Below are 54421 nucleotides of genomic sequence, written 5' to 3' on the forward strand. Positions count from 1 at the left end.
TGACCACGAATACCGCGGCCGCGCACATCGCCATGCCGGCGATTGCGAGCGCATCGAGCTTCTCGCCGAACAGCAGATAGGCCATTAGCGCGGTGACCGCGGGCACCAGATAGAACAGGCTCGCAACCGAGGTCGCCGCGGCATGGCGGATCAACCAATACAACAGCCCGATCGACCCGATCGAGAGCGCGACCGCAAGCCAGCCGAGCGCTAGCACGAACTCCCGCGTCCAGTGCACGACACGGTCCTCGAACAGGAACGCGCCGACCGTAAAGAAGATCGTGACGGCCACATACTGGACGAGATTGCCGGCGCGCCAGTCGATGTGATTGCAGTAGCGGCGCTGATAGAGCGTGCCTAGCGTGATGCTGATCAGCGAGACGATCGAGGCGAGCCAGCCGAGCCCGGCCTCGCCGGTCATGGGGCGGTTGTGCAGGATCAGCGCCACGCCGCCGAGACCGAGCAGCAAACCGCCCCATTGCACCGGCGTCACCTTCTCGCCGAGCCAGCGGTTGGCGATAGTCGAGGTCAGGATCGGCTGCAGGCCCGGAATGAGCGCGGAAAGTCCCGCCGGGATTGAATGCGCGATCGCAATCGCAGTGCCGCCGAGATAGAAGCCGTGAACGAGAATGCCGGCGACTGCGCTGTGCGCGATGCCGATGCGGTCAGGCCATTTCGGGCGGGCAATGCCTGCGATGATGGTCATCAGGCCGACCACCACCGCCATGCGGATGGCGAGATAGGTCAAGGGATCGGCGTTGTTGATGACGTATTTGGTGCCGATGAAGCCGGTGCTCCAGAGCAGCACGAACAGCACCGGCGCCGCCCGCGCGGCCAAATGATCTTGATTATGATTCATTGCCGCCCTCATTGCCCGAGCGGGGGCGGTGCGGCAATGCGAATTTCGGATGCTGCGCTGCGAGGAAGACGACGGCTCAGATCAGCCGATCACCATTCTTCCGGACAGGGATCAATGATCTTCCAGAGATCCACCCCGTTCTTGATCTTCTTCATGTCGGTGGTGAGCCCGCCATTGCGGCGGATCCAGTCCTTCACCGTATCGGGATAGTACGACATCAGGTCCGACGTCCCCTCCGAGCTCGTGACCTTGATGCCGAAGGTGAAGGCCTTGTCGTAATAGGCCTGGTGGAAGCCGAGGCTCGCGCGCGGCGTCACGCAGATCTTGTTCATCGGCACGATGCCGAGCACCAGCGTGCAGGCCGAGTTGCAGATGCCGTCGATGATGACGCGCTCGCCCTTGTCGCGGACACGCTTGTACTTGACCTTGTACTCCTCGACGTAGCCGCCATGGTCGCGCGTGATGTGCAGCTCGGCGCGCGCTGGCGTGGCAGCAGCGACGAGGAGCAACAGCAGGCTAAGGAGCGTGATGCGCATGGCAGCGTGACGACGAAAACCTTGCAGGAATGAACCGGCCTCGAAGAGCATCCCAAGGACAACCCCGGGGCCGGCGGGGAATTTTAAAGCGAATTCTCTTTGGCCATACTTGTGTGGGGAATTCGTTAAGCATCCCGAAAAGGCCAAAAATGGGCAGGGTTCGAACGCAGTTCCGGCAATTCTGTCACACCCACCCGGGAATCTGCGGGGTTTGCCCCGATTTCTGGGTCCCGGACGGGTGCCCCGGCGACCCGAAATGGCTATAGATGACAGACATATTCGCGCGGGTTCCGGAGAATCGAGATGAGCAAGTTGAAGCTTGTAGCCGCGGTTGCTGCCCTGTCGGCCGCAATCCTAGCCCCTGGCCTTGCGGAGGCACGGGGACATCACCGGCACCACCGTTATTACGCCAACCCGCTGCCCTACCCGATCAGCTATCTGCACAATTACGGCCCGGGCATCACCTCCGGCACCTTCGCCTTCTATGACGGCCCGTCGACCAATCACTGCTACCAGAGCGCGGCCGCCTATGTCGGCCAAGATGGCCGGCGGCATCCCTGCTACTGAGGGGCGCCGCCGCGGCGTCTTGCGACGCGCGGCCTCACCGATGGCCCCCGACAGCAGCACCTGCTTCTCGATCGCATAGACCGGCAACTTGACGAGGTCCTTGCCGACCTCGCCCGGGAAGCGCCCTGCGCCGCCTGGTGTGAAGGTTTGGAAGCATCTCATCGCCGGGATTTTCCAGGATGAGCGCCTGTCCGTCGCACACGACGACAAGACTACCGAGGAAGCCGCACCGGCGAATTAAGCAAAATCAAGAATATCAGCGAGGTCCCGCGAGACAGTCGAAGCGCGAGCGAAGCATTGGTCGACACACGAGCGCCCAATTATTCTTGCGGAGTCGAGGTCAAGCCTGCGGTGGAGCGGCTGAAGATTTGTTCATCAGCATTACATTTCGGGTCCGCCACAATTTGATCAGAACAACTTCGATATCCTGCATCGCGTAAGCAGAGGAAGACATCATGAATCCAAAGATTGGCCTCGTCGCCGCGTCCCTTTTCGGTGCCCTCATGGCATCGCCGGCGGCGTCCGCCATGCCCATCGGGCCTGCACCCGCGGCGCCGCAGGTCTCGGACGTCGAGCAGGTCCGTATGGTCTGCGACGCCTGGGGACGCTGTTTCTGGCGGCCGAACTATTACGGCTACTACGGCGCGCCGGCGCCCTTTTACGGACCCCGATATTATGGGTATGGGCCGCGCTACTATGGCCCCCGCTACTACGGGCCACGCTATCGTCGCTGGTGATTTTGAAGGGGCCCCTTGAGGGCCCCTTCGCTTTTGCGAAACCATCGATTGTCGATGCACGCTCGCGGCTACACAGAGGCAATTCCAAAACTGATCCAGATCAAAGATGAAATTTGCCGTGCGGCCATTCTGTGCCGATGGCCGATTTGATTGTTTTCCAGTGCCCGCAGACGGGCATGAACGTGCAAACCCATCTCGTGAAGCGGCAGGGACGCGAGGGGCGAAGCTTCGAGCCCTTCGCCTGCCCTGCCTGCACGAGGCTCCATTTCATTGACCTCGCCACCGGTCAGCCCATGAGCCGAGACCGTTGACGGTGACATCAATCTAACAGCCCTTGGTGGCATGATGTCCGCAATATTACGGCGCTGAATCCTGTTTACTGAATCGTCGTGTTTCGCCATTGATGGCCATGTACTGACGTTCATTTTATTTTCACATTGCAGCATCTGGCCGGACGCATGTTCTTCGACGCTCTCGCCCCCTCTTCCGCACTCCAGCTGACCCGGTTTACCGATGTCGACGCGTTTCGACCGGCTGAGTCGCTGGAGGACGCCCGCAGCATTCCGCTCGACGTCGCCAATTTCGCAGCCGCGCGGGCGATCGTGAACCTGCCGGCATGCAGGATCATCGTCGCGAGATCGTTTGCACGCATCCTTGACACTGCCTACCGCGCGCCCGGCGGCATGGTGATCCTGCCGATGAGCGACGATCTGCGCGCCAGCTCGAGCGGAATGGATCTCGACTCACGCTTCTTCATTGCCTTGCGCGGCAACCATGACTGCCACTTCGTCGAGCCCCAGATCAATCATCACGCGCTGATCATGTTCTCGCCCGCGCTCAGGGATCGCGGCTGGTTCGACCGCGCCGACGCATTGTGGGTTCGCATCGCTGACTCCGCCGCTCATCTCTACGCGCGCCAGCTTGTGCAAGACATCCTCAGGACCGCATCGGTCGCACCGCACATGTTCGAGACCACGGAAGCCGCCGCCCATCTCCAGGAGGGCCTGCTGCTCGCCTTCGATGACCTGTTTCGAACGAATCCGTTGTCGGAGCGTAACGCCCCGAATGCAGGCGCGCGATCTGCCAGGCTCGTGCAGCGGATCGACGATTACGTCGCAGCCTATCCGACCGCCCCGATCTATACGGCAGATCTCGCCGGTGAGTTCGGCGTCTCGATCCGGACCCTCGGCGGTGCAGTAGCCAAGGTGCGCGGCATGAGCCTGCATCAGTACATTCGCCTGAAGCGACTATGGGCCACCCGCACGCAGCTCCTCAGGAGCGGTGGCGCGTCAGTCGCCTCGTGCGCGCGCGCGCAGGGCTTTCATCACCTCGGTGAGTTTGCCGCAGCGTACCGCGCGACCTTCCATGAAGCGCCCTCGGACACGCTGGCACGGGCCCGGCAAGGCGGTCTTCCGCGCACTGATCACAACCACACTGCGCAATGCCTGCTCTGGCTCGCGCGTGAGGCTGCGGCGGAACCCGTTCCTTTGACTTGCGGATTGAGCGGTCAGACCTGAAGGCTGAACAACCGACAAAATGGCGCGCTCGGAAGGATTCGAACCTCCGACCCTCGGAATCGAAATCCGATGTCATACGTTGAAACAGCTAGATAATTTTGCCGTATATTGCGCCTTTGCTGCGCCTGCTGTAAACTTCGGCCCGAATTCCTACGACGGGGCGCAGCATGTCGGTTCGAACTCATACGTGGATCACCAAAACCGGCGAAACCCGACAAGCCTATGTAGTCCAATACAGCACTCCAGAACTCGACAGCCGCGGCAAGCGTCGCAGGCACCTAAAGTTCTTCCAGCGCAAAAAGGATGCGGACGCGTTCCATGCACAGGTTCGGGTCGACGTTGCCAAGGGCGTGCATGTCCCCCACTCGAAAAGCATCACGATCGCGGAGGCCGGCCGCAACTGGCTTGATGCGTGCGGAGATCTGGAACGGACAACCCGCGATGGTTACGAGCAGCATTTCCGGGACCACATCAGCCCTTACCTTGGCGGCATAAAGCTGTCTGCCCTCACCATCGCAATCGTCCGCGATTGGCAGGACAAGCTTCGCAAAGGCGCTCCGGCGCCCGGACAGGCCGAAGCCGAGCCACGGTCGACCGATATGGTGAAGCGCGTAACAGGAGACTTGGGCGCCCTGCTCGCCGATGCTCAAGAACGCGGGCAAGTCGGCCAGAACGTCGTCCGTAGCCTTCGGGCCGGCCGCAAGCGTGGCAAGGAGCGCCAGGCGGAGCGCCGTGCGAAGGGAAAGCTTAAAGTCGGTGTGGATATTCCAACCCCGGAAGAAATCGATTCGATCCTCAAAGCTGTTGACGGGCGTTGGCGACCGCTGATGCTCGTAGCAATTCGTTGTGGGTTGCGGGCGTCGGAACTGCGCGGCCTCCGTTGGGAAGACATCGATTTCAAGAAAGCCAAACTTCACGTGCGCCAGCGTGCGGATGCATTCAACGAGATCGGCCGGCCGAAGTCGGAAGCCGGCGAGCGGACAATACCGGTCCCCCCGAAAACACTAGCCACCCTCCGAGAATGGAAATTAACCTGCCCTCGCCGCAACACTGGTCGACGCGACGAGCGCGGCGAACCGATTCGGGAGCTGCTCTACGTTTTTCCCAACGGCTCGGGCAACATCGAGAATCATTCGAACATCGTCAAACGCGGAGTAATCCCGACCATGATTGCGGCTGGCGTGACGGCGCCCGTTGTGGACGAGCAAGGCGCTCCCGCCCACGATGACGACGGAAAGCCGGTGCTGCAGGCGAAGTATTCCGGCACCCACGCGCTCCGTCACTATTTCGCAAGTTGGTGCATCAATCGCCCGCCGGTCGGTTTGGGATTGAATCTCAAGGAGGTGCAGGACCGCATGGGTCATTCCAGCATCACGATGACGGCCGATAGATACGGCCATCTGTTTCCGCGTGCCGACGATTCTGCGGAGTTGGCCGCAGCCGAGGGCAACTTCGGTTAGGTAACGTTCGATTAAGCTTTACCGAGTATTGTCGGGTTTGATTACACCTCTCTACGGAACCAGCAGCGGGATGCTGTAGCGGTTCTTGACGACAGCGAGATGCTGCCGGGAGCACGAAGCCACCATGGCTCGCTTCCGGCTTTTTTATGCCTTGCGAGCCTCCGTCTGGAGCCTCGCGTGAAAACCGAAACCCCAAATTCCATCGCTGCGCCGAACGACTTCGTTTGGGGCGCTGCAGATATCGGCAAGTATCTCGGCCGTTCAAAAGAGACGACTTGGTACATGCTCGACCAAGGCCGCGTGCCTGGCGCGAAAAAGATCGCCGGCCGCTGGGGGATGCACGTCCCCACCTTCCTAGCCAGCTTCCAATCCGCCGCAACGCCGCGCGCAAGCGTCGCCGCGTGACCCTCAACATTCAGGACACCCAATGAACCAACCCTATTTCCGTCACATCGAGCAGGCCGCCGCGGCGATCTCGAACGCAGCGATCCGGAACGCGCTGGTGAGCACGATCGAACTGCATCGCACCTTGGACGACGTGACCAGGGCGTCCGTTGCGGCCGTCCGCGACAACAAGGATCTCAGCCCCGCCGGCAAGACCAAGCAGTCGCGTGACATCATCGGTTCGCGTGCATGGGAGGTGATAAAGATCAAGATGATCGCCCGCCGCCTCGCCGAGTGTATCGAAGAAAAGCGTGCCGCGATGAAGCTGCCGGAGATCGAACCGACCGACTCGGCCGGCGCCGCGCTCCGGAGCCAGGCACGCGCCCGCCTCGCCGGCAAGTCCAATCAGGAATTGCGCGGCCTGATCCAGACCATGTCGCCGCTCTTTCTGACCACCATCCTTGAAGCACCCGAACTGGTCGGCGCAGATGCGCAGACGGTCAACGTGGCGCGCACGCATGCAATCGAACTGGCGCACCCCGGCATGACCGCAGCGCTGGAAGCCGAACGCGACGCAGCCACTCTGCTTGTGAACGTCACCAATGCCATGGCCCAAACCTACGGCGAACTCGGCGAGCTTCCGAACAACATCGCGCTCGACGGTTTCCTCAATGAGCGCGTGCAGGATCAGCGGCATCTTGCCGCCGATGTCGAACGCCTCATCAACCAATCGTAACCCCACAGGAGCCAAGCCCATGGTCAAGACTCTCAACTCCGATTCCGCCGCGCGCCAAGTCAACGAAGCACTTCAGCCTGCCATCGACGTGAAAATCACGCCCTCGCCGGATCCGCGCCAGGCTGCGCCGGCCAAGACGCCGCTTCCGACCGATCTCGCTCGCGCACTTGGGCAGTCGTAGTATGAGCTACGATTACAGCACAGGCCGAGTCCAAGTTGTCCCCTTCACAGGCAGTTTTACCCTCAAGAGCGAAGATATCGGGAAGCTGTTTCGGTGCGATGACACAGCAAACGTCACGGTGACCGTTCCGCCCGACCTTCACTCTGGATTTTCCGCCGGCTTCCTTCAGTACAGCACCGGTACTGTCACGTTGGTTGCGGCGAATAACGCGTCGAACAAGTCCGGCAAAACTGCGCTGTCCTCGCAATATCAGGGCGGCTCTATCCTTGTGACAAAGCGATCGGGCGGAGACTTCGGCGTCATTGTCACGAACGAGTTCGTCGTGGGTGGCGATTTCGCGTGACCGACGAAATTCGTCAGATCGTTTTCGACTTCGAGGCTGACCTGCTCGCGGCACGATCGGGTGTCGGATGAGCACGCCCAAGCAATCGCAACCACGAGAGCGCGAGGACGTGCCAGAAAATAGATTGCTAGATCCTGAGTTTGATGAGGCCGACCAGGCCGAGGTTGAATTCGTGGCCTGGCGCTGGCCAGAGCGTAGCGATGAGTGACGATAACCGAGCGTTGCTGCGCGCTCTGCGCATCGAACGTGAGACGCGACGGCTTTACGCCCGCCGGCTGCGGCGGTTGCTGGGTCATCGCGCTTATGCGGAGTTTTCAGAAATTTGCCGCACCGAAGCATTCGCGAGATGCGACGTGCCAGGTTTGGCAAAAGTGACCACCGAGACTAGGGACGCTTAGTCGACGTGGTCCGGCGGTCGAGCCGGTGGGGACGCCTGCCGGTTCGATCGTTAAGACTTTTAGTGGGGACGCCCACCGAAGGGCTCTTGTCAAATCACCTGCGAATCAGCCAGCTAGAGGAGTTGAGCTGCTTTCTGATTCGGAGGTCCGATGCCGACCGTTTCGTTGAATGCGTTTCTTAAAATCCTGTCGAAGAGCACACCGCAAAAGGCTGTAGCGTACGCTCGATATTTAGAGCCCGGCGGCTACGATTTTTACTGGATGCTGAAAGAGGCTGCCAGAGGACTCACCGTCAAGGGTAATAGCTTAGAGGATTGCGCAAAGCCTATCCAAGCCATCGATAGGCTCGTCGAGAAAAAGCACAATCTCGCCGCGCTACAATCGCTCGACAAGTGGTTGAAGAAGCAAAACGTTCAGAGCTTTTTTGACTGCCCTTCATCGTCCGTTTCAAGTCCGGAGGGATTTCTTACCGTCAAATTGGACCCGGCATTCGGCTGCATCAGGGGAAACCATCGACTAATGGTTCATCTCTGGACGTCGCAGAGTCTCAGTCTTCCGAAAAACGTGGCAGGATGCGGGCTCTATTTGATGAAGCAAAATCTATGCGTTGGCGACTTCGCTGATTGCACGCCAGCGATCTTAGATCTCCGGAAACGCGAGTTATTCATTGCCGACGCTTTGCCGCCGATGATTGCGCCCATGGTGGCGAGCGAACTAGCGTGGGTCGATGGGTTCTTCAAGGCATATCGAAGGGCGGCGTAAGGCTCTCGCCTATGTCGCCGAGGAATGTCTAGATCGCTTGTTCGAACCGACGAACTGTCGTCTCTATTTTTAGTTGCAGGAATGCGCTATACTAACTTTCGTTCATGCGTTGTTTAGGAGCGAATTGTGAAACCGCTCGTCATTATTCTTAGTCTGGCGCTCCTGATTGCACCTACGCATGCTCAACGAAGATCGGTCGCGGAGATTGTGCAAGACATCATTCTGATATGGGGAAACAAGGCGCCCAAGCGCGCTCTGAAGCCCATAGAGCTTGATGAGGCGGAGGCAATTTTCAGAAACGACGCGAAGTTGCTCGAATTTGCCCAACGGGGTCACTTGCTCGACAGCACGAACCCCCTGTTCGGAAAATTCACGGGCGCGTTGGATTCTCAATTTTCACAGGCAGAGGACCCAATAACTGCCGAGGTGCTGAAATTCAAAGGTGCGCCCCTTTCAGATGAAGCAGCAACAAAGATTGTCGCTAACGAACTTGCTAAAACCAAGTTGTCTGACCCTCTAATAAAATTTGACGCTGCCACTGGAAAACTCACGATCGATTCTTCGATAGACCTACGGTGGGCACGGGTTAGTGTGGGCGATATTCACGTATACCGCGTGACTGCGATTGTGGGGATTGCGATAGCAGCTTGCTACGAGTTGGGGCGCGGCGCAGCACAGAACTCTACATGGCCGGATGTAGTGGCACAGTGCGTTCGTAATGCAGTGCTCGAAATGAAAAAGGCAGTGATAGAGTCGATCTTCAAGGATCTCAGCGCCAATCAAGTGCAAGCTATATTGGAGGACTACGCGAGCGACGTTGTTGTTCCAAAATAGCGATTTTGGCAGCCGAGTGACTATCAGCACAATGTTGACAATTTACATAAATCCGAAATTATCTTGACGATAGCGCTGCGTCATGGTTCCATGCTCGCGGGGAATCATGAGGGGGCAGCATCGCCATGCTTGAAACGATCCGCGCGCGCGCCGTCGCGCTTCGTACGCTTGCCGATATGGATAGATACGAGACCGCCGTCGAACGGTTCGCGAGCGGCGGAAGCCGTGTCGATCTGATGTCGACCCTTTTTGGGCTCGGCATCCCAGCGGCACAAATTCGCGTCCTGGCGAGCGACCCGGGCCGACGCATGCCTGCGATCGTTACAGAGTGACACCGCCGCCGTTCTTGTGTACAGGCCGCGTGATCGCTTAGGGTACGAAATGGGCCGGATTCAAAATCTTATTGATTGTTACGACTGCGGACACGCGGTCTCGGGGAATGCCGCTGCGTGCCCGAGTTGCGGGTCACGACAACCTTTTGGTCCTCCGGTCCTCAATCGTAAGCGGACGCCTATCCACAACGTCGAGGCGCGTAACGACCGCAACATGTTCATAATTGCCGGGACGCTCGGCGCGATCGGCGCCGTCTATGGCGTTGCCACCAGTTCAGGGCCATGGACGGCAACGCTGTTCGGGATTGCCTATGGAGCCGCCGGCATTCTGTTCGGTGTGCCTTTGGCTGGCTTTTTGAACTTCACCCGCCGGCTCTGGTCGTAAGCGCGCCAACCCGCGACGTTAAGCGACTTTTTAGGAATCGAGCGCATTCTTGCGCTGTGACGAACCCGCCAAAGGCTTGATTGCCTGCGGCGGGATTTTTTGCGTTCAGGAATAGGAGTGGCACATGCTGACTGTTGATGAATTCTGCCGGCGGTATCGCATCCACCGAGCGACCTTCTATCGACGATGCGCGGAAGGCAAAGGACCACGCGTGGTCAAGATCGGGAAGTGTACTCGGATAAGCGAGGCTGCAGCCGCAGACTGGCTGGCAGCGCGCGAGATCGCTCCTGCAGCTTGCGCGTAACTCCCCTCAAACAAGGAAATGGAAATGGAGATCGGACAAGTCAAGAAATGGAATGCCGAACGTGGCTTCGGCTTCATCGCGACGGATGGACACGACGTGTTCTGCCACGTCAGCGCACTCCCGCACGGAACCGAAGCACTGGAAGTCGGTACGCACGTCGGCTTCGAGATCGAAATCAGCTCGCGCACCGGTAAACCGCAGGCCACCAATGTCCGCCTGACATAAACAAAACGCCCCAGCAACGGCAATTGCTGAGGCGTCGAAGTAACCGTTGAATGTCGCAAGTTCATCGCTACCATACTTCGATCGACATCGCAATATGAAAGTTGCTGGGCTCCGCAAGATCATCAAGGAGTTCCGAGCATGCACGTACTTCCCCCATCCGATGCTGAATCGCTGTGGTTCGACGACCGCGGCACCCTGCGACAAATTCCCGTTGTCGGCTGGAATATCACCGAGGACGTACCTATGCCGATCACCCCAATCGGCACCTTCTTCTCTGGTCAACGTTATGGAGTCCACTTCACAGCATTCTTCGTCGTCATGCCTGAGCGCATCGTCACGCGCTCTCATGAGGAGATGAAGCAACTCGTCCTCGGTCACGCGTACGCCTGAGGAGATCGCAAAATGTCAGATCAGTTTTTCGAATACGCTCAACGTCACTCCCTCGCGCTTTTTCCGCTGCTGTCAGACACGAAGACGCCCGCATGCGGAAACGGCTTCTATGATGCCACGCCGAATTTACTCGACTGGCAAGCCTGGCGGACACAAGGTCATCAACTGGGTATTTCGGCCTGCCTGTCGCAACTCGTCCTGATTGACGTAGACGCTCACGGCGACCGCGACGAGGCGTGGGAGCACTTCACCAGGTGGTGCGCGGAGATCGGGATCGAAACCCCGGCGCCTTACGGTCACTCCCCGAAGGGCGGATGGCATTTTGCTTTCCGGTGTCCGGAGGGCTTCGACCCACATCAGTATCGCGGCCATCAGAAAGTGATGATTTCTCATTTTCGCCCCCTGGCGACCGGCGAGGAAGACGGCGAACGGATTTCGGTCCGCAACCGCGCTTACAACGTCGCGCCTGGGTCGGCGTTCGGAGGCCGTCCATATGTTCTTGCCGCAGATGCGCCACCTCCGTATCCGTATAGCGATCGGACAGCACCGTTGTTCGAGCTTTTGAAGCGGCCCGAGGTAAAGGCGGTTACCGGACCGGTCCCCGATGCTGTAGGCGGAGTTTCGCATGATGGAGTCCGCTACGATCAATTGCTCTGGTGGATCACAAAGAAGGTCGAGCGCTGGACGAGTGGCGTCGAGTCGCTCGGCAATGACAATTGGATATCGATCGGCAAACGGATTAAATTGAGCTTCCCAGGCGAAGATGGGCTTGCCGCATTCCTTGCAATGTCATGGGAGGATCGGCACGACACAATCACGCGTCGTTGGTGGAATCTGAGCGACTTCAAAACCGAGGGCGCGAACCTCGAAACCCTGCCGGCTCTTTTAAAGCAGGACATAACGTGGATGTTCAAGGAGCATTTTGGATGCCCCACCCCCCCAACGTGTCCCCTACCGCTTCCGGTTTCAATCCCTGCGGAAATCATCGAGCAGCACCGACGCGAGCGCGAACAATACGAGGCCGCGTTGCTCGGGCCGCTTCCGGATCACCCTGAATTGCCCATCGATCAGGCGCACGCCCTGAACGACTATTGGGCGCATCTGCCCTCGGGCAGAATGATCTACGAGCGGACCGGAGAGTTATTCAATTCCGCAAGCGTCGACAAGCACATCGGCCGCGTCAAAGATGCAATGAAAACCGAAGGTCCGGGGGCACTCGCGAGCACCTGGCTATCGCAACACCGCTTTGTCAAATCGATGGGCTGGGCACCCGGTGAATCGAAGATCATCGAAGATAGGGTTCTCACGGTAGACGGTTGGATCCGCAGCCGCGGCGACCGGACGTTCAATCGCTACGTTCCGCCGCACGTCGACCATATCGAGGGCGACGTTTCGAAGTGGCTGAACCATATCGAGGCGATCTATCCGGGCGAGGCTGGACACATCGTTCGATGGCTGGCGCACCGCGTGCAGCGGCCCGGCGACAAAGTGAACCATGCGCTCGTTTTCATCGGGTCGCAGGGCATCGGCAAGGACACGATTCTAAAGCCTGCAATCACCGCGATCGGTTCGCAGAACTTCAAACAGATCACCGCCAAGACGTTCTTCAATTCAGAATGGAACGACTATCTGCAGTCGGTCATCCTCCGAATTAACGAAGTCCACGATCTCGGCGGCGAGTCCCGCTATGGCTTTTATGACGCCACCAAAGACGTGATCACCAACCCACCGGAGGCGCATCGGATCAACACGAAGCATGTACCGCAGTACGCGGCGGTGAACGTGAGCGGCGTGATCATGACGTCGAACCACCTCGACGCCCTGTACCTAGCTCCCGACGACCGTCGGCACTTCGTTTGCGTGTCGACCCGGACACAGGGGGATTTCACGCCCGGTTATTGGGACGACATCAATGCCTGGTTCGAGAACGGCGGCAACGAAGCGGTCGCGCACTACTTGACCAATCTGGACCTAACCGCGTTCAACGCAAAGGCACCCCCGCCGAAAACGGCCGCTTGGCACATGGTGGTCGCGGCCGGCGTAGCTCCCGAGAGCGGCGACCTGTCCGACGTGATCGAAAGCATGGGCAAGCCCGACGCCCTCACACTCCAAATGGTCAAGGCGCGCACGCCCGGTGATAGTCAGCTCCGGTTGATGTTCGAAGACGCCAAGCTTCGCAGGGCAATCCCGAAGCGGCTTGCGGAATGTGGATACGTCGCCGTCGCGAACCCGGACGCTCGGGACAGCGGCGGGCGGTGGCGCATGCCCGGTGGCAAGACGACGATCTACGCGCGTCAGGAATTGAGCGAAGATGCTCGCTTAGCTGCGGCGCGACTGATCAGCGCGACCGCCGACGCACCGCCCTTGGTTCCGATAAGACCGTAACGCGGGCGTGTTGGGCACGTTGGGCACGTTTTGTCATGTTGTCAGAGTCTGAGTTCACTAATGTGTAGACAGGAAAGAAAAGAGAGAAACAGAAGAAATAATAGGCACAAGAGAAACCGCGCCCACTGCGCCCAGCGTGCCCAACACGGCGACGGTGGAGACGGCTTGGCCGGCTTTCGGCTCGCTATGACCTGAGGGCGTCGACCGCGTGAGCAAGGAGAACGCTAACGCTGAGTGCGATCAGGCAAACGATTGTGACTTGAAATAACATCGGGCGAATTCCGTGGGACCGCTATCTTATGGTCGTTAGACGTCGGCGGCATTTGGTCGGCCGGGTGGCAGCTTGGTGTTCGTGCAATTACAAATCGGCAAGGGCCGCGACCGTCCTTGAATTCGCACCGGTTTTCCAGTGCTTTCGCGCCTGCCTCAACGCGATTAACGGAATTTATATCTTTGGGTCGCATCTTAACGCACTGAAATCGCGATATTTTCTATATCATGTTGCGCCTATGTTGCGCCTTTGGCCGGTGATGCGGGTCGAGGGCGCTATTCGCGGTGTCAAATCGCAAGTGAGTTTGCCCATGGCCAAGACCGGACCAACGTGTTCAATCTGCAAGCATAAGTCCCGACATCAAATCGAGATCGGGCTTGCGCATGGCATCGCGCACAACGCGCTCGCGCGTCGCTTCAATGTCAGCGCCGATGCGGTCGGCCGCCATGCGGCGAACCACGTCAGCCCTGCCATGCGCGCGGCGATCCTGACCGCTCAGAAGCCGACCGAAATCGACCTTGAAGCGCTGCAGGCGAGCGAGCAGGAAGGCTTGCTGTCGCAGCTAGTCCACCAGCGGGCGCGGCTGCAACAGCACGTAGCCACAGCGATCGACTTCGGCGACATCAAAGCGGCGATCAGTGCCGAAGGCGCAATTACTGGCAACCTGGCCCTGGTCGGCAAGTTGCTCGGCATGATCGTGCAGCGCCACGACGTGCGGTCGACGTCGCTCCTGATCAGCGCCGATTACCTGGCGCTTCGCCAGGCCATCACCACCGCGCTACGCCCCTTCCCCGAGGCGGCGCGCGCGGTGGGCGCGGCCCTCCATAGGATGGAGACCGACGCGGCAGCGGCCATCACCCAGCGCGCTGGCAAGCCGCCCCTGCTCATTGAGGCTACGCCCGTGCCGCCGCCCTGCCCGGTACTGTTGCCATGAATACAATGGCAACCGATATTGCTCGCGCATTGGATCCGGCCCTACTGGCTCGCGACGCGGATATCGAACTGGACGAATGGCAGGCCGAATTCGTCCGCTCGGACGCGCCGCAGACGGCCATGCTGATCCCGCGGCAGCACGGGAAGACCGAGGCCAGCGTCATCAAGTCTCTGTCGGTCGCGACGACCGAGCCGGATAGCCTGATCCTGATCGCATCGCCTGCTCAGCGCTTATCCGACGAATTTGTGCTGCGATCGCGCACCACCCACAATCGGATCAAGGATGCTGCGCCCCTCGTCGGGGATGCCGCCCGCCGGATCGAGTTTGCGAACGGTAGTCGATTGCTCGCCCTGCCAGGTGACAATGACGGCGACACCATCCGCGGCCTGGCCAACGTCCGTCTGGCGATCATCGATGAGGCGGCGCGGTGTTCAGATGCACTGATCGCCGCCATCCGCCCCATGCTGGCGACGAACCCACGCGCACAGCTCGTCTATCTGTCGACACCTAAAGGCAAGCGCGGCTCGTTTTACGAAACTTGGACGTCGACCGATCCCGAGTGGCATCGCATCAGGGTTGAATTGGGATCTTGTCCGCGCATCACACCGGAATTCCTAGCGCGCGAGCGAAAGAATTTAGGCGAGACGAAGTTCCGCGAAGAATACCTTTGCGAATTCCTCGACTCGGACATTGCTGCATTCAGTTCGAGCCTGGTGGAAATGATGTTTGACCCTGAGGTGAGGCCGCTATGGAAATGATGACGATGGTTGACCCGTCCGGCTGGCGCCGCGCCGACGTGCGCCCGCGCGACGAATGGATCGTGGGCCTTGACGTCGGCCAGTCCATAGACCCGAGCGCCATCTGCGCACTCAATTATAAGGTCATCCCTGGCGATCACGTGCGCGACGATAAGAACCGTGTGCTGCGTCAGACCAAGATTGAACGGTTTCTAGTTCGGCATTTGGAGCGCTTGCCTCTTGGAATGCCGTACCCTCAGCAAATCGAGCATGTGGCGAACTTGTTGGGGCGTGAACCTCTCGTCGGCGCGACGTTCGCTTTGGATTTCACGGGCTGCGGTCGGCCTGTTGCGGATCAATTCGAGCGGGCCGGCTTGCGACCGCAAAAAGTCTTGATCACCGCCGGCAACGAAGTGACGATAAACGGCGGCAACACGCATCATGTGCCGAAAGGATTTCTCGTCTCTGGTCTCGAGTCGCGGATGCACTCGGGAGAACTAAAGATCGCTGCTGATCTGATGGAGTCGCCAGCGCTCAAAGAGGAGTTGCGCGATTTCGGCCGCAAGGTCAGCGAGTCGGGCCGCGTGACCTACAATGCGCGATCGGGCGCGCATGACGACTTGATCCTGGCTATCTGTATCGCGCTATTCATTGCGACGAACAGGCCGATGACTAGCCGACAGCCGTTGCAGATCTAAGCTACTCCAGCACTGTTGTGAGGTTGATCCTTTCGAATTGCAGCCAGTTGTTTGCGTACCGATTTATCCAAAACGACCTTAAAGACTTTGCCCTCGTCCGTGAAAACCACGGCCGATAAAAAGCGTCCCGTTATTCGGCTCCAGATCGAAGCGCCGATAAAGTGTTGCCGACTGTAATGCCGAAACATCTCAAGGTCCGACAAAAAGAATCGGTCGGAGGTCCGCGGTTTTATCTCGGTCGGATATTTCCTTTGTGGCGCCCACTTGTCACCGGCCGACATATCCAGCGGCAGAACTTCGAAAAGTTGCCGCTGGAAAGGTATTTTCCAATGAAAGAAACCGGCGCCGATGTGCACGGGCATGACGCCCAAATTTCGTACGGAGACAACCAGATATCTGGGCAACTCAGTGCCCTTGATTGAATCGTGGTAGACAACGTTGATCGATGCCCATGCGTGTATTTTGGTACGAGACGCTCTGGCCGTCATGTATGAATTAAGCAGGGCCACGGTGACAGCAGCAAACGTACCCAGGACGCCGAGAGCGGCTATCGTGAACTGGTGAGCCTTCAATAACTCTTCCAAAAACATTTGAACGTTTCCCCGGACGGAATCAACGCCTGATGTGGCTGCGCTCTGGCTATTCCCGGATCGCATTGACGCGCTCGTGTGGGTGCTGACAGAACTGCGTGGACCGGTGCATACCGTGATCAGGACAGAGCTGCGGGTTTAGAATGCACTAGAAGTCGCTGTCATGGGACCGGTATGATTCTCTGCGCACGCGCGTGCCGAAGTGTTGGTTTTTCTTGCATCGAGGGCAGTCATACCAATCCTGCCCCTCCGATTTATGCGAGAACTGTAAGATGCTGATTTTTTCATCGTTGAAACAAGTGGCGCAAGCTCGGTGAAGAGGTTCTCCGTTCGCTTCAGATGCTTTTAGTTCGTAGGCGAATGAGTTGTCGCCATAGTCCTTCAATTGATAACGATCGAACTTGCGTTTCTCGGCTTTGAGCTTTGAGATTTCTTGATCAAGGTCGGCGATTTGCCGGAGCAGTTCAGCTCGTTCATCTTGAGCTGCAAAGACGCTAGCGTTTGCTTCTATGAGCTTCGATTGGAAATCCAGCAGCTTCGACTGAAAAGCTGCGGCGTCACGCAAATTGATCATTGCGTGCCCAATGTCACTCGCCCCTTTGAATGCCGAGATTGCGGCTGCAATCGCAGAAACGTCGACCATTCTCAAACCTCCACATGTATCATCCACAGAGCAGTGAGTTTGCTAGCCGAATAGATCGTCAACGCTGTAGCCACTCCAGCTCAGCGACGGCAGGGCAGGCAGTGGAGGCAACGAGGGAAGGCTCCTCAAGGGAGGCAAAGACGGCAGCGATTTAAGAGAAGGAAGTGACCGCATCGGGGGTAATGGGCCGCCTGAAGCATTTTGAGAAAATGCGACACCGTGTCCGTTGTGATCTCTAATCCATCCTGACGATACCCGGCCAACATGGCGACCGGATGTTGCATAGAGTTCTTCTCCCTGCACGAAGCCGATGGGCTGGCCGGTCCAGGTATAAAATGTGCCGTTGTTGTCCACGTAGTGTGTCGCACGTCCGTTGCGATCGTAGAAATCTTGAGCCATTGTCACGCGCCCTGCTGTGGAATGATAGTCACTCGAAGTGAGCCGTCATCGGCGTATGCCGCATTCATCTTTTTGTTCAGATTCGCTTGCATCTCTGCTGCGGTAGGATCACTGGCCACGCTCTTGATAGCGAGTGGCAGCGCATAGTCACCTTTGAACAACGCTGCCATGCCCGTCCTGATCGCTTCTGCATCCTCTTCCATTTTCCCGTGGGCATTCGGGAAATAGATGCGATTCATCTGGGCCACGCTGAATTCGTACCCAACTCTCTGCCCGATCGCGGCTAGCAGCTTGGTGAACAGATCGATTCTGCGTTGGCCCCACAGAGCACCTGTGTCGGTGCTTTTCGTCAGGTGTTCGAAGTATTCTTCCCAAGCGTCGACGATGGGTTTGTCGCCGTAAAAGTCTATCGGCACAGCATTGATCGCCTCGACATGCGCCGCTGTGAGGTTTGCTGCGCGGGTCGCCATTAGGGTCCGAAATATATTGAACCGCCGATCCCTCTTTTCACGGTAGCTCTCGACCCATTTCTGCGCTTGCACAGCGAGCACGGGACCAAGCAAGGTGCACGTAGCGAGAACGACGTCCGACAGTTTGAGAATTGAAAAGGCTTCCTCAGCCATAGCTCGTCTCCGCGAATCAACGAGCGATGGTGGCATGCAGGCGGCGCACGCGCCGAGACGTAACTTCTCAATCCGCACTATTCACAGACGTATCGCGCCGCGTGTTGCGTCGAGCCGCTTTGATTGTATTTGATCCATTGAAATTGCATTGGATTTTGGCGCGACAGGCGCAGCAAGACCAGAAAGCAAAATCCAGGCTAAGTTATTGATTTCACTGGCGCGCTCGGAAGGATTCGAACCTCCGACCCTCGGAATCGAAATCCGATGCTCTATCCAGCTGAGCTACGAGCGCCCTGATGGCCCCGGGCATTGGGCCACAACCGAAGCCGCGGACGTAGGCTGGCAGACCAGCCGACCTGCGGCGCTCGGATTGGTTCGAATTAGCAGAGAGGCCGGACAATAAAAAGCCCTCCCCGCCTTAATCGAGGCGGGGCAGAGGCGCGCTGTCACCAGGTCGTGTTGAAAAGGCCGAAATGCGGCTGCTGTGCCACCAGCATCATCCGCTGACCACGCTGCGCCGCCGGACGCGCCCGAGCCACCTTGCGCTTGGGCTGAACCTGCGGAGCTTGGGTCTGGGCCACCTGACCCTGGGCTTGCGGCTTGGCATCAGCCTTCCTGCCCACAGCCACATCGCCCTTCGGCGTGAATTGGGCAAAGGTCTCGCGCACCCGCGCCTTTGCCGACATATCAGCGAGCCGGTCCACCTGCGCGGTCGGCTGAGGTGCCTCGGCGGCAACCGTCTTCATCACCGGCGCGGCAATGGTCGGCTGGCTGGTGTCGAGCACGACACGGTCAGGCAGATGGCGGTCGGACCGAATCCGGATCAGCGGCTGATCGTAGCTTGCACCCGCAACGACCTGCGCAACCGGCGATGTCGGCCAAACGAAATCAGCCGCGAACAACAGTGCGAGCAGCGCTCCGCCGACGAACATGAAATACCGAAAGATGGGCATTGGCCGCGCTCCGCCCCCCGCATCCCCGCGTGGGCTCTTCGCCTTAACCGGCGATCCTATAATTGGTTCCTACGCCCAGCCTTTGGTTCAAATGGCAACGCCAAGATTTTTGGCCAAGGGGCAAGGATGGTAACTTTTTCGCTAGCGGAACGCGTGGCCGTTTAGGCGCGCCGCGCCGTGACCAGCGAACACGTCGCCTGATCGGCATTCACATTGACGAATCCGACCGGGACGCGCGCAAAGGTCTTGCGAGCCTTCATGCCGACAATGTCGGCTAGCACGCGGCTGCGGTCGGTCAGATGACTGCCGTCGCGCCGCGTGAAGGCGCAGACGATCTCGACATCCTTTACGGCATAGTCATTGTCATTTCGCACGGTGAACGTAACAAGCGCCTTCGAGCCGAGCCCGCCGCGACGCCAGGTCTGCGATGAGATCTTGATCCGGTCGAGCCCGGCAACGGCAGTATCTGAGGCATTTGTCGGGGACGCTGGATCGATGCTTGTCAGCGCCAATTTCGTAGGCTCGGTCGGCGCGACATTGCCTTCGGAGGGCGGCATCAGGAACCAGACGGCACCGCCAACCACGAGCGCCGCCAGCAGCCACAGCAGGCCTCGCTTGGGCCAGACGCTTGTTGAGGGCTGGAGCCGCGGCGGGTCATCGCCATTCCCGGCGAAGTTTCCCAATCCGATCCGGCCAAACCCTGCGTTCATGGGTGCGTCACTCGCCTCCTTCCTCAATCCGTGAGACGAACTAAGGTTCCCGCAACGGCGCGAATCTCGGATAGGAGCCATGGTGGCGATCGTCGATCGAGATCGCTAACATGCGCTGCAACATCGCAAGACCCGATCGGGAGGAATTAAAATGCCAGTCGCCGTCACCTGGGATCACATCCATCTGCGCAGCCCCGATCCAGAAACGACCGCGGCTTGGCTGCGCGACATCCTCGGCGGCGAAATCGTGCGCGCACCGGGACGCATCGACGTGAACCTGGGCGGCGCAAGGATCTTCATCGCGCCGCTGGAAGGCGAGAGCGCCGTCAGCCCGCCGCCCCCACACCCACATCAGGGCCTCGACCATTTCGGGCTCACCGTAAAGGACATCGACGCGGTCGCCGCCGAGATCAAGGCGAAGGGCGTGACATTCACCCGCGAGCCGACCACGATCCGACCCGGCGTCCGCATCTGCTTCATCCGCGGCCCCGAAGGCATCTCCATCGAGCTGCTCGAGCGCGACAAGAAATATACCTGACGAAGCGGCACATCCAGTATCGGAGCCGGGCGTGCTCTTGCCCGGCTAAGTCATGCTGCCGGGCATAAAGCAGCGGATCGTGACGCCCGTGTAGCCGTAGATCGGCCAGACCATGGTGCGTCCGACCCGGTTGGGCTCCGAGATCACGGCCTCCTCCGGCACGTCGACCCAGACGAGCTCCTGCTCCCGGCCCTCGATCACGTAGCCAAAGTGTGGGATGCGGACACGATAGTGCCCGTCCTTGCTCTCCCAATCGGAGTCCGAGATCGCCGAACCGTCGGCATCGGAGCAGCATGGCCCCTTGCCGCTGCGCAAGCCGTCGAACCAGGCTTTCAGTTCCGCGCTGGTGTTGACGAACTGGCCGCGGTCGCGTGCGTGCCCGACCGGAGCAACCAGCGCGATCAGCGCCAGCGCACAAGCAAGACTTGCCGCACTTCGCCATCGTGTGGGAAAGCCAGTCCGCCGTCGTCGTGTTTCGCAATTCGTGGGACGCGCACTGTACAAGCGCGGCTCATCGCCGCCGGAATCGATCCAGTTGCTCACGTTCGTCTTGCTCCAGCACCCCGCGGCCAGTGCAACGATGGTTATGCATTTCGCGGGCCAACTCCGATTCGCAACGACTGGCCTCGCTGCAGGATGAGACCGTCATAACCGCGTCACACGCAAGCTGGGACAATTACGGTTCGCGTGCCCGCATGGGACACCACCGCCGGCGAAACTGCCGCGTTGCGCGAGGGGTTGCGCTTTGGCATAAAAGCTTCACCGGTTACGCCGTTGGGCGATGGCGGCCGGCCGACGGGACGTTATGAAGAACGGCCTCTATTCGATTCACGTGAACCTGCTCGATGGTCGAGCCGGCAAGGGCAGCGGCGTGATTCTTTTTCGCGACGGCAGAATCCTTGGCGGCGATGCCTACCTCTATTACACCGGCAGCTACGTGGTGAAGGACGACCACACCTTCAAAGGCCAGGTGCTGGTGCAACGACACACCTCGCCGCGGGGCGATGACAATCCGCTGTTCGGCGGTCCTGCCCCGGTCGGAATCGGCGTCAGCGGGACCTACACGGACACCCGCGCGGAGATGACGGGCACGGCGCTGGTCGGCAAGGCCAGCCTGATTTTCGGCGCCACCCTGCACAAGCTCGCAGAGGCTGATTAGGGACAGAACTATTCCGCGGCCTGCTCCAGCGGTGCGGTGCGCGGTAGAATCATCTGGATGCGCGTCCCCTCGCCCGGCTCGGAATCGAGATCGAGCCGCCCGCCGAGCCGGTTGGTGACGATGCTGTAGACGATGTGCAGCCCGAGACCGGTGCCGCCCTGATCGCGCCGCGTCGTGAAAAACGGATCGAAGGCGCGGCGACGCACGTCGAGCGACATGCCGCAGCCGTTGTCGGCGACGATGATCTCGACATTGTCCTTGCCGGACTCGCGCACCTGGATGTCGATGATCCCCGGACGTCCATCCGGAAAGGCGTGCGCCACCGAATTCAGGAACAGATTGGTCAGCACCTGGCCATACGGGCCGGGATAGCTGTTCATGGTCAGGTTGGGCTGGCACTCGACGTTGAGCGTCAGGTTCTGCTTGCGCAGTCCCGGACGCAGGCTCATCACCACCTGCTCGGTGAGATCGGCGAGGTCGAAGCTGCGCTGGTCCGAATAGTTGCGGTCAGCCGCGACCTGCTTGAACGACTGGATCAGCTCGGCCGCGCGGTTGAGATTGGAGACGAGCTGCGAGGACGCGTCGCGGCTGGTGTTGAGGTAATCGTTGAGCGTCGAGCGACGAAGCTCGCCGCGCTCGACCGCGGCGCTGAACATCGCCGTCTTGCGCTCAAGCGCAGAGGCGACGGTAAGGCTGATGCCGACGGGATTGTTGACCTCGTGCGCGACGCCTGCGACCAGGCGTCCGAGGGCTGCGAGCTTTTCCGCCTCGATCAGGGAGGCTTGGGTCTCACGCAGATTACGCAGCGCCGTCTCGGCGGAGTCCTTGGCCTTCCGCATCTCCTGCTCGCCGCGCTTGCGCTCGCCGATATCGAGCGCCACGGTGACGATCCGCTCGATCTCGCCTTCGGCATCCAGCAGCGGCAGCTTGTTGACCAGCCATTGCCGCATGTTGCCCGAGGAGTCCTTGTACTCCTCCTCGTAGAAGCCGAGACCTCGTCGCAAGTTCAGTACGCGCTTGTCGTTCTCATCAGTCTTGGCCGCGCCATACCGCGACATCAGATCGGCGGTGGTGCGGCCGAGCGCGTCGCCGGGCTCGATGCCGAAGATGCCGGCCATGTAGCGGTTCATCAGCACGTAACGGAGGTCGCGGTCCTTGACGTTGATGACGGCCGGCACGGTGTCGATGACCTGTTGGAGCAGGCGGCGGCCTTCGGCGATGGCGTCTTCCGCCCGCTTCTGGTCGGTGATGTCGCGTAGCGTGCCTTCGTAGCGGACGATCCTGCCCTGCTCGTCCCGCACGCCGGTAGCGCTGTCGGAGAGCCAGAGGATGTTGCCGCTGCGCTGGCGCACCTGATACTCGAACTCGCGCACCATGCCGTCGCGGTGCATCAGCCGCTGGTATTCCTCACGCGCCTCTGGATCGACGTAGATAGTGTGGGCGATGTCGTTGATGCTGTCGATCAGATGCTGCGGGCTGTCATAGCCCATCATCCGCGCCAGCGCCGGATTGGCGTTGAGGAGATCGCCGGGCGGCGTCGTCACGTAGATGCCATCGACCGAGCCCTCGAACAGCTTGCGATAGCTTTCCTCGGCCAGCCGCTGCTCGGTGAGCGCCCGCACCGCCGCCTCGCGCGCCGTATCGGCCTCCTCCAACGCACGGCGGAACACCTCTGCCGCGCGCGCGATATCGCCGATCTCGTTGTCGAGATCGGCCGACGGGATCGAGGTCCTTTTCTCACCGGCCGCGAGCGCCCGGATCGAGCGCGCGATCTGGGCCAGCGGACGCACCGTTCGACGCACCACGAAGGCGGCCGCGAGGATGCCGATCAACACACCCATGCTGCCGAGCACGATGCTCTGCCAGCGCGCTTCGGCAAGCGTCCGGGCGAAATCGCGCGACAGCACGTGGCCGCGGCGGTCGCTGACGTCGCGGAGCAATTCGGTGACGCGGCCGATCAAGCGGCCCTCGGTTCCCAGCACCTCGCGGTCGATATCGGCGATCTGCCGTTCGCGGACGGCGACCGCGACGAGGGCATCGGCGTAATTGTTCACGGCCGACTTCAGCCGAGCATCGGTGATATCCATCGCTCGCATGCCCTGCGCGGCCTGTTCGGCAGCCGACGGATTGCGTGCGAGCAGCCCAAGCGCGATCCGGCTCTGCGCCTCCGACAGGCGGGCGGCGAGATCGCGGTCCCCACTTTCGGAGACCGCCGCGTCGAACTGATCGCGCAGCGGCGGCAGCCCGGCGAGCAACTGCGCACGGCGATCGATCAGGGTCGAGATCCGCTCCAGCCCGCTGCGGTAAGTCGCAAGCCGCTCAGAGACGCCGTCGATCATATCCTGCTGCTCTGGGGCAAGATCGATACGGGTCTTCTTGAGGATGTCGCTCAGGGTCGAGGCGGCCTCACCCACCTGCTTGAACTGGATGCCGGCGCCGGGATCGGTGACGAAGTCACGCGCGGCGAGCCGCAAATCGTTCATGCGGCGGTCGATATCCTCCGCCAGATCGCCGACGCTCTGGAGCCGCTGCAGCTCGGCGAAGGTGGCGTCGATATGCCGGATCGCGATTACGCTGGCGGTCGAGGTGACGATAATCACCGCCAACACTAGAATGAAGCTGCCGAACGTCATCTGGCCGATCGACAGCGAAAACGATCGCTTCGGCGGAGGATTCGGCGGCGTTTCGGCGGGCATTGGGGCGGAACCGGACTCCATACATCCCCAATATACGCTGTATCACCCCTCCGGGGGAACATGCCTCCGCCGGGCGGAACGGGCTGTTTTTCATGATGGTTTAGCGACAGCCGCCCGCCGGGCCGGGATCGTCATGGCGGCCACGCCAAGGACGACGCAGCCCAAGCCAATCCAGGCGGTCTGGCTCAGGGTTTCCCCCAGGAAGGCGACGCTGATGGCGACCCCGATCGGGACGCGGAGATAGGCCTGGGCGGTGGTACCGACCGAGCCGAGGGTCTGGATCAGGCGGAAGTAGATCGCGAACGCCGCCGCGGTCGAGAACACCGCCAGCGCAAGCAGCGCCAGGACCGAGCTCTGCGAAGGCGACAGCGTCCAGGGTTGTTCGAGCACGAGCGAGGCCGGGATCAGCACGGCCGCGCCAGCCAGCAGCGAGCCGGCGGCGGGCGCCATGGGATCGAGACCCCTGAAGCTCCGCCCGAAGATCGCGGCGCAGGCGTAGCAGATGGTGGCGGCAACGATCGCGGCTTCCGCGACGAGGCCGCCGCTGCCGATGTCATGGAATGCATCGGCGCCGACGATCAGCAGGATGCCGGCCATGCCGGCGACGACGCCGAACAGTTTTCGCGGGGTCGTGGCCTCGTGGTGGGTGACGATTGCGGTGAGCAGGAAGGTGAAGATCGGCCCGGCGGAATTGAGGATGGTGGCGAGTGCCGCATCGACATGGCGTTCGCCCCAGGCGATCAGAGTCCAGGGGATGACGCTGTTGAGCACGGCCTGGAAGGCGAAGCGCCGCCAGGTCGGTCCATCCGTCGGCATCCTGATGCCCCTCGCCCACATGACGGCGAGCAGCAGCAGGCCCGCAATCGTCGTGCGCGCAGCGATCAGCGTGATCGGCGAGACGGTGGCGACACCGAGCTTGATAAAGGTGTAGGAGCCGCCCCACAGCGTTGCGAGCGCGACCAGCAGCGCCAGCTCGACGGCGATGTTGGTGTCCTGCCGGTTGTCCATTGGATCGATCCCGTCCATTCGCGATGGACGGAAGCTAGCGCGTCCGTAGTCACCAATACTTCGCTTTATGTCGAAGTATCCTAGCCGACCGCGCCGACCTCGAACACCTCGCCGTCATAACCGGCCTCACGGGGAATACGGAGCTGGCGGCCGGTTTCGGTCTTGGTCATGACCGGCATCACCGTGACGATCGAGATTCCCTTGGCGTGATCGAGCGCGGCGCTCACGCTTGGCTGCTTCGCCAGCCGGATCAGATTGCGCGTGGTCGGGAACGGCAGCTTGAAGCGGCCGCTGTCGCCACCCTCCACCGCCTCGCGTGCAGACAACCAGATCGAGTCGGTCGACTCCCGCCCGTCATGCGCGCCGAGCTGGTCGGGCGGCGCAGCGGCCAGGAAGAACCAGGTGTCGAAGCGCTTCGGCATGCCCTCCGGCGTGATCCAGTGCGCGTAGGGCACGAGTGTGTCCAGCGCGAGCTGGAGGTTGTTGTCGGCGAGAATGCTGAGGAAGCTGATCTTGTGCTCGTTGAGCGCAACGCGGTGCGCATCGGCGATCTCGCCGGCACGCTTGGCATCAACAGGCGTGTTCGAGCCCTTCGAACGCGCCAGCAGGATGCCGCTTTCCTCAAACGTCTCGCGGATCGCGGCGATACGAAAACCGCGATCCGATTCACTCAGACCCTCGCCGCCCGAATACAGGTCGGACCGCTTGACGATCTCCTGATCGCCGGCATCGACGCTGCCGCCGGGAAACACCAGCGCGCCCGAGTTGAACTCGATCTGATGATGGCGGACCATCATGAAGATCTCGACTTCCTTCGCACCATCGCGCAGCAGGAGGATGGTCGAGGCCGGACGCGATGCTGATGTCTCGGGCATTCAACTAGCCTGCGGCGCTGGATTGCGGGCCGAGATTGGCGCGCTTGTCGACGCGGGCGACGCGCGACAAGAGGTAGTCGACCTCCGCCTTCGCCGCCGGCGTGATGGTGGCGCCGGGCTTGCGCTGGGCGCTGGAGGCGATGATGCCGCGCTTCTGCAGCACATGCTTGCGCACGGCAAGGCCGGCGCCCGGCTGCTGCTCGTAGCGGATCAGTGGCAGATGCGCGTCGAACAGATCGTGCGCGGCATCGCGCTTGCCAGCTTTCGACAGGTTCACGACGTCGATCAGAAGCTCGGGGAAGGCGTAGCCGGTCATGGCGCCGTCGGCGCCGCGCTCCATCTCGAAATCCAAAAAGAGCCCGCCATTGCCGCAGAGGATCGAGAGCGGACGGAGCGAGCCGTCCTTCTGGAAATTGCGCAGCGTCGAGATCTTTTCGAGGCCCGGCCAGTCCTCGTGCTTGAGCATCACGCAGTTCGCATTGTCGGTGACGATCTTGCGGATCACCGCGGGGGTGAAGATCACCGAGAGCGTCAGGGGATAATCCTGAAGTACCCAGGGCACATCCGGACCGATCGCCTCGGCCGCCTGCTTGTAATAGCCGACGATCTGGTCGTCGGTGCGGAGCGAGGGCGGCGGCGCAATCATGACGCCGGCGGCGCCTGCGTCCATCGAGGCCTTTGCCAGCGAGCGCATGGTGGCAAAACCCGGCGCGGAGACGCCAACGATCACCTGCATTTTCTTGGCGCGCTTGACGAAGCGCACCGCGACCTGCTCGGCCTCGGCGGCGTCGAGCTTCGGCGCTTCACCGAGAATGCCGAGCACCGTGACACCGTTGCAGCCGACCTCCTCGTAGAAGTCGGTCAGGCGATCGATCGAGCGCTCGTCGATCCTTCCGTCATCGTGGAACGGCGTCGGCGCGATTGCGAAGGTGCCCTTGGCGTCGGCGGTGAGTTTCATCGTCTTTCCTTGTCTCTCTCTATTCGTCATTCCGGGATGGCCCGCAGGGCCAGGCCCGGAATCCATAACCCCGGCTGGTGGTTATGGATTCCGGGCTCGCGACTTCGTCGCGCCCCGGAATGACAGTGTGGCTAAAACCGCCGCGCGCCCATCTTGATCTGCTCCTCGGAGAAGAAGATCTCCTTGGCGTGATCAGCGATGTCCCGGGCGTTCCAGCCCGCATGCGGCGGTTTCCAGCCTTCCATCTCCATCATCCGCATTTCGCGCACGCCGCGGGGCCCGGACACGCCCAGCACCTTGCCGGTCTGGTCGCCCGACAAATCGCTGACCATGTATAGCACGGCCGGTGCGATCCCGTCCGGCCCCAGCGCCGCACCGGGGTTCTCCTTATAGCGGGGCAGGTCTGCGGTCATGCGGGTCAGCGCGCCCGGGGCAAGCGTCCAGATCCGGATGTTGTACTTGCGGCCCTCGATCGCCAGCACGTTGGACAGGCCCCAGATGCCGCCCTTGGCCGCGCCGTAATTGGTCTGGCCGAAATTGCCGATCAGGCCCGAGGTCGAGGAGGTGTTGACGATGACGCCGCCGCCGTTTTCCCGCATCCAGCGAAACACCGGCATGGTGCAACAAAAGGTGCCCTTCAGGTGCACCTTGATGACCTTGTCCCAATCGGACTCGGTGGCCTTGGCAAAAGTCTGGTCGCGCAGGATGCCGGCATTGTTGACCAGGATGTCGGCGCGGCCAAAGTGCTTGATGGCGTCGTCGAACACCGACTGGCCGCCTTCCATGGTCGAGATGTCGGCGCCGTTCGCGATCGCCTTGCCGCCCTCGGCCTTAATCGCGTCCACCACGAGCTGCGCCATCGACTTGTCGGCGCCGGAGCCGTCGCGGGGCCCGCCGAGATCATTGACGACGATCGAGGCCCCTTCCCGCGCGAACAGCTTTGCGTAGGCCTCGCCGAGCCCACCGCCCGCTCCGGTGATCAGCGCAACCTTGCCGTCGAGTAGTCCCATGGTGGCTTCTCCCTGTTTTTGTTTTTCGTGTGCCGGACGCGAAACCGACCTAACCCAACACCGTCTTGCCGTTCTTGATCACGGTGACGCCGCGCGACTTCACCCTGGCTTCGAACGAGATCGTGTTGCCGTCCTTCCAGAGGTCCATGGTCACGGTCTCGCCGGGATAGACCGGCGAGGAGAACCGCGCCACGTGTTGGCGGAACGCGCTGGCGTCGTAGTCGGCATAGGTCTGCAGCACGCCGCGGCAGGTGATGCCGTAGGTGCACATGCCGTGCAGGATCGGACGCGGGAAGCCGGCCTTCTCCGCAAACTCCGGATCGGAGTGCAGCGGATTGCGGTCGCCGCAGAGACGATAGACCAGCGCCTGGTCGGGACGCGTGACGATGTCGATGGTCTTGTCGGGTGCGCGCGACGGGATCTTGTGCGGATCGGGCTGCGTCAGGCTCGGCCCGCCGAAGCCGCCGTCGCCGCGGGCGAAGCGGGAGGCAACGAGCGTGGCGAGCTTCTCGCCCTTCTCGTTCTTGAGCACGGTCTGGTGGCTGATCACGACGCCCTTGCCCTCACCCTTGTCGTAGACCTCGACGACGGAGGAGTCGGCGGTGATGTTGGCGGCGACCGGCAGCGGCTGATGGAAAGTGATGTCGCGCTCGCCGTCGACCACCATCACGCGGTTGAGATTCATCTCGCCCGGTCCCGAGCCCCAGGCGGCGACGGAAGCGAAGGTCGGCACCACCTTGAGCGGCCGCGGCGTCAACGTGCCCTCATTGACGAAGGCGAGCTCGTTCTCATCCATCGGATCAGCGCCGAGGCCGATGCCGTAGGCGTAGAGCATGACGTCGCGATCGGTGTAGGTGTATTTCTGGTCGATGTTTTTCAGGCCTTTGAGCTCTTCGTATCTGGCGGACATTTTTCTGGTTTCCTCCCGAATGTCTTCAGCACCGCCAGTTGAAGGGCCCTCTCCCCTTGTGGGAGAGGGCAGCGAGGACGGTGCGGCAAACTCGTTTGGGTGAGGGGTTGCCCCCGCAGTGAAAGTCTCTCCGCGGAGCGAGACCCCTCATCCGGCGCTTCGCGCCACCTTCTCCCACAAGGGGAGAAGGGAAGAATTTAGGCCGGCGTGAAGAACGGCAGCGGGGCGCCGTCCGTCGGCTTGAACACCACCTTCACCTTCTGGCCGATCTTCAGCTTCTCCAGATCGCAGTCGACGAAATTGGTCTGCAGCGACGGCCCTTCCTTCAGCGTGACGTAGCCGATCGCATAAGGACCGGTCGGCGACTTCCGCATCAGGCTCCAGGTGTAGATCGTGCCCTCGCCGGACGCCTCTTCCCACACCGTCTTGTCGGAATAGCAGAACGGACAGATCGAGCGCGGAAAGTAGTGCGCTTCGCCGCACGCCGTGCAGCGCTTGATCATGAACTTGCCCTGCTTGGCGGCGTCCCAGAATGCGGCGGTCTCGGGGTTCGTGACCGGGGCGGGATATTTTTTTGCTTCGCTCATCACACGCGCTCCAGAATGGCCGTCGATGCGGCGTGGCGGACGCCGAGAAGGCCGCCGGTGCCGTGGGCGATGGCGAGATCGCAGTTCTTGACCTGCACCTTCGGATGCGCCTCGCCGCGCAGCTGCCTGACGGACTCGATGATCTTGGTCATGCCGCCGCGGTTGACCGGATGGTTGCTGCAGAGGCCGCCGCCATCGGTGTTGAACGGCAGCTTGCCGACACCCGAGATCAGATTGCCGTCGGCGACGAACTTGCCGCCCTCGCCCTTCTTGCAGAAGCCGAGGTCCTCGAGCTGCATCAGCACGGTGATGGTGAAGCTGTCGTAGATCGAGGCGTATTTGATATCCTTCGGCGTGATGCCGGCTTCCTCGAACGCGCGCGGGCCGGACCAGATGCCGGCGGAGTAAGTGAGATCGAGATCCTTGCCGCCGCGCGGTCCCTTCATCGCCTCGCCGTGGCCAATCAACTTGACCAGTGGCTTCTTCAGGCTCCTGGCAATTTCAGGCGTCGTCACGATCAGCGCGCCGCCGCCGTCGGAGACGACGCAGCAATCCATGCGGTGCAGTGGATCGGAGATCATCGGCGAGTTCAAGACGTCCTCGACAGTGACGACATCCTTGAGCATCGCATGCGGATTGTATTGTGCATGATGCGAGGCCGCGACCTTGATCCAGGCGAGCTGCTCGCTGGTGGTGCCATAGTCGTGCATGTGGCGCATGGCACACATGCCATAGGCATTGTGCGTGGTCGCACCGTAAGCGGACTCGAAATCGAGCTCCGCGCCGGCCGCACGCGGCGGCATCACGCCGGTGCGCGGCTTGCCCGCGAGCGTGATCAGTGCGATCGAGCACTTGCCCGCCGCGATCGCCTCGGCCGCATGGCCGAGATGGATGATGTAGGAACAGCCCCCGGTCTCGGTGGAATCGACGTGCCGGAGCTTTTTGGTGTTCAAGCCGAGATAATCGACCATCGGCCAGGCACCGCCGGGCGCATCGCCCGCGCAGAAATAGCCGTCGACATCGTCCTTGCTGATCCCGGCATCCTCGATCGCGCCCTTCGCGACCTCGGCGTGAAGCTGGGTGGTGGATTTGTCCGGCGCATGCCGGGTCGGGTGCTCGTAGATCCCGGCAATGTAGGCCTTGCCCTTGATGGTCAAAACAGAGGTCTCCGCTCGCGTTTCTTCTTGCTCAGTTTTTCTGGACCGCGGTGGGCTGATTGGCAAGCGCGGAAATATTCCGTCGGGCGAGAGGGCAGCGGGTGAGCGCAAGTGGAGACGATGCTCTCGTGTCCCGAGCGCGCGGCAACGCTTCAGCGTTGCTGCGCAGCGTCGGGGCACGAGAGACTAAGCAGAATCCTAAAGGTGTTTTGCCCGACGGCGCAAGCGACTTTTCGCTTTATCGGAAGAACCCATTTTTTTCGAAAACAACCCCATGCACAGTAGAACGCTGATTGATTTCAAACGGGAAATCGCAGGGCGGGCCGCTTTGCGCCTTGCCCACCCCACGAGACCTTCTACTCGGCTGCGATCTGCCTTGGCGCGGGCGGCGGGTTCGCCAGATCGGCGGCGAGCTGGGCGTAGCGGGCCTTGGCGTCCGCCACGGCCTTCTCCTTGACCGGGCCGTAGCCGCGGATGCGGTCGGGCAGCGACAGCAGTTCGACCGACGTGTCGATCGTGACCGGCGACAGCAGGCCGAGCACGGTGGCAACGTCCTTTTCGTAGCCGACGATCAAATCGCGCTCGAGCTTGCGGTCGGCGCTGCGGCCGAAAATGTCGAGCGGTGTGCCGCGCAGGAATTTGAACTTTGCCAGCACGCCGAACGCTTTCAGCATCCACGGACCAAAGGCACGCTTCTTCGGGCGGCCGAGCGCATCGACGCCGGACGCCAAAATCGGCGGAGCGAGGTTGAAGCTGAACTTGAAGTCGCCCTCGAACTGGTCGCGGAGCTGTTTTGCGAAGGCGCCATCGGTGAAGAGCCGCGCAACCTCGTACTCGTCCTTGTAGGCGAGCAGCTTTGCGTAGTTGATCGCGACGGTGCGCGGCAGCGCATCGCCGTAGCCGCCCTTCGCGGCGGCATCGCGGACCTGGTCGACCAGCTTGCGATAACGCTTGGCCAGGCGGCCGTTCTGGTAGGCGGTGAGATGCTTGCTACGGTGCTCGATGACCTCGTCGAGCGTCATGGCATCCAGCGTCTTGGGTGCGGCGACCTCGTCCGTCCCCTTCAGCATATCAGCGAGCCGTGCAGGGTCCGCGACCGCAAGGCGGCCGAGGCGGAAGGCCTCCTTGTTCATCTTGATCGCCACGCCGTTGACCTCGATCGCCTGCTCGATCGACTCCGCCGACAGCGGGAACAGCCCCTTCTGATAGGCATAGCCCATCATCATCATGTTGGTGGCGATACTGTCGCCCAACAGCTGCTCGGCCGGCTTGGTGAAATCGAAGAACACGGAGTCCTTGTGCAAGGCCGTTTCCAGCAACCCATTCAGCTTGCGGGTCTGGAAGTTGAAGTCGCGGTTCAGGACGAAGTCGGCGGTCGGAATGACGTGGCTGTTGATGATGCCGTGGGTGCGATTGGAGTCGCAGAGCGAGATCGTGTCCTTGGCGACGGCGACCACCTCGTCGGCGGCAAGCACGACGTCGGCCGTGCCGGTGACGATGCGCGAGCACGTGACTTCCGCCGGGTGATCCGACAGGCGCACGTGACTGAGCACCGCCCCGCCCTTCTGCGCCAGACCGGACATGTCGAGGATCATCGAGGCCTTGCCTTCGATATGCGCGGCCATGCCGAGCAGCGCGCCGATGGTGAGGACGCCGGTGCCGCCAACGCCGCCGACCGCGATGTTGTAGGGCTTGTCCAGCGCCGGACGCGACGCCGGCTCCGGCAGCGCGCCGATGTCGGCCAGCTCCGCCGGCGCACGATGGCGCGGCGCGCCACCGTCGATGGTGACGAAGGACGGGCAAAAACCCTTGAGGCAGGAATAGTCCTTGTTGCAGGACGACTGGTTGATGGCGCGCTTGCGGCCGAACTCGGTCTCCAGCGGCTCAACCGAGATGCAGTTCGACTGCACCGAGCAATCACCGCAGCCTTCGCAGACGGCCGGATTGATCATGACGCGGCGCGCCGGATCCTCCATCAAGCCGCGCTTGCGGCGGCGGCGCTTTTCGGCGGCGCAGGTCTGCACGAACACGATCGCCGAGGTGCCCTTGTACTCGCGGCACATCTTCATGACGTTGTCGAGTTCGTCGCGGTGATACTTCTTGACGCCGGGCGCGATGGTGTCGGCCGGATAGGTGTCGGGTGCCTCCGAGACCAGATAGATTTCGCGAATGCCTTCGGCGTGGAGCTGGAAAGTGATCTGCTGCGGCGAGAGATCGCCGTCGTGACGCTGGCCGCCGGTCATGGCGACGGCGTCGTTGTAGAGGATCTTGTAGGTGATGTTGGTCTTGGAGGCGACCGCCTGCCGGATCGCGAGAAGGCCCGAATGGAAATAGGTGCCGTCGCCGAGATTGGCGAAAATATGGTTCTCGTTGGTGAAGGGCGCGATGCCGACCCACGGCACGCCCTCGCCGCCCATATGGGTAAAGGTCTCGGTCGAGCGGTCCATCCACAGCGCCATGAAGTGGCAGCCGATGCCGGCCAGCGCCCGGCTGCCCTCGGGGACCTTTGTCGATGTGTTGTGGGGGCAGCCGGAGCAGAAGTAGGGAGTGCGGGAGACCGGCGCTGTGGCCTGCATCTGGGTGGCCTGGCGGCCGTTGAACCAGTCGGCCTTGGCGCGGAGCATCTCCGCGATTTCGGGGTTGAGATTAAGTCGAAGGAGGCGCTCGGTCAGCGAGGTCGCAAGCGAGGCGACGCTGAGCTCCGCGGAGAAGGTCAGGAAGCGCTTGTCGTGCTCGTCCATCTTGCCGACGATGCGCGGGCGGACGTCGTCGCGCCAGTTGAACAGCTCCTGCTTGACCTGGTTCTCGACGATCTCGCGGCGTTCCTCGACGATGAATATCTCTTCGAGACCGACTGCGAACTGCCGCACGCCTTCCGGCTCCAGCGGCCAAGGCATGCCGATCTTGTAGAGGCGCAGGCCGATCTTGGCGGCGACCTGCTCGGTAATGCCGAGCTCGCGCAGCGCCTGCCGGACATCCTCGTAGCTCTTGCCGGAGGCCATGATGCCGAAGCGGGCGTTCGGCGAATCCATGGTGACGCGGTTGACCCTGTTGGCGCGCGCAAAGGCGATCGCGGCAAAGCCCTTGTAGTCCTGCAGGCGCCGGTCCTGCTCGAAGCGGTCATCGGGCCAGCGCAGGTTGAGGCCGCCGGGCGGCAGCTCGAAATCCGGAGGGATGATGAAAGGCTTCATTTCGTCGGTGAGATCGATCTCGGCGGTGGTCTCCACCGTCTCCGTGATCACCTTCATGCCGACCCAGCAGCCGGAATAGCGCGACATCGCGATGCCGAGCAGGCCCATCTCGATCATCTCGTGGATGCTCGAGGGATAGAGATACGGCATCAAGGCCGAGATGAAAGCGTGGTCGGACTGATGCGGGACGGTCGAGGACTTTGCGCCATGGTCGTCGCCGGCGAGGCACAGCACGCCTCCGTTCTTGGCGGAGCCGGCGGCATTGCCGTGGCGGAAGACGTCGCCGCAGCGGTCGACGCCGGGGCCCTTGCCGTACCAGATGCCGACCACGCCGTCGTATTTTGCGCCGGGCGAGAGGTTGAGCTGCTGAGAGCCCCACACGGCCGTCGCCGCCAGATCCTCGTTCACGCCGGGCTGGAACTTGATGTTGTACTGCTCGAGATGTCTTCGCGCGGCAAAAAGCTGCTGATCGTAGCCACCAAGCGGCGAGCCGCGATAGCCGGAGATGAAGCCCGCGGTGTTCAACCCCGCGGCGCGGTCGCGGCGAATCTGGGCCATGGGCAGGCGGACCAGCGCCTGGATGCCCGTCGTGAAGATATGGCCGGTGTCCTGGGTGTATTTTTGATCGAGACTGATCGGACCCTGGTTGATGCCCATGTTGTCCTCTTTGCCGCCCTGTTCAGGTCTTGCCCATTAAGCCGTTGCCTGCCCGTTGTTTTTAGCTAGGGCGCGCCGACCACCTGCGCCACTCTATGTCGGATATTTAACGCAGCGCACCACAAATCTGGCCCTTCCGCGGCGGCAGGAAAAAAACGCAATTTCGTGGCCGGAAAGGCATGGGCGATGTTCAATTTGTGTCACCATAACCCGGCATCGCGAAACGACGTGACGTTCGTATGATGCGAATGGGCTGATGAGTCGCAGCAAGAAGGGTCGACGATGCGGAGGATTCTGGCTGGCCAGGCTCTGGTAGGTTTGGTCTTGTGCAGTGCGGTTGCGGGCGCAGCCGTCGCCGCCGAGCCGTCGCCCGAGCTGATTGCCTACGGCAAGACGCTGGTCGAGGCCGGCGACTGCGCCGGCTGCCACACCGCGGATCCCGCCAAGCCGTTCGCCGGCGGCAAGCGCATCGACACGCCGTTCGGCGCGATCTATGCGCCGAACCTGACGCCGGACCGCGACACCGGGATCGGCGCCTGGACCGACGACAATTTCACCCGCGCCGTGCGCACCGGTACCGCACCGGACGGCTCGCTCTATTACCCGGCGTTCCCCTACCCCTACTTCACCCGGATGACCAAGGACGACACGCTGGCGATCCGCGCCTATCTCGGCACGCTCGCGCCGGTCGTCAGCCGCAACAAGCCGCCGGAGCTGCGCTGGCCATTTGGCTATCGCGGCTTGATGCGAGCCTGGAACTTGCTGTTCTTCACACCCGGCCTGTTCGAGCCGGACCAGAGCAAGAGCGCGGTGTGGAACAGGGGCGGCTATCTCGTCACCGGGCTCGGCCATTGCGGCGCCTGCCACACGCCGAAGAACTATTTTGGCGCGGACAAGGCCGCGCAGGCGCTATCCGGCAGCGAGCTCGGCGGCTGGTACGCGCCGCGCCTCGATGGCGCCGCCCGCGCCGGTCTGCAGTCATGGAGCGCGGACGACATCGCCGAATATCTGCAGAGCGGCCGCAACGCCAAAAGCCATGCCGACGGGCCGATGGCAGAGGTCATCGTCAATTCGACCTCGAGGATGAGCGATGCCGATGTGCGTGCGATCGCAGTGTACCTGAAGAGCCTGCCGCCGGTGCGCCGCGAGACCATCGTGCCGCCGCTCGATGAGACCGAGATGAAAGCCGGCCAGGCGGTCTACGCAAAATTCTGCATCGCCTGCCATGAAGCCGACGGCTCGGGCGCACCGCGCATCTACCCGCCGCTGCCAGGGAATGCCCTGCTGCAGTCGATCAACCCGTCCTCGACCTTGCGCATCATCCTCGACGGTGCGCACACCGTGACGACGCCGCGGGCGCCGAACACCGGTGAGATGCCGGGCTATGCCAAGCAATTGTCGAATGCCGAGATCGCGGCGGTGACGAACTACATCCGCAACTCCTGGGGCAATGCCGGCCCGCTGGTGACGCCGGCCCAGGTGGCGAAAGCGCGCGGGCAAGATTAATCCCCGACTCCCTAGAGGTCGTCATGCCCGGGCAGAAGCGCGAAGCGCGTCTTCGCGCTAGATGTCCCGGGCATCCACGTTCTTCGTGCCGTGAGCAAGACGTGGATGGCCGGGTCAAGCCCGGCCATGACGGCGTGGAAGCTGGAGAGACGAAGAAAGTGCGACTACTTCTCCTCGTCGCCCGTAAACACGAATTTCGGCATCTCCCATTTGTAGCGCACCGCCAGCAGGCGGAGGCTGATCCCGAGGATGAAGGTCAAGATCGTCCAGAGCTCGGCGTTGAGGTTGAGCCCGAACGCCGTGGCGTAGAACAACCCCGTCACCACCGAGACGGTGGCATAGAGTTCAGAGCGAAACAGCAGCGGCACGTCGTTGCAAAGCACGTCGCGCAACACGCCGCCGGCGCAGCCCGTCACCATGCCTGAGACGATGACGATCGGTAGCGAGGCGTCTATCTGCCAGGCGACATCGCAGCCGGTCATGGTGAAAACGACGAGGCCGATGGCATCGAGCACGATGAAGGCGAGCTTGAGCCGGTGCACGAGCCGCGCGAACAGAATTGTGAGGAAGGCCGCGCCACCGGCGAGCGCGAGATAGATCGGGTTTTGCACCCAGACCAGCGGATAATGCCCGAGGAACAGATCGCGCAGCGTACCGCCGCCGAGCGCGGTGATGCAGCCGAGGAAGCAAACCCCTAACCAATCCATGCTGCGGCGGCCAGCGGCGAGCGCGGCCGTCATGCCCTGCGCGGCCACCGCGACCAAGGAGAGGAAATGCAGCACGCTATCGCTGGGCAGGCTCCACATCGCCTTGTTCCCCTTTCCCACGATGGAACTTACGCGAAATAGTTCCTTCATGAACAGGTTCCCGATTCCTTGCGCGAGAGCAACATGCGACGAAAGCATAACGCGCGCGGAACAGAATCTCGCATCTACGGGTTGTCAGGGTGCAATCAACGAGGAGACCCAATCGATGGCTGACGACCGTTTTCCCAACGATCCGTATCGCCCGAACCTCGCCGACGACGAGTACCTTCGCGCGGCGCGCAGGGATGCCGACCTTCAGGCCGATCCCGAACTGGGTGAAGGCCCCGCCTCCAGCGGCAAGGTCGCGCTGTTCGCCGTGGCCGTCGCCCTGGTGCTGGGCGCCGTGTTCTACGGCTTGAACAACTCCAATACGGGCAACCAGGCGAGCAACACGCCTGCCACGCAGACCGCGCAGCAGACGGCTCCGGCCAACCCGGCCGCGCCTCCCGGCATGCGTGACGTGACGCCGCGCAACAACGCCGCGCCGGGCGTGACCACGGGTGCTGCGCCCAGCAAGCCGGCGGCTCCCGATATGCCTGCTGCGAAGCCAGATCCGACTCCGCCGTCTGATGGCGCGAAGTAACGATTTACAACAATGTGCAACAGCGGCGGGATCGAAAGGTCCCGCCGCTGTTGTTTGTCTTTTATTGTTTGAGCATGAACTTGTCGGAGAACCGCTGCACACTTCTCCGGAGCATGCTCTAGCTGAACATCTTGTTGAGCTCGCCGCCGGGATAGCCGCCGGCCAACTCGGCAAACGTCCCCTTCTCCGCCATCTCCTTCGCCGCACGCATGAAGCCGCCCCAGGCAGCGCGGGCGAGCGAGCCGCCGACGCTGATGCGTCGGACGCCGAGATCTTCGGCTTCTTTCAATGACAGGCCGGAGCCGCCAATCAGCAGGTTGAACGGTTTTGGTGCGACAGCCTTCACCACCGCGGCGATGTCCTCGCGCGTCTTCAGGCCCGGCGCGTAGAGACAGTCGGCGCCGGCATCCGCGTAGGCGGTAAGCCTATCGATGACGAGCTTGAGGTCGGTCACGCCCCAGAGGAATGCTTCGCAGCGGCCAACCAAGAGCGTGCCGCTGTCGCCGATCGCCTTGCGCGAGGCCTTGATCCGTTCGACCGCGAGCGCGCGCTCGTAGATCGGCTTGTCCCTGTCGCCGGTGGAATCCTCGATCGACAGGCCGGCGACGCCGGTGCGCACGCCGCGCTCGACATTGTCGGCGACCTTGTCCGGCTCGACCGCGAAACCACCCTCGAAATCCGCATTCACGGGAATGTCGACGGAAGAGCTCAGTGCTGCCAGATGTTGACAGACGTCCTCGACGGTAACGTGGTTGTCGGCCTTGCCGATGGTCCAGGCAAAGCCCGCGCTCGACGACGCCAGCGCCTTGAAACCGAGATGCTGCAGCGCCTTGGCGCTGCCGACATCGACCGGATTGGGCAGGATGAAGCAGCCGCTCTCGTGCATCTTCCTGAACGTCGCGCGCTTGTCAGCAGTTGTCACATGCATGTTTCTCTCCCTTATTGGCCGCGCAGACATAGGCACGCGTTTTGGGCAGCGCCAGTGCGCGCCCGGCAGCGCCAGTGCGCGCCCGACAGCGCTAGTGCGCGTCGTGCACGGCACGGCTGTCCTTCGGCGCCTGCTCGCGATCATTCATGCCGTAGTCGCGCATCACGCTGGCGATACGCAGATGATAGTCGGCAAAGATCTTTGCCCTGCCTTTCGCCTGGGTACGGCGGTGCTCCATCGTGTTGCGCCAGGCCTGGACCGCGGCCTCGTCCCGCCAGAACGACAGCGACAGGATTTTACCCTTATCGGTCAGGCTTTCGAACCGCTCGACCGAAACGAAACCGTCGATGGTTTGCAGGATCGGCTTCAGATCGGCCGCGAGGTCGAAATAGTCCTGGCGATGTTCCGGCTTCGGCCAGACTTCGAAAATCACGGCGATCATGGGCGGTTCCTCTTCGCTGATGGCCTACAGTACCACTTACAAGACCACTTGGCGCAGGAAGGTGCGCTCTTCCGCGAGGATGAATTTGTTGTCCTCGGCGAAGTGGAAGTTCGCCATGCCCTCGGCATCCTGCCGCAGCCGCGCGCGATAGGCCTCGTAGGCCGCGAGGCTTTCGAAGGTGACCAGCGCGAACGCAATGTTGTTGGTGCCTTCATGCGGCATGAAATAGCCGATCAGGTCGCCACCGCATTTCGGGATGATGCTGAGCCAGCGCTTCGAATACTCCTCGAACTGCGCGCGCTTGAAGGGATCGAGCTGGTAGCGGATGAAGACGGTGACGGACATGATGGATTCTCCTGTTTGCTCCGTCGTTGCGAGCGCAGCGAAGCAATCCAGGAATCCCACCGCGGAGGCAGCCTGGATTGCTTCGTCGCTTCGCTCCTCGCAATGACGACGTCGTGAGAACCTACGCGCTTGCCCGACTACAATGCTTCGGCTACCATCGAAGCATGAAATCAGGACCCGACATCGCCATGGTCGCCGCGCTGGTCGGCGACCCCGCCCGCGCCAACATGCTCACGGCGCTGATGAACGGACGCGCGCTCACGGCAAGCGAGCTCGCGCAGGAGGCCGGTATCACGCCGCAGACCGCGAGCTCGCATCTCGCCAAGCTCGAGGCCGGCGGGCTGGTCGAGCCGGAGAAACAGGGCCGCCACCGCTACTACCGCCTCACCGACGACGACGTCGCCGGCGTGCTCGAAGGCCTTGCCGGCCTTGCCGCACGCACCGGGCACATGCGCGTGCGCACCGGGCCGAAGGATCCGGCGCTGCGGCGCGCGCGGATCTGCTACGACCACCTCGCCGGCGATCTCGGCGTGCAGATGCTGGATTCGCTGCGCACGCGAAACCTGGTCAGGCAGAAGAAGCAGGACATCGAGCTCACCGCCGAGGGCGAGCGCTTCCTCGCCAGGAATCTGCAGATCTCGCCGGACATGCTCAGCCATCCGCGCCGTCCGGTCTGCAAGGCCTGCCTCGACTGGAGCGAACGACGCCACCATCTCGCGGGCACCTTGGGCGCCGCGATGATGCAGCGCTTTGCCGAGCTGAATTGGGCCGCGCGCGACGCCACCCCCGGCAGCCGCGTGGTGAATTTCACCCGCACTGGCGAGAAGCAATTTGCAGCGCTGTTCGGAAATGGAAAGGACTGATCACGCAAGAATGCGTGACGGCACACAATCGCGTGTGTACGCAGGCTTTCGCCACGGACGGGCTTGACCCGGCCATCCACGCGCTTATGCGAACGGTCGTTCCGTGACCGTCAGAGACCTCCATGATCCGCATCCTCCGGGCCGCTCTCGCCGCCGCCCTGCTCGCTTCCCCGCTCACCGCCTACGCCGCTGACGCGCCCCAACGCGAGCCCTATGGCATCGCGCTCGAAGGCTTTGCCTATCCCTATCCCGTGCACCTGCTCCCGGTCGTGAACGACGGCGAGCAGCTCAGCATGGCCTATATGGACGTCGCGCCGGCGCAGCCGAACGGCCGCACCGTGGTGCTGCTGCACGGACGCAATTTCCCGTCGAGCTATTGGGCGCCTGTCATCAAGATGCTCAACGACGCCGGTTATCGTGTGGTGGTTCCGGACCAGGTCGGCTTCGGCAAATCCTCCAAGCCTGCGGGCGAACTGCATTTCGACAATCTGGCGCGCAACACCATCGCGCTGCTCGACCATCTCAAGATCGACAAGGCAGATGTCGTCGCGCATTCGCTCGGCGGCATGCTCGGCGTCCGCATCGCCCGCGCCTATCCGGACCGCGTCGCGCATCTGGTGCTGACCGCGCCGATCGGGCTCGAGGACTACCGCCTCTACGTGCCGCCGACGCCGACCGAGAAAATCGTCGAGACCGAGGACAAGCTCACCGCCGACGGCTATCGCAAGCAGCTCCTGACCAATTACGCGATCAAGCTGCCGGGCGACGCGATCACGCCGTTCATCGACGCCCGCTTCAACATCAAGGGCAGCCCCGATTATCCGCGCTGGCTGCGTGCCTTCGTCTCATCCGGCCAGATGATCTATCGCGAGCCGGTCGCGCACGAGATTCCGCTCATCACCGAGCCGACACTGTTCATCATGGGCGCCGACGATCACAACGCACCGGGCCGGCCGAATGCGCCCGAGGCGCTGCGGCCCAGGATGGGGCAGAACGCCGAGCTGGCAAAAGCGTTCGCGGCGAAGATGCCGAATGCGCGGGCTGAAGTGATTCCGGACACCGGCCACCTCGTCTTCCTCGAGGCGCCCGAGAAGTACAAGGAGTTGGTGCTGGGCTTTCTCGGCCGCTAGCGTCGTCATTGTCGCGTGAAGCCCTATGCCGGAAATGTTCATGCCGCATTCAGGTCATGATTGGCATGTTTGGCACGCGCCGTGCCGACATGTCGCAAAAATTAACATGTCGAATCGTATCTTTTGATTCATTGTGCGCCCCAAGCGCGCAGCCCCCAGAGACTTACCCAGACACTTGCCCCCAAGGACGAGAGGAAGACGATAATGAAATATCTGTTCGCCGCCGTGATGCTCACCAGCGCGGTCGTTGGTTTCAGCGAGGCGGCCAGCGCCGCCGGTGGTTGCGGCCCGGGCTGGTACCGCGGCGCCTATGGCGGCTGCCGCCCGATGCGCGGTCCGGTCGTCGTGGCCCCCGCCCCGGTCGTGGTAGCCCCGCCGGTCGTCGTCGTGCGCCCGCGCGTGTGCCCCTATGGCTTCCGCTGGTACGCCGGCCGCTGCCGTCCGTTCTGATCTCTCGCACTTGCGAAATGGCCGCGCGGCGAAAGCTGCGCGGCCGTTGTCGTTGAGAGCCCTGAGGCAAAGCAAAAAGGGGATCGCGATTGCGATCCCCTTTTTCAGTCCGGTCGCGGCATTACCAGTGACGCCAGTGGCGGCGGTGCCAGCGACGGCGCCAGCCCCAATGGCGGTGGCGCCAGCCCCAGTGGCGGTGATGCCAGCCGCCGTGACCGCGCCAGTGCACCTGCTCGGGCTTGAGTTGGGCTGCTTCCTCGCTGGTGGTGACGGCGGGATGCGCATCCGGATGGGCTAACGGCAGGCCGCCATTGCCGAGCGGCTGCGGCGCCAGCGGCGCGGCCTGCGCGGCCTGCGCGGCGGCGGTGAATGCAGCCGCACCGGCCGCGGCGCCGATAGCCAGTCTGAGAAAATTGCGGCGTTCCATGATGTCTTCCTCTCGAGCACGTTGCATGATGCGAAGGGAAGTGTCGGGCTCGCGACATGAACTGCCGCTGAATCGGTCGTTCAGGTTCATTGCAAAGGTGTCAGGGAGGCGCACTACGTCGCAAATTCCTGCGCCAGCACCAGCGTCTCGCGCGAACGCTTCACCTCGGGCCATAGCTGGTTATAGTGCCGGCAACAAAAAGCCCGCGCGACGGAACATGACGAGCGCGCGACATCAGGGAAGGACCGGCCATGCGCAGGATCATCACGGGCCTCATCGCGATCGCCAGCCTCTTTCCCCTCGCCTCGCGCGCCGAGATCGTCCGCTTCGATATCACCGAACGCGTGCCCGCCTTCGCCGGGCGAAGTTTTGGCACTGTCGGCAGCTATGAGCGCATCACCGCGCGCGCGACCTTCGCGCTCAACCCTGCCGACGATCGCAACGCCATCATCACCGATCTCGCACTGGCGCCGCGCAACGCCGACGGCAAGGTGGAAGCCACCGCCGATGTCGTGATCCTCAGGCCGACCGATCCGACGCACGGCAACGGCACGCTGCTGCTGGACGTACCCAATCGCGGCAGAAAACTCGCGCCGCAACTGTTCGACGATTCCGCCCAGCCCGGCGCCAACAATGCCGACAAGGCCGAAGACGCCGGCATCGGCTTCCTGCACCGGCAAGGTTTTACGATGGTCTGGGTCGGCTGGCAGGGCGACATTCCCTCCAAGCCGGGACAACTTGCGATGACCGCACCGGTGATCAAGACCGTCACTGGCCCTGCCCGGGAAGAGGTTATTTTCGACAACACGACCAACCCGGCGCGCGCGACCCTGACCTGGCCCGCGGCGGACGCCGCCAACCTCAACGTCACCGTGCGCGCCGCCTGGGCCGATGCGCGGCAGACGCCGCCCGGCCTCGCGGCAAGGCTCGTCGATCCCAATACGGTCGAGATCACCCGGCCCGACGGCTTTGACGCCGGCGCGCTCTACGAGATCACCTACACCGCGCGCGATCCGGTGCCGCTCGGCATGGGTTTTGCGGCCGTGCGCGACGTCGTCAGCTTCCTTCGTCACGACGAGACACAGGCCAACCCGCTGCTCGACGGCCTGCATCCGTCGGTCAGCCGCGCCATCGGCTTCGGCGTCTCGCAATCCGGCCGCTTCCTGCGCGACTTCCTCTATCTCGGCTTCAACGAGGATCTTCAGGGCCGTATGGTGTTCGACGGATTGATGCCGCATGTCGCCGGCACGCGGCGGATGGCGACCAATGTCCGCTTCGGCCAGCCCGGCCGCAACCCGCGCCACATGCAGGACCCGGCGTGGCAGGCCGATCTTTTCCCGTTCACCTATGCGACGCTGAGCGATCCCTATTCTGGCAAGACCGACGGCGTGCTGCGCCGCTGCTCGCTCTCGGCGACGTGCCCGAAGGTGATGCAGACCGACAGCGAGCACGAATGGTGGGCCTCGCACGCCTCGCTGCTGGTCACCGACCTCGCCGGCAATCACCTCGACCTCCCCGACAATGTCCGCGCCTACATGATCGCGGGCACGCCGCATTTCGCGGAAGCCGCCGACGTGATGAAGAAGGGCTTGCCCGCAATGTCGCTGCCGCAAAACCCGATGCATGCGGGCGGGCCTATGCGCGCGCTCCTGACCGACCTCAACGCCTGGATCAGCGACGGCACAAAACCGCCCGCAAGCCGCGTCCCCATGCGTGCCCACGGCACGCTGGTCGCGGCGCAAGGCGCCGTGCCGACCGATATCCCCGGCCTGCCCTATGCCGGCATCCATACGCTCGCCGCCTTCTCCGACCAGAGCGTGCTGCCGCCGAAGGAAATCGGGCGCTATCCCGTGTTCGTGCCGAAGGCCGACGATGACGGCATGGCCATCGCGGGCATCCGCCAGCTCGCACTCGCCGTGCCGCGCGCGACCTACACCGCCTGGAATCCGCGCGCGATAGGATTTGGCCCGACAGCGCTCTATCCGCTGCAGGGCGCAGTGGTGCCGTTCGCGCCGACCGAAGCCGCGCGGAAAGAAGTGCACGACCCCAGGCTGTCGATTGCGGAACGCTATGCCGATGACGGCGCGTATGTCGCTGCGGTGAAGCGTGAGGCGGCGCGGCAGGTCGCGGAGCGGATATTGTTGCCGGAGGATGCGGACCGCGCGGTTGAGGCGGCGAAGCATGGCAGGCTGGCGAAGCTTGGACAGTGATCGCGCGCACAGCTGCCAAGCGGACGGCGATCGCCGCAAGGGCGTCTTTGCCCACCTTGCGAAAAAATCAGATGGGCCTGTCGGAACGCGGCGCCTTCATCCGTCCTATGCCTGAGACAGCACGGAGACACCGCATGCCCGACCTCACCTTGATCACCTACGACTGGGTTCCCCCGCCGCCGCGTGGCTATGTCCGTGACCTCCGGGTGCGCTGGGCGCTGGAAGAAGGCGCCCTGCCCTATCGCGTCGCCAGCACGCCGTTCGACGACCGCGGGCCCGCGCATCTGGCGCACCAGCCGTTCGGCCAGGCGCCATGGCTGACCGATGGCGATCTCTCGATTTTCGAGACCGGCGCAATCCTGCTGCATCTCGGCAGGCTCAGCGACGCCCTGCTGCCGGCCGATCCGCGACGCCGCAACGAAGCAACGGAGTGGGTGTTTGCCGCGCTCAATTCGGTGGAGATGGCGAGCCTGCCGTGGACGATGCTGAAGTTCATGGGCCAGCCGGGATCGAAATTCTTCGACGACTTCATCACGCTTCGCCTGAAGCGCATGGAGGCGGTGCTGGCCGACCGCGAATGGCTGGCCGGCTCGTTCTCCGTCGCCGACATCCTGATGGCGGACGTGCTGCGCGTCGTCGAGCGTTTCGGCGGGCTCGCCGACAGCCCTGCCTGCCGCACCTACGTCGCGCGCGCCACGGGCCGTCCGGCATTCGCAAAAGCCCACGCGGCCCAGATGGCGCATTTCGCAGCGGCAGATGCGGCGCGCGCGGTGTGACCCACCGCACATCATTAACCCGGGGTTAGCCATACGCTGAGCGCCACTGGAACGAAGCAATTTGCCTCAAATTATCCCGGCGGAAGGTGACACATGGCCCGCATCGACTATCTCAGAGAGCAAGTAGCCCGCGCCGAACGGCTGGCAAAGGCGATCCTCGACCAGCAGACCGCCGAACGCCTCCAGGCGTTCGCAGCCGAATGCCGCGCGGAGTTGCAGGAACTGAAGCTGAGAACAGCTGCCTAAACCACGTCGCGCGCCTCACACCAGCTTCATCGGCGTATCGGCGACCACGCGCAAATCGATCCTGCCGATCAACGTCGCGCGGCGAGCCTCCGCAGCATTAATCGCATCGTCCGTCTGCCGCAACGTGCTGATGTTCGAGCCGAGCGAGACGACGCCGCCCAGCACCAGAGCGATCGAGCCGAGTGCTGCGGTCTGGCCAAATCCAAACAGTCCGAGGATGGTGACCAACAGCAGCGCCGCACCGCTGCCGATCGCGATCTTGGACGCCAAAATGTACTTCCGGCACCGCTCGGCGATCTCGGCGAGTCGCTCGATCCGATCTTCGATGTCGGAGATTTCGTCGGTCGGATCGTCTTCGGTCATCGGATTGAGCATACCGATTGTAGGCGGATCAGGCGCAGCCATAATCCGCCGCGTGCATGTCGAAAAAGGTTGGCGGATTACGCTTCGCTAATCCGCCCTACGCTCCCCTTACAACGGCAAATTGTCGTGCTTCTTCGCCGGCGTTTCCACCTTCTTGTCCTTCAGCATCGCCAGCGCCCGCGCAATCCGCTTCCGCGTCGAGTGCGGCATGATGACGTCGTCGATGTAGCCGCGCTCCGCGGCGATGAAGGGTGACAGGAAGCGGTCTTCGTATTCCTTGGTGCGCGCGGCGATCTTGTCGGGGTCGCCGATGTCAGAGCGGAAGATGATCTCGACCGCCCCCTTGGCGCCCATGACCGCGATCTGGGCGGTCGGCCAGGCGTAGTTCATGTCAGCGCCGATCTCCTTCGACGCCATGACGTCGAAAGCGCCGCCATAGGCCTTGCGGGTGATGATGGTGACCAGCGGCACGGTGCACTGCGAATAGGCGAACAGCAGTTTCGCGCCGTGCTTGATCAGGCCGCCATATTCCTGCGCGGTGCCCGGCAGGAAGCCCGGCACGTCGACGAAAGTGACGATCGGGATGTTGAAGGCATCACAAAAACGAACAAAGCGCGCCGCCTTGCGCGAGGCGTCCGAGTCGAGCACGCCGGCCAGCACCATCGGCTGGTTGGCGACGAAGCCGACGGTGCGGCCGGCGATGCGGCCGAAGCCGGTGACGATGTTCTTGGCAAACAAGTCGGCGATCTCGAAGAAATCACCCTCGTCCACGACCTTCAGGATCAGCTCCTTCATGTCGTAGGGCTTGTTCGGATTGTCGGGGATCAGCGTGTCGAGCGACATGTCGACGCGGCCGATGTCGTCGAAGCTCGGCCATTCCGGCACGCCGTCGCTGTTGTTGGACGGCAGGAAGTCGATCAGCCGCCGCATCTGCAGTAGCGTCTCGACGTCGTTCTCGAAGGCGCCGTCCGCAATCGAGGAGCGCGTGGCGTGCACCGAGGCGCCGCCGAGCTCTTCGGCGGTGACGACCTCGTTGGTCACGGTCTTCACCACGTCGGGACCGGTGACGAACATGTAGCTGGTGTTCTTCACCATGAAGATGAAATCGGTCATCGCCGGCGAATAGACGTCGCCGCCGGCGCAGGGGCCCATGATGACGGAGATCTGCGGGATCACGCCCGAGGCGAGCACGTTGCGGCGGAACACGTAGGAATAGCCGGCGAGCGCGGCAACGCCCTCCTGGATGCGCGCGCCGCCTGCGTCGTAGAGGCCGATGATGGGCGCCCGCGCCTTCATCGCCATGTCCTGGAGTTTCGTGATCTTCAGCGCGTGGGTCTCGGACAGCGAGCCGCCGAACACCGTAAAGTCCTTGGCGAATACAAACGTCTTGCGGCCGTTGACGGTGCCCCAGCCGGTGACGACGCCGTCGCCGGGCACCTTGTTCTTCTCCATGCCGAACTCGGTGGAACGGTGCTCGACGAACATGTCGAACTCCTCGAACGATCCCTTGTCGAGCAGCAGTTCGATGCGCTCGCGGGCGGTCAGCTTGCCGCGGGCGTGCTGCGCCTCGATGCGCTTCTCGCCGCCGCCGAGCTTCGCGCCGGCACGACGATCTTCAAGGGCGTCCAGAATGTTCTTCATTTGCTCCCGCCAGTTCTTAGCCTAAATGCGATTGCCGGGGGTTCTAACACGGCATTTTGCGGGCCGGGAAGCGGCTTTCGGCGCCGCAGGGCTGCCTTGCCGCAGCGTGAAAGCGCAAGGAATTACAAAGTTTTGCCTGGGAGGTGATCATGGACGAGAGAGCTGTCGAGACCGGCGCTGTGACGGGCGGCGTCAAGATCCTGCTCCGGCTGGAGGGGCTGACCCTGTTCATTGGGATGGTGATGCTCTACGCGGCCTGGGGCGGCTCCTGGCTGGTCTTTGCCCTGCTGTTCTTCGTGCCCGATCTGAGCTTCCTGGCGTACCTGTCGGACGCCAGATTCGGGGCGATGGTCTACAACGCCGCCCACAGCTACATGGCGCCGGTGACGCTACTGACGCTGGGTTTCGGCTTCGCTTCGCCCCTCACTTTGTCCATCGCCTTGATCTGGCTCGCCCATATTGGCATCGACCGGGCGCTGGGCTATGGCCTGAAATATTCCGCAGGCTTCGGCTTCACCCATCTGGGGCGGATCGGCCGGCAGACGGACGCCTGACCTCTCGCAATTGGCCGCGGGATGGCCGCCATTTTGTCGCGCCGCGCCGGTTGACCGGGCCCGCCGATTCAGGCTTGCTCTCGTTTCGATCAGGCGCCGAATGTTGCGTGAGCTCAGTCGGTACGGCGGCGGTCATCACGTCCGGCTGCAAGCATCACCTCATGTCCGCCACGGTCGTTCCCCTGCCCCCGAACAGCGCGTCCGAGACCACCGGCTTCCTGCGGCGGATGGCCAGCATGGTGTCGGGGCGGAACGGCGAGATGCTGCTGCGCGCGGCAAGCCTGATCGAGTCGCTGTCGCACCGGGCGATGTCGGCCGAGCGGCTGTTTCACGAACAGCAGGAAGAGAGCAAGCGCCTTGCCGAGCGGCACAAGGCCGCCGAGCTCGCGTCCGACGCCATGATCAGCCAAATCGCCGCGCTGCGGACGCAGCTTGCGGAGGTGACCGCGGCCGCGGCGGCCGAGCGCGCTACATTTGACACCGAGCGCGGAAAACTGCTCGGGCTGATGCAGGATGCCGAAAGCCATATCGGCAACCTCACCACCGAGCTCGATACGTTGCGCGCCTCCGTCGACGCTTTCAACGAGACCGTCGTCTCCGTGCCGATCGAGGCGCTGCGGCTGGCGCGGACGCAGTTCGACTATCTCTCGAGCGGCTTCGCACGAAAGGGCGACGTGGTCTCGCAGGCGATGAGCGAGATCGGCGGCTTCGCCATCGACCAGGCGCTGACGACGAAGAAGACGGCCGACAAGGCATGATGCGCCCGCGCGCAAATTGACAGCGCACACTCCGGTTGATCTACTTCCCAAAAATCATAAGGGAGAATCCGATGCCCGTGGTATTCCGCGTCGCGACAGCGATCATTGCGCTTTGCGCTTCAACCGCACTCGCCGGCGCTCAATCCCTGCCCAAGGACGCTCCGGCCCGGACCGAGATCTTCCCGATCCCGTCGCTCACCCTCTCGGACCAGCAATTCCTCAGCGGTGATGCCGCGGCCGGCAAGCCGGTCACGGTCGCCGGTGAATTTCGCGTAGCGCAGGGCACCGGCAAGATGCCGGTCGTGGTACTGATGCACGGCTCGAGTGGCGTCGGCGCCACCACGGAAGCCTGGGTGCACGAATTCAACGCCATGGGTATCTCGACCTTCGTGATCGACGGCTTTACCGGCCGCGGGCTGACGGTGACGGGGCCGAACCAGGCCCTGCTCGGCCGGCTCAATCTGATCATCGACATCTACCACTCGCTCGAGATCCTAGCGAAGCATCCTCGCGTCGACCCCGACCGCATCGTGCTGATGGGTTTTTCACGCGGAGGACAGGCGGCTCTGTATGCGAGCCTCGACCGCTTCAACAAGCTCTGGAACAAGTCCGGCGTGCAGTTCGCCGCCTACATTCCGTTCTATCCGGATTGCTCGACGACGTACCAGACCGACACCGAGGTTGCGGCACGCCCGATCCGCATCTTCCACGGCGCGCCTGATGACTACAACCCCGTGAAGAGCTGCAAGGCTTTCGTCGAGCGGCTCAAGGCCGCCGGGCGCGACGTCGTGCTGACCGAATATCCCGACAGTGCGCACGGCTTCGACAGCGGCCTGCTCGGGGTCAACACAGTCACGGTCTCCGCCAACGCGCAGACCGTGCGCAACTGCCATATCAGGGAAGGCGACGGCGGCGTGCTGATGAACGGCGATACCAACGCGCCCTTCACCTACAAGGACGCTTGCGTCGAGCTCAGCCCGCATGTCGGCGGCAATCCCGCCACCGCCGCGGAGTCGCGGAAGGCGGTGGCGGAGTTTTTACAGGCGCTGTTCAAGCTGGGATAAGGAGCTGCCCGACCTGCACCGATGTCGTAGGGTGGGCAAAAGCGCAGCGTGCCCACCAATCGTCGATTACGGTATAGAGATGGTGGGCACGGCGCTACGCGCCTTTGCCCACCCTACGGCATCGCAATTTTGTCGCGCGCTCCTCGCAATGACGAGCGTAGTCCGCTAGCGCGCCCGGCCCGACAGCCGCAGCACGAAGACGAGAACCTCGGCCACGGCCTTGTAGAGATCAGGGGGAATTTCCTCGCCGAGCTCGACCTTGGAGAGCGCGCCGGCCAGGGTCTCGTTCTCCTCGATCGGGATATCGTTGGCCTTGGCGATCTCGACGATCTTGGCGCCGATCGTGCCCTTGCCCTTGGCGACGACGACAGGCGCGCCGCTGCCCTTCTCGTAGTGCAGCGCGATTGCGAGCTTGGACTCCTCGCTCATGTGGCGCGATCCAGGAAATGCCCGGCACGGGCCGGCGGTGCTTGCGGCGGGGTGCCGTCGCGCACGACGATGTCGCCGGGCTTGAGCTCGGCTTTGGTCAGCGCCTGATTGAGCTCGCCGATCCCGGCGCGGAGCTGCTGCGCCGTCGCCGGCCGCTCGGCCCACATCCGCACAAAAGTCTTGTCGCCATTGAGCGTGATCAGAGCGTGCACGGGTCCGCTCGGCTCGACATTGAGCGTGAAGCGCGCGCGCCAGGCGCGTTTGGCGGGATCGGCCTGCTCGTTGCCGCCGTCACGCGAGATCTCGAACTGCGCCATCGCGGTGCCCTTCGGAGTCGCAAACGGAATCTCGAAATTCCACTGCGGCACGGCCGGGTCGATGCGATGCCCGCTGGCATCGACGCGGTCGGGCAGCGAGGCCACCTGCAACAGCGTCTGCCGCGCGATCGCGGCATCGGTGTCGTCGAGCAGGCGATGCACGGTCGCGGCAAGCGACGTGTCAGCTGTGAGCGATGGCGAGGCGATCGCTTGCGGCGACGGCAATGCGCCGCGAAACGGCGGTGGCGTGGTCGTACGCACGGCCGCTTCGAAGGCGTGACCATCCGGCACGGCCTTGGTGGAGCCCGGCACATTCCCGGTCAGGCGTGGCAGATTTTGCGTGACCTCTTGCAGCAGGCTCGCGGCAAGGCCAGCGGGGATCGTCCGGGGCAGTCCTGCCTGCGGTGCGTCGACCATATCGGCAAGCACGGCGGTCACGACATCGGCGCTGCGCTGCATTTGCGGCGATTGGGCTATCTCTGCGTCAGGCAGCGGCGCTTGCACTGCCTCGCCTGCAGCTTGAGGTGGCGAGCTCGCGGCCTCCGCCGTGGCGACGGCGTTGGTCGCAACCGCAACGGCCTGTGTCGGTGGCGCGGCGGTCTCGAGCGTGCCTGACGTTGCGGCCAGCGTCTGGCGCAGCACCAGCAGCGCCGCTTTCAAATCGGGCACCGCGCCTGACGGCGACGTCGTGCCCGCGGCAAGCGAGGCCTCGAGGAACAGGCCGGATTTCTGAAAGGCGGATTCGATATCGCCGCCATCAAGCGCGGAGTTGAGCGGCGTCTGTTGCGCCAGCACATCCAGCACGGCCTGCTTCAGGCCGACCGGCAGATCGCTGCCGGTCACGACGGACGCCAGATTGGCAAACAGCGGCGCCTGGCTGCCCTGTTTGGTCACGGCCTCGGCCGATGCTGCGGTGACGGCGATCTGCTCGGTCGGCGTCAGGGGATTGCGGGCTGAATTGACCGACGGCGCAAGCGGCGGGCTGTCAACCAGCGAGGCCGCCGTCGGCGTCAGCGTGACCTGATCCGTGCTCGCCTCGCCTGCCCCGTTGACGACGGCGAGCCGGATGGTGCCGTCGTTCTGCGACACCGCGAGCTGAAGATTTTGTCCGGGTGTCAGCGAGACCTCGGACATCACGTCCATCGAGAGATTGGCGATCGCGATCCGTACTAGATTGTCGGCGAGCACGCTGACGACTTTGGCATCGATGACGCTGCCGGCCTGCAGCACGAGATCAGGCGTCGCCGCATCAGCCACGGGGCTGGCGGCACTGGCGGGAACGATCGAGCTTATCGGCGTCACGATATCAGGGCCCGGGGAATGCTGGTCCCACCCTAAGGCTCCGTCGTAAACCTCCCGTTAAGGACCTTTGGCCGGAGGCGGGTTAACGGCCGCCAACACCGCTACGGCGGCCTCGAAATCCCGCAAGCGGGTAACCCGCCGGGCAGCCGCCTCCTCGTCCACGCCCCATTGGTCGATGTTCCAGTCCTCGTCGACATGGGCGGCGGCCCAGACCTGGCCGGCGTCGCGCACGCCATGGGCCAGCGCCAGCGCCAGCAGCGCCGAGCCGGTCAAGGTCGTGACGATATGGAGGGCGGCGACCGACCAGGGATCCGCCGGCAGCGCGGCGCGGGCGGCACGCAACGCCTCGTCCGGCTGCTTCACGTGCATGATGCCCTCGGACAGGATGAAATGCGCCCCCAGCGCCCCCGCGGCCCAGAACAGCACGGGGTCCCACTGCGCGGCCTCGCGGGCGACCAGCCCCTCGGGGTGGCCGGCGCGGTAGAACAGCAGGTCGGTCTCGAGATATTTTGCGAGGTCATCCGTGACGAGTTCGACGCGGTCGACCACGCCCTCGACCACGCTATTGGCGATCCGCGTCAGCGGCATGGTCACGGGATCGATCGCCTCGCCCTGCGCAGCCCACTCCGCGGCCACGGCATCGGCGAGTGCCCGCGAAGGGATCACCACTTGGCGGGCGGAGGGCGTGCGGATCGGCTTGCCGTCGAGCGTGACGCCGAATCCGCCCTCGGCCTCCGCGACGCCCACCTCCTTGTAGAAGCGCTTGCGCAGCGGTGTCCGTGCGGACGCACGCGCCGATTCCCTTGGATCCGGCGGGGGCTGCCCGGCTGCTTCTTCGAACAATTCGCGCATGTGAGTTTTCGGTCTCCGCCGCTGAATGCAGGCTTTTGAAGTAAGATCGGCTTTTAAGGTAAGATCGGCGGCCGATAAAGCGAGCGGTCATGAGGGAACTTGCGGGCATTGCGGCCCTGTTCGCCGGGCTCTGGCTGGCCGCGGCCGAGGCCGGCTTTCGCACCCCGGAATCGCTGGTCCGCAACGTCTACGGCTATTATGGCGAGGGCGCACCGGAGCTGTCCAAGGGTCTGCCGCGGGATGAGGCGACCACCCGGCAGTTCTTCGACCCGTCCTTGCGCAAGGCGTGGAACGATCCTCGGACCGAGCCCTATGATTTCCTGGTGCAGAGCCCGAGCTGGAAGCTCGGCCCGGTCGCGATCGCGATCATCCGCAGGCAATACGACAAGACCTATGTTGCCGCGAACTTCGACAATCACGGCCGGAAGGTCGCGCTGAACTTCATCCTGATCAACGGTCCGGAGGGCTGGCTGATCACGGATATCGAGAGTCCGCATGACAGTTTGCGGATGTTTCTGGAGCAGTTTCGGAATTGAGATAGGCCAGCCACTTCTATCTCCACCGTCATTGCGAGCGAAGCGAAGCAATCCAGAATCTCACCGCGGCAGCAGTCTGGATTGCTTCGTCGCTTCGCTCCTCGCAATGACGGAGCAAAATCGCGTGTGTATGCGCGAAGCCCGACCCTACTCCTCCGGCGCGTTCTCGATCGGGTCGAACCGGCTGGCATCCAGCCCGAGCAGATTCCACGACTGCTGCATATGCTGCGGCAGCGGCGCGGTGGCGTCGATAAAGCCGCCGCGCGGATGCGGGATGACGATGCGGCGCGCGAGCAGATGCAGCCGGTTTTGCAGGCCGCCCGGCAGCTGCCAGTTCTCGATGTTGAAATATTTGGGATCGCCGACGATGGGATGGCCGATATGCTCCATGTGGGCGCGTAGCTGGTGGGTGCGCCCCGTCACCGGCTTCAGCGACACCCAGGTCAGCTTGTTGCCGGCGGTCTCGACCACCGCGTAGTACGTCACCGCGTGGCTCGCACCCTCGTCGCCATGCTGCGCGATGCGCATGATGGTGTCGTCCTCGCTCTCCTCCTTGGCGAGGAAGGTCGAGATCCGGCCCTGCTTCGGCTTCGGCAGGCCCGGCACCAGCGCCCAATAGGTTTTCCGCGCCGAGCGGGAACGGAACGCGCCGGTCAGATGCGAAGCGGCAAAGCGCGTTTTGGCGATCAGGAGACAGCCCGACGTATCCTTGTCGATCCGGTGCACAAGCCGTGGCTTCTGGCCCTTGGAATCGCGCATCACCTCCAGCATCTGATCGATGTGCCGCGTCGTGCCGGAGCCGCCCTGCACCGCAAGCCCGAACGGCTTGTTCAGCACGAGAACATCGTCGTCCTCGTAGATCGTCATCTCCTTCAACGCGACAAGCGTCTTTTGCGCGCCTTCCGACAGCTCGCCGACGGCCTTCGGCGTGTCGAGCTTCAGCGGCGGAATGCGGACGCTCTGTCCCTCCTCCAGCCGGTCCTTGCTGTCGACCCGCTTGCCGTCGACGCGCAGCTCGCCTTTGCGGACGACGCGCTGGATGTGAGAGAACGACAGGCCAGGAAAGCGCGCTTCGAGGAAACGGTCGACGCGCATGTTGTTCTCGTCGGCCGTCACCTTGACGGTCTGCACCTTGGTCGGCAGCAGCGCCTCAACCGGTTTTGCCGGTGCGGACGTTTCCAGTGCAGCCTTTTCAATTGCAGCCCGGGGTGCGCGCCGCTCAGTGCGTTCGCCCGCAAAGCGCGGCGGCTTCGC

62 protein-coding genes, 1 tRNA gene and 1 pseudogene (2 of these 64 running past the window's edge) are annotated in these 54421 nt (G+C 62.7%); 32 read left to right on the forward strand and 32 right to left on the reverse strand.

Annotation, left to right across the window (positions count from 1 at the left end):
• Both K3F49_RS00870 and K3F49_RS00875 read right to left on the reverse strand, forming a co-directional pair.
• Positions 1-859 carry the 5' portion of a DMT family transporter gene (locus tag K3F49_RS00870; protein ID WP_234678904.1) on the reverse strand. The gene continues 20 nt to the left of window position 1, outside the view, so only the first 859 of its 879 coding nucleotides appear in the window; its start codon is at positions 857-859; the stop codon falls past the left edge of the window.
• Between the two features lie 89 nt (positions 860-948).
• Positions 949-1395, reverse strand: coding sequence for a hypothetical protein (locus K3F49_RS00875; RefSeq protein ID WP_200474139.1), 447 nt, complete (start codon positions 1393-1395; stop codon positions 949-951).
• Between the two features lie 303 nt (positions 1396-1698).
• On the opposite strand from K3F49_RS00875, the gene K3F49_RS00880 reads away from it, so the two are divergent.
• The gene (locus K3F49_RS00880; RefSeq protein ID WP_234678905.1) at positions 1699-1962 is read left to right on the forward strand and encodes a hypothetical protein; all 264 of its coding nucleotides are present in this window, start codon (positions 1699-1701) and stop codon (positions 1960-1962) included.
• A 42-nt stretch (positions 1963-2004) separates the two neighbouring features.
• Here the strand turns inward: K3F49_RS00880 and K3F49_RS39605 are convergent.
• Positions 2005-2076, reverse strand: a pseudogene (locus K3F49_RS39605) (host attachment protein); the annotation flags it as partial.
• Between the two features lie 341 nt (positions 2077-2417).
• On the opposite strand from K3F49_RS39605, the gene K3F49_RS00885 reads away from it, so the two are divergent.
• A complete protein-coding gene (locus tag K3F49_RS00885) occupies positions 2418-2699 on the forward strand; it encodes a hypothetical protein (RefSeq protein WP_234678906.1) in 282 nt (93 codons plus the stop codon).
• Between the two features lie 68 nt (positions 2700-2767).
• Here the strand turns inward: K3F49_RS00885 and K3F49_RS00890 are convergent, their stop codons facing one another.
• Complete coding sequence (locus tag K3F49_RS00890) at positions 2768-3124, reverse strand: hypothetical protein (protein WP_234680606.1); 357 nt, start codon at positions 3122-3124, stop codon at positions 2768-2770.
• Between the two features lie 33 nt (positions 3125-3157).
• Here K3F49_RS00890 and K3F49_RS00895 point away from each other — a divergent pair, with 33 nt between their 5' ends.
• The 16 genes from K3F49_RS00895 (at position 3158) to K3F49_RS00970 (ending at position 15975) form a co-directional block, all read left to right on the forward strand.
• Positions 3158-4216, forward strand: a complete 1059-nt coding sequence (locus K3F49_RS00895; protein ID WP_234678907.1) for an AraC family transcriptional regulator — start codon at positions 3158-3160, stop codon at positions 4214-4216.
• A gap of 167 nt (positions 4217-4383) precedes the next feature.
• Positions 4384-5676, forward strand: a complete 1293-nt coding sequence (locus K3F49_RS00900; protein ID WP_234678908.1) for a tyrosine-type recombinase/integrase — start codon at positions 4384-4386, stop codon at positions 5674-5676.
• A gap of 177 nt (positions 5677-5853) precedes the next feature.
• The gene (locus K3F49_RS00905; RefSeq protein ID WP_234678909.1) at positions 5854-6081 is read left to right on the forward strand and encodes a hypothetical protein; all 228 of its coding nucleotides are present in this window, start codon (positions 5854-5856) and stop codon (positions 6079-6081) included.
• 97 nt (positions 6082-6178) lie between these two features.
• Positions 6179-6796 carry a hypothetical protein gene (locus K3F49_RS00910; RefSeq protein ID WP_234678910.1) on the forward strand — a complete coding sequence of 206 codons (618 nt, stop codon included), beginning with the start codon at positions 6179-6181 and terminating at the stop codon, positions 6794-6796.
• 19 nt (positions 6797-6815) lie between these two features.
• On the forward strand, positions 6816-6977 hold the full coding sequence (locus K3F49_RS00915; RefSeq protein WP_234678911.1) for a hypothetical protein: 162 nt from the start codon (positions 6816-6818) through the stop codon (positions 6975-6977).
• 1 nt (position 6978) lies between these two features.
• Entirely contained in the window at positions 6979-7320 is a 342-nt protein-coding gene (locus tag K3F49_RS00920; RefSeq protein WP_234678912.1) for a hypothetical protein, read from the forward strand.
• A gap of 548 nt (positions 7321-7868) precedes the next feature.
• The gene (locus tag K3F49_RS00925) at positions 7869-8480 is read left to right on the forward strand and encodes a hypothetical protein (protein WP_234678913.1); all 612 of its coding nucleotides are present in this window, start codon (positions 7869-7871) and stop codon (positions 8478-8480) included.
• Between the two features lie 126 nt (positions 8481-8606).
• A complete protein-coding gene (locus tag K3F49_RS00930) occupies positions 8607-9314 on the forward strand; it encodes a hypothetical protein (protein WP_234678914.1) in 708 nt (235 codons plus the stop codon).
• 546 nt (positions 9315-9860) lie between these two features.
• On the forward strand, positions 9861-10031 hold the full coding sequence (locus tag K3F49_RS00935) for a hypothetical protein (RefSeq protein WP_234678915.1): 171 nt from the start codon (positions 9861-9863) through the stop codon (positions 10029-10031).
• Positions 10032-10155: 124 nt separating this feature from the next.
• Positions 10156-10335 (forward strand): helix-turn-helix transcriptional regulator, encoded by a 180-nt coding sequence (locus K3F49_RS00940; protein ID WP_234678916.1) that lies wholly within the window; start codon positions 10156-10158, stop codon positions 10333-10335.
• Between the two features lie 24 nt (positions 10336-10359).
• Positions 10360-10560, forward strand: a complete 201-nt coding sequence (locus K3F49_RS00945) for a cold-shock protein (RefSeq protein ID WP_234678917.1) — start codon at positions 10360-10362, stop codon at positions 10558-10560.
• Between the two features lie 138 nt (positions 10561-10698).
• The gene (locus K3F49_RS00950) at positions 10699-10950 is read left to right on the forward strand and encodes a hypothetical protein (RefSeq protein WP_234678918.1); all 252 of its coding nucleotides are present in this window, start codon (positions 10699-10701) and stop codon (positions 10948-10950) included.
• Positions 10951-10962: 12 nt separating this feature from the next.
• Entirely contained in the window at positions 10963-13335 is a 2373-nt protein-coding gene (locus K3F49_RS00955) for a bifunctional DNA primase/polymerase (RefSeq protein WP_234678919.1), read from the forward strand.
• 581 nt (positions 13336-13916) lie between these two features.
• The gene (locus tag K3F49_RS00960) at positions 13917-14540 is read left to right on the forward strand and encodes a hypothetical protein (protein WP_234678920.1); all 624 of its coding nucleotides are present in this window, start codon (positions 13917-13919) and stop codon (positions 14538-14540) included.
• A 5-nt stretch (positions 14541-14545) separates the two neighbouring features.
• On the forward strand, positions 14546-15298 hold the full coding sequence (locus K3F49_RS00965) for a terminase large subunit domain-containing protein (RefSeq protein WP_234678921.1): 753 nt from the start codon (positions 14546-14548) through the stop codon (positions 15296-15298).
• Positions 15289-15975, forward strand: a complete 687-nt coding sequence (locus K3F49_RS00970; protein WP_234678922.1) for a hypothetical protein — start codon at positions 15289-15291, stop codon at positions 15973-15975. Before K3F49_RS00965 ends, K3F49_RS00970 begins: the two co-directional genes overlap by 10 nt.
• Here K3F49_RS00970 and K3F49_RS00975 read toward each other — a convergent pair.
• From K3F49_RS00975 to K3F49_RS01000, 7 genes are all read right to left on the reverse strand, one after another.
• Positions 15972-16565 (reverse strand): hypothetical protein, encoded by a 594-nt coding sequence (locus K3F49_RS00975; protein ID WP_234678923.1) that lies wholly within the window; start codon positions 16563-16565, stop codon positions 15972-15974. The genes K3F49_RS00970 and K3F49_RS00975 overlap by 4 nt on opposite strands.
• A gap of 148 nt (positions 16566-16713) precedes the next feature.
• Positions 16714-17208 carry a hypothetical protein gene (locus tag K3F49_RS00980; RefSeq protein ID WP_234678924.1) on the reverse strand — a complete coding sequence of 165 codons (495 nt, stop codon included), beginning with the start codon at positions 17206-17208 and terminating at the stop codon, positions 16714-16716.
• 42 nt (positions 17209-17250) lie between these two features.
• Positions 17251-17607, reverse strand: coding sequence for a 4-fold beta flower protein (locus K3F49_RS39610; RefSeq protein ID WP_452100180.1), 357 nt, complete (start codon positions 17605-17607; stop codon positions 17251-17253).
• Between the two features lie 2 nt (positions 17608-17609).
• Positions 17610-18230 carry a DUF6680 family protein gene (locus K3F49_RS00985; RefSeq protein WP_234678925.1) on the reverse strand — a complete coding sequence of 207 codons (621 nt, stop codon included), beginning with the start codon at positions 18228-18230 and terminating at the stop codon, positions 17610-17612.
• Between the two features lie 215 nt (positions 18231-18445).
• A tRNA-Arg gene (locus tag K3F49_RS00990) sits at positions 18446-18522 on the reverse strand.
• A gap of 154 nt (positions 18523-18676) precedes the next feature.
• Positions 18677-19183 carry a hypothetical protein gene (locus tag K3F49_RS00995; protein WP_234678926.1) on the reverse strand — a complete coding sequence of 169 codons (507 nt, stop codon included), beginning with the start codon at positions 19181-19183 and terminating at the stop codon, positions 18677-18679.
• Between the two features lie 161 nt (positions 19184-19344).
• Positions 19345-19893, reverse strand: coding sequence for a hypothetical protein (locus K3F49_RS01000; protein ID WP_234678927.1), 549 nt, complete (start codon positions 19891-19893; stop codon positions 19345-19347).
• 151 nt (positions 19894-20044) lie between these two features.
• Between K3F49_RS01000 and K3F49_RS01005 the strand changes: the two genes are divergently transcribed.
• A complete protein-coding gene (locus K3F49_RS01005; protein ID WP_234678928.1) occupies positions 20045-20431 on the forward strand; it encodes a VOC family protein in 387 nt (128 codons plus the stop codon).
• Between the two features lie 45 nt (positions 20432-20476).
• On the opposite strand, the gene K3F49_RS01010 is transcribed toward K3F49_RS01005, so the two are convergent.
• Positions 20477-20974 (reverse strand): hypothetical protein, encoded by a 498-nt coding sequence (locus K3F49_RS01010; protein ID WP_234678929.1) that lies wholly within the window; start codon positions 20972-20974, stop codon positions 20477-20479.
• A gap of 262 nt (positions 20975-21236) precedes the next feature.
• Here K3F49_RS01010 and K3F49_RS01015 point away from each other — a divergent pair, with 262 nt between their 5' ends.
• Positions 21237-21590 carry a GrlR family regulatory protein gene (locus K3F49_RS01015; RefSeq protein WP_234678930.1) on the forward strand — a complete coding sequence of 118 codons (354 nt, stop codon included), beginning with the start codon at positions 21237-21239 and terminating at the stop codon, positions 21588-21590.
• Positions 21591-21598: 8 nt separating this feature from the next.
• On the opposite strand, the gene K3F49_RS01020 is transcribed toward K3F49_RS01015, so the two are convergent.
• From K3F49_RS01020 to K3F49_RS01060, 9 genes are all read right to left on the reverse strand, one after another.
• On the reverse strand, positions 21599-24286 hold the full coding sequence (locus K3F49_RS01020; RefSeq protein WP_234678931.1) for a PAS domain S-box protein: 2688 nt from the start codon (positions 24284-24286) through the stop codon (positions 21599-21601).
• Positions 24287-24376: 90 nt separating this feature from the next.
• Positions 24377-25294 carry a DMT family transporter gene (locus K3F49_RS01025; protein ID WP_234678932.1) on the reverse strand — a complete coding sequence of 306 codons (918 nt, stop codon included), beginning with the start codon at positions 25292-25294 and terminating at the stop codon, positions 24377-24379.
• A gap of 80 nt (positions 25295-25374) precedes the next feature.
• Positions 25375-26169, reverse strand: a complete 795-nt coding sequence (locus K3F49_RS01030) for an NUDIX hydrolase (protein WP_234678933.1) — start codon at positions 26167-26169, stop codon at positions 25375-25377.
• 4 nt (positions 26170-26173) lie between these two features.
• Entirely contained in the window at positions 26174-27127 is a 954-nt protein-coding gene (locus K3F49_RS01035) for a dihydrodipicolinate synthase family protein (protein ID WP_234678934.1), read from the reverse strand.
• Between the two features lie 131 nt (positions 27128-27258).
• The gene (locus K3F49_RS01040; RefSeq protein ID WP_234678935.1) at positions 27259-28137 is read right to left on the reverse strand and encodes an SDR family oxidoreductase; all 879 of its coding nucleotides are present in this window, start codon (positions 28135-28137) and stop codon (positions 27259-27261) included.
• 49 nt (positions 28138-28186) lie between these two features.
• Entirely contained in the window at positions 28187-29047 is an 861-nt protein-coding gene (locus K3F49_RS01045; RefSeq protein ID WP_234678936.1) for a MaoC family dehydratase, read from the reverse strand.
• A gap of 197 nt (positions 29048-29244) precedes the next feature.
• Positions 29245-29634: a Zn-ribbon domain-containing OB-fold protein gene (locus K3F49_RS01050; RefSeq protein ID WP_234678937.1), complete on the reverse strand. Its 390-nt coding sequence runs from the start codon at positions 29632-29634 to the stop codon at positions 29245-29247.
• A complete protein-coding gene (locus K3F49_RS01055) occupies positions 29634-30791 on the reverse strand; it encodes a thiolase domain-containing protein (RefSeq protein WP_234678938.1) in 1158 nt (385 codons plus the stop codon). The genes K3F49_RS01050 and K3F49_RS01055 overlap by 1 nt, the downstream gene beginning before the upstream one ends.
• Before the next feature lie 356 nt (positions 30792-31147).
• Positions 31148-34639 carry an indolepyruvate ferredoxin oxidoreductase family protein gene (locus K3F49_RS01060; RefSeq protein WP_234678939.1) on the reverse strand — a complete coding sequence of 1164 codons (3492 nt, stop codon included), beginning with the start codon at positions 34637-34639 and terminating at the stop codon, positions 31148-31150.
• Positions 34640-34921: 282 nt separating this feature from the next.
• Here K3F49_RS01060 and K3F49_RS01065 point away from each other — a divergent pair, with 282 nt between their 5' ends.
• Positions 34922-36145 carry a c-type cytochrome gene (locus tag K3F49_RS01065; RefSeq protein WP_234678940.1) on the forward strand — a complete coding sequence of 408 codons (1224 nt, stop codon included), beginning with the start codon at positions 34922-34924 and terminating at the stop codon, positions 36143-36145.
• Positions 36146-36309: 164 nt separating this feature from the next.
• Here the strand turns inward: K3F49_RS01065 and K3F49_RS01070 are convergent, their stop codons facing one another.
• The gene (locus K3F49_RS01070) at positions 36310-36951 is read right to left on the reverse strand and encodes a trimeric intracellular cation channel family protein (RefSeq protein WP_234680548.1); all 642 of its coding nucleotides are present in this window, start codon (positions 36949-36951) and stop codon (positions 36310-36312) included.
• Positions 36952-37117: 166 nt separating this feature from the next.
• On the opposite strand from K3F49_RS01070, the gene K3F49_RS01075 reads away from it, so the two are divergent.
• Entirely contained in the window at positions 37118-37534 is a 417-nt protein-coding gene (locus K3F49_RS01075) for a hypothetical protein (protein ID WP_234678941.1), read from the forward strand.
• A gap of 118 nt (positions 37535-37652) precedes the next feature.
• Here K3F49_RS01075 and K3F49_RS01080 read toward each other — a convergent pair whose 3' ends face one another.
• The 3 genes from K3F49_RS01080 to K3F49_RS01090 form a co-directional block, all read right to left on the reverse strand.
• Positions 37653-38462 (reverse strand): isocitrate lyase/PEP mutase family protein, encoded by an 810-nt coding sequence (locus K3F49_RS01080; RefSeq protein WP_234678942.1) that lies wholly within the window; start codon positions 38460-38462, stop codon positions 37653-37655.
• A 91-nt stretch (positions 38463-38553) separates the two neighbouring features.
• Positions 38554-38904, reverse strand: a complete 351-nt coding sequence (locus K3F49_RS01085; RefSeq protein ID WP_234678943.1) for an antibiotic biosynthesis monooxygenase family protein — start codon at positions 38902-38904, stop codon at positions 38554-38556.
• A gap of 36 nt (positions 38905-38940) precedes the next feature.
• A complete protein-coding gene (locus tag K3F49_RS01090) occupies positions 38941-39249 on the reverse strand; it encodes an NIPSNAP family protein (RefSeq protein ID WP_234678944.1) in 309 nt (102 codons plus the stop codon).
• A gap of 164 nt (positions 39250-39413) precedes the next feature.
• Between K3F49_RS01090 and K3F49_RS01095 the strand changes: the two genes are divergently transcribed.
• The 3 genes from K3F49_RS01095 (at position 39414) to K3F49_RS01105 (ending at position 41692) form a co-directional block, all read left to right on the forward strand.
• Positions 39414-40112 (forward strand): ArsR/SmtB family transcription factor, encoded by a 699-nt coding sequence (locus K3F49_RS01095; RefSeq protein WP_234678945.1) that lies wholly within the window; start codon positions 39414-39416, stop codon positions 40110-40112.
• Between the two features lie 122 nt (positions 40113-40234).
• Positions 40235-41242, forward strand: coding sequence for an alpha/beta fold hydrolase (locus K3F49_RS01100; RefSeq protein ID WP_234678946.1), 1008 nt, complete (start codon positions 40235-40237; stop codon positions 41240-41242).
• A gap of 204 nt (positions 41243-41446) precedes the next feature.
• Entirely contained in the window at positions 41447-41692 is a 246-nt protein-coding gene (locus K3F49_RS01105; RefSeq protein ID WP_234678947.1) for a GCG_CRPN prefix-to-repeats domain-containing protein, read from the forward strand.
• A gap of 121 nt (positions 41693-41813) precedes the next feature.
• On the opposite strand, the gene K3F49_RS01110 is transcribed toward K3F49_RS01105, so the two are convergent.
• Positions 41814-42119: a twin-arginine translocation signal domain-containing protein gene (locus K3F49_RS01110; protein ID WP_234678948.1), complete on the reverse strand. Its 306-nt coding sequence runs from the start codon at positions 42117-42119 to the stop codon at positions 41814-41816.
• A 251-nt stretch (positions 42120-42370) separates the two neighbouring features.
• On the opposite strand from K3F49_RS01110, the gene K3F49_RS01115 reads away from it, so the two are divergent.
• From K3F49_RS01115 to K3F49_RS01125, 3 genes are all read left to right on the forward strand, one after another.
• On the forward strand, positions 42371-44329 hold the full coding sequence (locus K3F49_RS01115; protein WP_234678949.1) for an alpha/beta hydrolase domain-containing protein: 1959 nt from the start codon (positions 42371-42373) through the stop codon (positions 44327-44329).
• Between the two features lie 134 nt (positions 44330-44463).
• Positions 44464-45105, forward strand: coding sequence for a glutathione S-transferase family protein (locus K3F49_RS01120; protein ID WP_234678950.1), 642 nt, complete (start codon positions 44464-44466; stop codon positions 45103-45105).
• Between the two features lie 93 nt (positions 45106-45198).
• Positions 45199-45351 carry a hypothetical protein gene (locus tag K3F49_RS01125; protein WP_234678951.1) on the forward strand — a complete coding sequence of 51 codons (153 nt, stop codon included), beginning with the start codon at positions 45199-45201 and terminating at the stop codon, positions 45349-45351.
• Between the two features lie 15 nt (positions 45352-45366).
• Here K3F49_RS01125 and K3F49_RS01130 read toward each other — a convergent pair whose 3' ends face one another.
• Both K3F49_RS01130 and K3F49_RS01135 read right to left on the reverse strand, forming a co-directional pair.
• The gene (locus K3F49_RS01130; protein WP_234678952.1) at positions 45367-45714 is read right to left on the reverse strand and encodes a hypothetical protein; all 348 of its coding nucleotides are present in this window, start codon (positions 45712-45714) and stop codon (positions 45367-45369) included.
• A gap of 108 nt (positions 45715-45822) precedes the next feature.
• Entirely contained in the window at positions 45823-47355 is a 1533-nt protein-coding gene (locus K3F49_RS01135; RefSeq protein WP_234678953.1) for an acyl-CoA carboxylase subunit beta, read from the reverse strand.
• A 149-nt stretch (positions 47356-47504) separates the two neighbouring features.
• Here K3F49_RS01135 and K3F49_RS01140 point away from each other — a divergent pair, with 149 nt between their 5' ends.
• From K3F49_RS01140 to K3F49_RS01150, 3 genes are all read left to right on the forward strand, one after another.
• The gene (locus K3F49_RS01140; RefSeq protein WP_234678954.1) at positions 47505-47909 is read left to right on the forward strand and encodes a DUF4260 domain-containing protein; all 405 of its coding nucleotides are present in this window, start codon (positions 47505-47507) and stop codon (positions 47907-47909) included.
• Between the two features lie 161 nt (positions 47910-48070).
• Positions 48071-48667, forward strand: coding sequence for a hypothetical protein (locus tag K3F49_RS01145; RefSeq protein WP_234680549.1), 597 nt, complete (start codon positions 48071-48073; stop codon positions 48665-48667).
• Positions 48668-48738: 71 nt separating this feature from the next.
• The gene (locus K3F49_RS01150; RefSeq protein ID WP_234678955.1) at positions 48739-49731 is read left to right on the forward strand and encodes a dienelactone hydrolase family protein; all 993 of its coding nucleotides are present in this window, start codon (positions 48739-48741) and stop codon (positions 49729-49731) included.
• A gap of 165 nt (positions 49732-49896) precedes the next feature.
• Here K3F49_RS01150 and K3F49_RS01155 read toward each other — a convergent pair whose 3' ends face one another.
• Genes K3F49_RS01155 through K3F49_RS01165 form a run of 3 tightly spaced genes read right to left on the reverse strand, consistent with a single transcriptional unit; the run spans position 49897 to position 52631 of the window.
• Positions 49897-50160 carry an EscU/YscU/HrcU family type III secretion system export apparatus switch protein gene (locus K3F49_RS01155; protein ID WP_234678956.1) on the reverse strand — a complete coding sequence of 88 codons (264 nt, stop codon included), beginning with the start codon at positions 50158-50160 and terminating at the stop codon, positions 49897-49899.
• Positions 50157-51782 (reverse strand): flagellar hook-length control protein FliK, encoded by a 1626-nt coding sequence (locus K3F49_RS01160; protein WP_234680550.1) that lies wholly within the window; start codon positions 51780-51782, stop codon positions 50157-50159. The genes K3F49_RS01155 and K3F49_RS01160 overlap by 4 nt, the downstream gene beginning before the upstream one ends.
• Before the next feature lie 54 nt (positions 51783-51836).
• Positions 51837-52631 (reverse strand): ATP12 family chaperone protein, encoded by a 795-nt coding sequence (locus tag K3F49_RS01165; RefSeq protein WP_234678957.1) that lies wholly within the window; start codon positions 52629-52631, stop codon positions 51837-51839.
• Positions 52632-52720: 89 nt separating this feature from the next.
• Between K3F49_RS01165 and K3F49_RS01170 the strand changes: the two genes are divergently transcribed.
• Positions 52721-53167 (forward strand): hypothetical protein, encoded by a 447-nt coding sequence (locus K3F49_RS01170; RefSeq protein WP_234678958.1) that lies wholly within the window; start codon positions 52721-52723, stop codon positions 53165-53167.
• Between the two features lie 147 nt (positions 53168-53314).
• Here K3F49_RS01170 and K3F49_RS01175 read toward each other — a convergent pair whose 3' ends face one another.
• On the reverse strand, positions 53315-54421 hold the 3' portion of the coding sequence (locus K3F49_RS01175) for an RluA family pseudouridine synthase (RefSeq protein WP_234678959.1). The gene runs 123 nt beyond the window's last position; 1107 of the gene's 1230 nt are visible here — the last part of the coding sequence; its start codon lies beyond the right edge, outside the window; its stop codon occupies positions 53315-53317.

The sequence above is a fragment of the Bradyrhizobium monzae genome (assembly GCF_021458635.1).
In the GTDB taxonomy this organism is placed as follows: Bacteria; Pseudomonadota; Alphaproteobacteria; order Rhizobiales; family Xanthobacteraceae; genus Bradyrhizobium.

Excerpts from the sequence above, each read along its gene's own strand:
- K3F49_RS00975 (WP_234678923.1), bottom strand. The coding sequence starts at position 16,565 with ATGTTTTTGGAAGAGTTATTGAAGGCTCACCAGTTCACGATAGCCGCT.
- K3F49_RS01090 (WP_234678944.1), bottom strand. The coding sequence starts at position 39,249 with ATGTCCGTCACCGTCTTCATCCGCTACCAGCTCGATCCCTTCAAGCGC.
- K3F49_RS01025 (WP_234678932.1), bottom strand. The coding sequence starts at position 25,294 with ATGGACAACCGGCAGGACACCAACATCGCCGTCGAGCTGGCGCTGCTG.
- K3F49_RS01000 (WP_234678927.1), bottom strand. The coding sequence starts at position 19,893 with ATGAACGCAGGGTTTGGCCGGATCGGATTGGGAAACTTCGCCGGGAAT.
- K3F49_RS00960 (WP_234678920.1), top strand. The coding sequence starts at position 13,917 with ATGGCCAAGACCGGACCAACGTGTTCAATCTGCAAGCATAAGTCCCGA.
- K3F49_RS01145 (WP_234680549.1), top strand. The coding sequence starts at position 48,071 with ATGTCCGCCACGGTCGTTCCCCTGCCCCCGAACAGCGCGTCCGAGACC.
- K3F49_RS01125 (WP_234678951.1), top strand. The coding sequence starts at position 45,199 with ATGGCCCGCATCGACTATCTCAGAGAGCAAGTAGCCCGCGCCGAACGG.
- K3F49_RS01135 (WP_234678953.1), bottom strand. The coding sequence starts at position 47,355 with ATGAAGAACATTCTGGACGCCCTTGAAGATCGTCGTGCCGGCGCGAAG.
- K3F49_RS01150 (WP_234678955.1), top strand. The coding sequence starts at position 48,739 with ATGCCCGTGGTATTCCGCGTCGCGACAGCGATCATTGCGCTTTGCGCT.
- K3F49_RS01085 (WP_234678943.1), bottom strand. The coding sequence starts at position 38,904 with ATGATCGCCGTGATTTTCGAAGTCTGGCCGAAGCCGGAACATCGCCAG.
- K3F49_RS01105 (WP_234678947.1), top strand. The coding sequence starts at position 41,447 with ATGAAATATCTGTTCGCCGCCGTGATGCTCACCAGCGCGGTCGTTGGT.
- K3F49_RS00890 (WP_234680606.1), bottom strand. The coding sequence starts at position 3,124 with ATGAACGTCAGTACATGGCCATCAATGGCGAAACACGACGATTCAGTA.
- K3F49_RS01155 (WP_234678956.1), bottom strand. The coding sequence starts at position 50,160 with ATGAGCGAGGAGTCCAAGCTCGCAATCGCGCTGCACTACGAGAAGGGC.
- K3F49_RS00945 (WP_234678917.1), top strand. The coding sequence starts at position 10,360 with ATGGAGATCGGACAAGTCAAGAAATGGAATGCCGAACGTGGCTTCGGC.
- K3F49_RS00925 (WP_234678913.1), top strand. The coding sequence starts at position 7,869 with ATGCCGACCGTTTCGTTGAATGCGTTTCTTAAAATCCTGTCGAAGAGC.
- K3F49_RS01140 (WP_234678954.1), top strand. The coding sequence starts at position 47,505 with ATGGACGAGAGAGCTGTCGAGACCGGCGCTGTGACGGGCGGCGTCAAG.
- K3F49_RS01115 (WP_234678949.1), top strand. The coding sequence starts at position 42,371 with ATGCGCAGGATCATCACGGGCCTCATCGCGATCGCCAGCCTCTTTCCC.
- K3F49_RS00895 (WP_234678907.1), top strand. The coding sequence starts at position 3,158 with ATGTTCTTCGACGCTCTCGCCCCCTCTTCCGCACTCCAGCTGACCCGG.
- K3F49_RS01020 (WP_234678931.1), bottom strand. The coding sequence starts at position 24,286 with ATGCCCGCCGAAACGCCGCCGAATCCTCCGCCGAAGCGATCGTTTTCG.
- K3F49_RS01165 (WP_234678957.1), bottom strand. The coding sequence starts at position 52,631 with ATGCGCGAATTGTTCGAAGAAGCAGCCGGGCAGCCCCCGCCGGATCCA.
- K3F49_RS00915 (WP_234678911.1), top strand. The coding sequence starts at position 6,816 with ATGGTCAAGACTCTCAACTCCGATTCCGCCGCGCGCCAAGTCAACGAA.
- K3F49_RS01075 (WP_234678941.1), top strand. The coding sequence starts at position 37,118 with ATGGCTGACGACCGTTTTCCCAACGATCCGTATCGCCCGAACCTCGCC.
- K3F49_RS01030 (WP_234678933.1), bottom strand. The coding sequence starts at position 26,169 with ATGCCCGAGACATCAGCATCGCGTCCGGCCTCGACCATCCTCCTGCTG.
- K3F49_RS01100 (WP_234678946.1), top strand. The coding sequence starts at position 40,235 with ATGATCCGCATCCTCCGGGCCGCTCTCGCCGCCGCCCTGCTCGCTTCC.
- K3F49_RS01040 (WP_234678935.1), bottom strand. The coding sequence starts at position 28,137 with ATGGGACTACTCGACGGCAAGGTTGCGCTGATCACCGGAGCGGGCGGT.
- K3F49_RS00985 (WP_234678925.1), bottom strand. The coding sequence starts at position 18,230 with ATGGCTGAGGAAGCCTTTTCAATTCTCAAACTGTCGGACGTCGTTCTC.
- K3F49_RS00970 (WP_234678922.1), top strand. The coding sequence starts at position 15,289 with ATGGAAATGATGACGATGGTTGACCCGTCCGGCTGGCGCCGCGCCGAC.
- K3F49_RS01170 (WP_234678958.1), top strand. The coding sequence starts at position 52,721 with ATGAGGGAACTTGCGGGCATTGCGGCCCTGTTCGCCGGGCTCTGGCTG.
- K3F49_RS00950 (WP_234678918.1), top strand. The coding sequence starts at position 10,699 with ATGCACGTACTTCCCCCATCCGATGCTGAATCGCTGTGGTTCGACGAC.
- K3F49_RS00980 (WP_234678924.1), bottom strand. The coding sequence starts at position 17,208 with ATGGTCGACGTTTCTGCGATTGCAGCCGCAATCTCGGCATTCAAAGGG.
- K3F49_RS00965 (WP_234678921.1), top strand. The coding sequence starts at position 14,546 with ATGGCAACCGATATTGCTCGCGCATTGGATCCGGCCCTACTGGCTCGC.
- K3F49_RS00940 (WP_234678916.1), top strand. The coding sequence starts at position 10,156 with ATGCTGACTGTTGATGAATTCTGCCGGCGGTATCGCATCCACCGAGCG.
- K3F49_RS00885 (WP_234678906.1), top strand. The coding sequence starts at position 2,418 with ATGAATCCAAAGATTGGCCTCGTCGCCGCGTCCCTTTTCGGTGCCCTC.
- K3F49_RS01110 (WP_234678948.1), bottom strand. The coding sequence starts at position 42,119 with ATGGAACGCCGCAATTTTCTCAGACTGGCTATCGGCGCCGCGGCCGGT.
- K3F49_RS01005 (WP_234678928.1), top strand. The coding sequence starts at position 20,045 with ATGCCAGTCGCCGTCACCTGGGATCACATCCATCTGCGCAGCCCCGAT.
- K3F49_RS01120 (WP_234678950.1), top strand. The coding sequence starts at position 44,464 with ATGCCCGACCTCACCTTGATCACCTACGACTGGGTTCCCCCGCCGCCG.
- K3F49_RS01065 (WP_234678940.1), top strand. The coding sequence starts at position 34,922 with ATGCGGAGGATTCTGGCTGGCCAGGCTCTGGTAGGTTTGGTCTTGTGC.
- K3F49_RS00920 (WP_234678912.1), top strand. The coding sequence starts at position 6,979 with ATGAGCTACGATTACAGCACAGGCCGAGTCCAAGTTGTCCCCTTCACA.
- K3F49_RS01130 (WP_234678952.1), bottom strand. The coding sequence starts at position 45,714 with ATGACCGAAGACGATCCGACCGACGAAATCTCCGACATCGAAGATCGG.
- K3F49_RS01060 (WP_234678939.1), bottom strand. The coding sequence starts at position 34,639 with ATGGGCATCAACCAGGGTCCGATCAGTCTCGATCAAAAATACACCCAG.
- K3F49_RS01045 (WP_234678936.1), bottom strand. The coding sequence starts at position 29,047 with ATGTCCGCCAGATACGAAGAGCTCAAAGGCCTGAAAAACATCGACCAG.
- K3F49_RS00955 (WP_234678919.1), top strand. The coding sequence starts at position 10,963 with ATGTCAGATCAGTTTTTCGAATACGCTCAACGTCACTCCCTCGCGCTT.
- K3F49_RS01050 (WP_234678937.1), bottom strand. The coding sequence starts at position 29,634 with ATGAGCGAAGCAAAAAAATATCCCGCCCCGGTCACGAACCCCGAGACC.
- K3F49_RS01080 (WP_234678942.1), bottom strand. The coding sequence starts at position 38,462 with ATGCATGTGACAACTGCTGACAAGCGCGCGACGTTCAGGAAGATGCAC.
- K3F49_RS01015 (WP_234678930.1), top strand. The coding sequence starts at position 21,237 with ATGAAGAACGGCCTCTATTCGATTCACGTGAACCTGCTCGATGGTCGA.
- K3F49_RS01035 (WP_234678934.1), bottom strand. The coding sequence starts at position 27,127 with ATGAAACTCACCGCCGACGCCAAGGGCACCTTCGCAATCGCGCCGACG.
- K3F49_RS01095 (WP_234678945.1), top strand. The coding sequence starts at position 39,414 with ATGAAATCAGGACCCGACATCGCCATGGTCGCCGCGCTGGTCGGCGAC.
- K3F49_RS00875 (WP_200474139.1), bottom strand. The coding sequence starts at position 1,395 with ATGCGCATCACGCTCCTTAGCCTGCTGTTGCTCCTCGTCGCTGCTGCC.
- K3F49_RS00880 (WP_234678905.1), top strand. The coding sequence starts at position 1,699 with ATGAGCAAGTTGAAGCTTGTAGCCGCGGTTGCTGCCCTGTCGGCCGCA.
- K3F49_RS39610 (WP_452100180.1), bottom strand. The coding sequence starts at position 17,607 with ATGGCTCAAGATTTCTACGATCGCAACGGACGTGCGACACACTACGTG.
- K3F49_RS00995 (WP_234678926.1), bottom strand. The coding sequence starts at position 19,183 with ATGCCCATCTTTCGGTATTTCATGTTCGTCGGCGGAGCGCTGCTCGCA.
- K3F49_RS01070 (WP_234680548.1), bottom strand. The coding sequence starts at position 36,951 with ATGTGGAGCCTGCCCAGCGATAGCGTGCTGCATTTCCTCTCCTTGGTC.
- K3F49_RS00935 (WP_234678915.1), top strand. The coding sequence starts at position 9,861 with ATGTTCATAATTGCCGGGACGCTCGGCGCGATCGGCGCCGTCTATGGC.
- K3F49_RS00900 (WP_234678908.1), top strand. The coding sequence starts at position 4,384 with ATGTCGGTTCGAACTCATACGTGGATCACCAAAACCGGCGAAACCCGA.